The 57,671-nt window shown below is 33.0% G+C and carries 46 protein-coding genes (2 of these 46 only partly in view); 43 read left to right on the top strand and 3 right to left on the bottom strand.

The genetic code is table 11. From position 1 onward, the window contains the following. From Q0822_RS13740 to Q0822_RS13930, 39 genes are all read left to right on the top strand, one after another. Nucleotides 1-194: the 3' portion of a helix-turn-helix domain-containing protein gene (locus Q0822_RS13740; RefSeq protein WP_299124622.1), read on the top strand. Its footprint begins 103 nt before the window's first position; 194 of the gene's 297 nt are visible here — the last part of the coding sequence; its start codon lies beyond the left edge, outside the window; its stop codon occupies nt 192-194. Then, nucleotides 181-1,089 (top strand): BT4734/BF3469 family protein, encoded by a 909-nt coding sequence (locus Q0822_RS13745; protein ID WP_299124623.1) that lies wholly within the window; start codon nt 181-183, stop codon nt 1,087-1,089. Before Q0822_RS13740 ends, Q0822_RS13745 begins: the two co-directional genes overlap by 14 nt. Next, nucleotides 1,086-2,837 carry a DUF3987 domain-containing protein gene (locus Q0822_RS13750; protein WP_299124625.1) on the top strand — a complete coding sequence of 584 codons (1,752 nt, stop codon included), beginning with the start codon at nt 1,086-1,088 and terminating at the stop codon, nt 2,835-2,837. Before Q0822_RS13745 ends, Q0822_RS13750 begins: the two co-directional genes overlap by 4 nt. Before the next feature lie 155 nt (nt 2,838-2,992). Beyond that, the gene (locus tag Q0822_RS13755; RefSeq protein ID WP_027879787.1) at nt 2,993-3,286 is read left to right on the top strand and encodes a helix-turn-helix transcriptional regulator; all 294 of its coding nucleotides are present in this window, start codon (nt 2,993-2,995) and stop codon (nt 3,284-3,286) included. Nucleotides 3,287-3,292: 6 nt separating this feature from the next. Further along, nucleotides 3,293-5,407 carry a Piwi domain-containing protein gene (locus tag Q0822_RS13760; protein ID WP_299124628.1) on the top strand — a complete coding sequence of 705 codons (2,115 nt, stop codon included), beginning with the start codon at nt 3,293-3,295 and terminating at the stop codon, nt 5,405-5,407. A gap of 9 nt (nt 5,408-5,416) precedes the next feature. Next, the gene (locus Q0822_RS13765) at nt 5,417-6,151 is read left to right on the top strand and encodes a hypothetical protein (protein ID WP_299124629.1); all 735 of its coding nucleotides are present in this window, start codon (nt 5,417-5,419) and stop codon (nt 6,149-6,151) included. A 3-nt stretch (nt 6,152-6,154) separates the two neighbouring features. Then, the gene (locus Q0822_RS13770; RefSeq protein WP_299124631.1) at nt 6,155-7,258 is read left to right on the top strand and encodes a DUF4238 domain-containing protein; all 1,104 of its coding nucleotides are present in this window, start codon (nt 6,155-6,157) and stop codon (nt 7,256-7,258) included. A 71-nt stretch (nt 7,259-7,329) separates the two neighbouring features. After that, nucleotides 7,330-7,650, top strand: a complete 321-nt coding sequence (locus tag Q0822_RS13775; RefSeq protein WP_079738439.1) for a DUF6660 family protein — start codon at nt 7,330-7,332, stop codon at nt 7,648-7,650. A 49-nt stretch (nt 7,651-7,699) separates the two neighbouring features. Further along, the gene (locus Q0822_RS13780; protein ID WP_299124634.1) at nt 7,700-9,886 is read left to right on the top strand and encodes a TonB-dependent receptor; all 2,187 of its coding nucleotides are present in this window, start codon (nt 7,700-7,702) and stop codon (nt 9,884-9,886) included. A gap of 2 nt (nt 9,887-9,888) precedes the next feature. Next, a complete protein-coding gene (locus Q0822_RS13785; protein ID WP_299124636.1) occupies nt 9,889-10,302 on the top strand; it encodes a transcriptional repressor in 414 nt (137 codons plus the stop codon). Between the two features lie 56 nt (nt 10,303-10,358). Further along, a complete protein-coding gene (locus tag Q0822_RS13790; protein WP_299124637.1) occupies nt 10,359-10,721 on the top strand; it encodes a DUF3703 domain-containing protein in 363 nt (120 codons plus the stop codon). Next, the gene (gene merTP, locus Q0822_RS13795) at nt 10,718-11,305 is read left to right on the top strand and encodes a mercuric transport protein MerTP (RefSeq protein WP_299124638.1); all 588 of its coding nucleotides are present in this window, start codon (nt 10,718-10,720) and stop codon (nt 11,303-11,305) included. Before Q0822_RS13790 ends, merTP begins: the two co-directional genes overlap by 4 nt. 5 nt (nt 11,306-11,310) lie before the next feature. Continuing rightward, nucleotides 11,311-11,517 (top strand): GDCCVxC domain-containing (seleno)protein, encoded by a 207-nt coding sequence (locus Q0822_RS13800; RefSeq protein WP_120201171.1) that lies wholly within the window; start codon nt 11,311-11,313, stop codon nt 11,515-11,517. Nucleotides 11,518-11,527: 10 nt separating this feature from the next. Next, a complete protein-coding gene (locus tag Q0822_RS13805) occupies nt 11,528-13,480 on the top strand; it encodes a heavy metal translocating P-type ATPase (protein ID WP_299124641.1) in 1,953 nt (650 codons plus the stop codon). A gap of 71 nt (nt 13,481-13,551) precedes the next feature. After that, nucleotides 13,552-13,965 (top strand): hypothetical protein, encoded by a 414-nt coding sequence (locus Q0822_RS13810; protein ID WP_036122971.1) that lies wholly within the window; start codon nt 13,552-13,554, stop codon nt 13,963-13,965. A gap of 107 nt (nt 13,966-14,072) precedes the next feature. Then, on the top strand, nt 14,073-17,777 hold the full coding sequence (locus tag Q0822_RS13815; protein WP_299124644.1) for an efflux RND transporter permease subunit: 3,705 nt from the start codon (nt 14,073-14,075) through the stop codon (nt 17,775-17,777). Beyond that, complete coding sequence (locus Q0822_RS13820; protein WP_299124645.1) at nt 17,777-19,015, top strand: TolC family protein; 1,239 nt, start codon at nt 17,777-17,779, stop codon at nt 19,013-19,015. The genes Q0822_RS13815 and Q0822_RS13820 overlap by 1 nt, the downstream gene beginning before the upstream one ends. Beyond that, a complete protein-coding gene (locus Q0822_RS13825) occupies nt 19,015-21,516 on the top strand; it encodes a heavy metal translocating P-type ATPase (RefSeq protein WP_299124647.1) in 2,502 nt (833 codons plus the stop codon). Before Q0822_RS13820 ends, Q0822_RS13825 begins: the two co-directional genes overlap by 1 nt. A gap of 17 nt (nt 21,517-21,533) precedes the next feature. Continuing rightward, nucleotides 21,534-22,016 (top strand): DUF305 domain-containing protein, encoded by a 483-nt coding sequence (locus Q0822_RS13830; RefSeq protein WP_299124649.1) that lies wholly within the window; start codon nt 21,534-21,536, stop codon nt 22,014-22,016. Then, the gene (locus Q0822_RS13835; protein ID WP_299124652.1) at nt 22,006-23,784 is read left to right on the top strand and encodes an efflux RND transporter periplasmic adaptor subunit; all 1,779 of its coding nucleotides are present in this window, start codon (nt 22,006-22,008) and stop codon (nt 23,782-23,784) included. The genes Q0822_RS13830 and Q0822_RS13835 overlap by 11 nt, the downstream gene beginning before the upstream one ends. A gap of 32 nt (nt 23,785-23,816) precedes the next feature. Next, on the top strand, nt 23,817-24,257 hold the full coding sequence (locus Q0822_RS13840; protein ID WP_105045945.1) for a heavy-metal-associated domain-containing protein: 441 nt from the start codon (nt 23,817-23,819) through the stop codon (nt 24,255-24,257). 1,239 nt (nt 24,258-25,496) lie between these two features. Beyond that, the gene (locus tag Q0822_RS13845; RefSeq protein ID WP_299124654.1) at nt 25,497-25,937 is read left to right on the top strand and encodes a hypothetical protein; all 441 of its coding nucleotides are present in this window, start codon (nt 25,497-25,499) and stop codon (nt 25,935-25,937) included. 125 nt (nt 25,938-26,062) lie between these two features. Next, a complete protein-coding gene (locus Q0822_RS13850; RefSeq protein ID WP_299124656.1) occupies nt 26,063-26,704 on the top strand; it encodes a DUF6266 family protein in 642 nt (213 codons plus the stop codon). 232 nt (nt 26,705-26,936) lie between these two features. Next, the gene (locus Q0822_RS13855) at nt 26,937-27,788 is read left to right on the top strand and encodes a class I SAM-dependent methyltransferase (protein ID WP_299124658.1); all 852 of its coding nucleotides are present in this window, start codon (nt 26,937-26,939) and stop codon (nt 27,786-27,788) included. Nucleotides 27,789-28,106: 318 nt separating this feature from the next. Beyond that, the gene (locus Q0822_RS13860; RefSeq protein WP_299124660.1) at nt 28,107-34,739 is read left to right on the top strand and encodes a polyketide synthase; all 6,633 of its coding nucleotides are present in this window, start codon (nt 28,107-28,109) and stop codon (nt 34,737-34,739) included. A gap of 48 nt (nt 34,740-34,787) precedes the next feature. Further along, nucleotides 34,788-38,795 (top strand): non-ribosomal peptide synthetase, encoded by a 4,008-nt coding sequence (locus Q0822_RS13865; protein ID WP_299124662.1) that lies wholly within the window; start codon nt 34,788-34,790, stop codon nt 38,793-38,795. A 271-nt stretch (nt 38,796-39,066) separates the two neighbouring features. Then, complete coding sequence (locus Q0822_RS13870) at nt 39,067-39,408, top strand: rhodanese-like domain-containing protein (protein ID WP_299124664.1); 342 nt, start codon at nt 39,067-39,069, stop codon at nt 39,406-39,408. Nucleotides 39,409-39,487: 79 nt separating this feature from the next. Continuing rightward, on the top strand, nt 39,488-39,976 hold the full coding sequence (locus tag Q0822_RS13875; RefSeq protein WP_299124666.1) for a c-type cytochrome: 489 nt from the start codon (nt 39,488-39,490) through the stop codon (nt 39,974-39,976). Nucleotides 39,977-40,051: 75 nt separating this feature from the next. Then, a complete protein-coding gene (trxA, locus tag Q0822_RS13880) occupies nt 40,052-40,348 on the top strand; it encodes a thioredoxin (protein WP_299124668.1) in 297 nt (98 codons plus the stop codon). 101 nt (nt 40,349-40,449) lie between these two features. After that, nucleotides 40,450-40,620 (top strand): hypothetical protein, encoded by a 171-nt coding sequence (locus Q0822_RS13885; protein WP_299124670.1) that lies wholly within the window; start codon nt 40,450-40,452, stop codon nt 40,618-40,620. Between the two features lie 439 nt (nt 40,621-41,059). Next, the gene (locus Q0822_RS13890; RefSeq protein WP_299124672.1) at nt 41,060-41,737 is read left to right on the top strand and encodes a DUF6799 domain-containing protein; all 678 of its coding nucleotides are present in this window, start codon (nt 41,060-41,062) and stop codon (nt 41,735-41,737) included. Between the two features lie 73 nt (nt 41,738-41,810). Beyond that, complete coding sequence (locus Q0822_RS13895; RefSeq protein ID WP_299124674.1) at nt 41,811-42,695, top strand: hypothetical protein; 885 nt, start codon at nt 41,811-41,813, stop codon at nt 42,693-42,695. Between the two features lie 150 nt (nt 42,696-42,845). Next, complete coding sequence (locus Q0822_RS13900; RefSeq protein WP_299124676.1) at nt 42,846-43,478, top strand: DUF2202 domain-containing protein; 633 nt, start codon at nt 42,846-42,848, stop codon at nt 43,476-43,478. Between the two features lie 237 nt (nt 43,479-43,715). Then, nucleotides 43,716-44,147 carry a DUF4405 domain-containing protein gene (locus tag Q0822_RS13905; RefSeq protein ID WP_299124677.1) on the top strand — a complete coding sequence of 144 codons (432 nt, stop codon included), beginning with the start codon at nt 43,716-43,718 and terminating at the stop codon, nt 44,145-44,147. Between the two features lie 58 nt (nt 44,148-44,205). Further along, nucleotides 44,206-45,519 (top strand): TolC family protein, encoded by a 1,314-nt coding sequence (locus tag Q0822_RS13910; protein WP_299124678.1) that lies wholly within the window; start codon nt 44,206-44,208, stop codon nt 45,517-45,519. Nucleotides 45,520-45,597: 78 nt separating this feature from the next. Further along, nucleotides 45,598-46,674, top strand: a complete 1,077-nt coding sequence (locus Q0822_RS13915; RefSeq protein WP_299124680.1) for an efflux RND transporter periplasmic adaptor subunit — start codon at nt 45,598-45,600, stop codon at nt 46,672-46,674. Nucleotides 46,675-46,684: 10 nt separating this feature from the next. Then, on the top strand, nt 46,685-49,879 hold the full coding sequence (locus Q0822_RS13920; protein ID WP_299124681.1) for an efflux RND transporter permease subunit: 3,195 nt from the start codon (nt 46,685-46,687) through the stop codon (nt 49,877-49,879). A 92-nt stretch (nt 49,880-49,971) separates the two neighbouring features. Beyond that, on the top strand, nt 49,972-50,277 hold the full coding sequence (locus tag Q0822_RS13925; RefSeq protein ID WP_299124682.1) for a hypothetical protein: 306 nt from the start codon (nt 49,972-49,974) through the stop codon (nt 50,275-50,277). Nucleotides 50,278-50,295: 18 nt separating this feature from the next. Then, a complete protein-coding gene (locus tag Q0822_RS13930) occupies nt 50,296-50,505 on the top strand; it encodes a DUF2892 domain-containing protein (RefSeq protein WP_299124683.1) in 210 nt (69 codons plus the stop codon). A 119-nt stretch (nt 50,506-50,624) separates the two neighbouring features. Here the strand turns inward: Q0822_RS13930 and Q0822_RS13935 are convergent, their stop codons facing one another. Continuing rightward, nucleotides 50,625-52,067 carry an outer membrane protein transport protein gene (locus Q0822_RS13935; RefSeq protein WP_299124684.1) on the bottom strand — a complete coding sequence of 481 codons (1,443 nt, stop codon included), beginning with the start codon at nt 52,065-52,067 and terminating at the stop codon, nt 50,625-50,627. Nucleotides 52,068-52,394: 327 nt separating this feature from the next. On the opposite strand from Q0822_RS13935, the gene Q0822_RS13940 reads away from it, so the two are divergent. From Q0822_RS13940 to Q0822_RS13955, 4 genes are all read left to right on the top strand, one after another. After that, nucleotides 52,395-53,639: an FAD/NAD(P)-binding oxidoreductase gene (locus tag Q0822_RS13940; protein WP_299124685.1), complete on the top strand. Its 1,245-nt coding sequence runs from the start codon at nt 52,395-52,397 to the stop codon at nt 53,637-53,639. Nucleotides 53,640-53,663: 24 nt separating this feature from the next. Continuing rightward, nucleotides 53,664-53,972 (top strand): TusE/DsrC/DsvC family sulfur relay protein, encoded by a 309-nt coding sequence (locus Q0822_RS13945; RefSeq protein WP_299124687.1) that lies wholly within the window; start codon nt 53,664-53,666, stop codon nt 53,970-53,972. A gap of 29 nt (nt 53,973-54,001) precedes the next feature. Then, nucleotides 54,002-54,475, top strand: coding sequence for a DsrE/DsrF/DrsH-like family protein (locus Q0822_RS13950; protein ID WP_299124688.1), 474 nt, complete (start codon nt 54,002-54,004; stop codon nt 54,473-54,475). A 91-nt stretch (nt 54,476-54,566) separates the two neighbouring features. After that, nucleotides 54,567-54,929, top strand: a complete 363-nt coding sequence (locus tag Q0822_RS13955; protein ID WP_299124690.1) for a DUF4870 domain-containing protein — start codon at nt 54,567-54,569, stop codon at nt 54,927-54,929. Nucleotides 54,930-55,007: 78 nt separating this feature from the next. Here the strand turns inward: Q0822_RS13955 and dnaN are convergent, their stop codons facing one another. Both dnaN and gldG read right to left on the bottom strand, forming a co-directional pair. After that, entirely contained in the window at nt 55,008-56,126 is a 1,119-nt protein-coding gene (gene dnaN / locus Q0822_RS13960) for a DNA polymerase III subunit beta (RefSeq protein ID WP_299124691.1), read from the bottom strand. Between the two features lie 134 nt (nt 56,127-56,260). Then, a protein-coding gene (gene gldG, locus Q0822_RS13965; RefSeq protein WP_299124693.1) for a gliding motility-associated ABC transporter substrate-binding protein GldG crosses the window boundary here: on the bottom strand, nt 56,261-57,671 show its 3' portion. It continues 263 nt past the right edge of the window; only the last 1,411 of its 1,674 coding nucleotides appear in the window; its start codon lies off the right edge, out of view — the gene reads right to left on this strand; it ends in the stop codon at nt 56,261-56,263.

Below are 57,671 nucleotides of genomic sequence, written 5' to 3' on the forward strand. Positions count from 1 at the left end.
ATACGTGGATAGACAATCAATATGTATTGCAGACCTTACATATAAGTAAGCGAACACTACAAACTTTAAGAACCAATGGTACTTTGCCTTACAGCAAAGTAAAAGGTAAATTTTACTATAGAGTTGCTGATATAGAGCAATTGCTTCAAGACAACTACTACAACCATAATTTCAAGCAAGATGGAAATAAGTAGAGAAGCAATTTTAGACAAAACACATTATGGTTTAAAAATCTATGCCTATGTGTTGAGACAGTATTATCCTAATCAAACAGTCCTTTCTGTAAAAGGAAGGGACTGTGGGATAACTCGCAATCCGTTTAACGGTGGTAAAGAAACCTTACATATTCATATTGATGGTATAATAGCAACACATCGAGATACAGAATTAGAAGCCTTTAAAGGTGATGTATTTGATTTTGCACAATACCATTTTAGAATAAACGATGAAGAAGAATTATTCCAGAAGATAAATCAAGAGTTACATTTAAATTTAGAAATAAAAGAGAAAGACGAATTAGAATGGCTTAATGAACCAGATGATACCTGGTATGCTAACTGTAGCTTTTTCAAAGCACCTGTTCGCAATGTGTTTCCTTCGGAAACTCTGCGATTACATCAAGTATTTGAATTAATCACAAGTGATAAATACAAAAGAATTACTGAAGAGTTAAGAGCAATTACCAATGTAAAAGAAGCACGTAAATTCAAAGCGAATCGCTTTGATTACGTAACACTTTCAGGAATATTTGAAAAACGTAGTGATAGCAATTTGCTAAAGCATTCTAATTTATTAACTATTGATTTTGACCATTTAGAGAATCTACAAGAGTTAAGAACACAACTCTTAAATGATGAATATTTTGAAACCGAAATGCTCTTTATTTCACCATCTGGTGATGGCCTAAAATGGATTATTAGAATAGATATTTCAGAAGTATCGCATTCAGAATATTTCACAGCAGTAGCAAATTACATTAAACACAATTATAACATTGAGGTTGACCAGTCAGGTAAAGACGTTTCCAGAGCGTGTTTTTTACCATACGACCCAACAGCCTTTTTACATAAAAGACATCAAGCATTATGAGTAAAATATTTAATCCAAAAGATTGGTTAGAAGTTCCTAAAGAGCAACCTCAACCAAAAAGCAACACAGCAACAACCAATGTTGTTGCTGTTGCTGATAACGACATTGAACCCTACATTTCAGCAATCGAGCAATCAGGTACAGACATAACAGGAAGTTATGCCACTTGGAGAGATTTAGGCTTTGCTTTAGCAGAAGAATATGGAGTAACAGGAAGAGATTATTTCCATCGTATAAGTAAAAATTATGCAGGTTACGATGCTAAAGAGTGTGATGAACAATTCAACAAATGCTTAAATGCAAAAGGACACGGAATTACTATTGCTACCTTTTACCATAACGCACATCAATCAGGTATCAAACCGACCAAACAACAGTACAACAACGAAGTTGCAACAAACGTTGCAACTATTGTTGATACACCCAACCAAGCAATGCCAACAATACCGGATGAGGTATTTAATACCTTACCGCAGTTTTTACAACAAGTTGTAAATCCAGCGAGCAGTCAAGAGGAAAAGGACATTTTGTTGTTAGGAGCTTTAACGGCTTTTAGTGCCTGCTTTCCTAAACTCTTTGGTATCTACGACCAACGTAAGGTGTTTGCTAATTTATATCTTTTTGTAACTGCACCTGCATCTGCAGGTAAAGGCAGGCTTAATCAAATTAAAAATTTGGTAGAACCTGTTCACAAGTTAAAACGTGAGCAAGCCAAAGTTCTAAAGCAACAATTTAATACAGAAATGGCAACTTATAATATGAACAAGGGTAAAGATGAAAACTTGGAAAAACCAAGTAAACCACCAGAAAGAATGCTGTTTATTCCTGCCAACAATAGTGTAACAGGCGTATATCAATTAATTTCTGATAATGATGGTAGAGGATTAATTTTTGAAACCGAAGGAGATACATTAGCACAAGCCTTTAAAAGCGATTATGGTAATTATTCCGATGGATTTCGTAAAGCCTTTCATCACGAAACCATAAGTTATTATCGTAGAACCGATAGAGAATATGTAGATATAGAAAAACCGTGTTTATCAACAGTATTATCAGGGACACCAAAACAAGTGGCAACCTTAATACCTAATGCAGAAAATGGTTTGTTTAGTCGTTTTATGTTCTACTATATGAATATCAAACCAACTTGGAAAAACGTGTTTCAAAATAGCAATAAAGTAGGTTTAGACGATTACTACAACCAATTGGGTAGCGAGTTTTTAGAACTGTACAAAACGCTAAAAAACAATCCAGAGATTGAAATACGGTTAACCACAACCCAACAACAGCAATTCAATACGTTTTTTGAATCTTTACAGACCAAATACATCAACCTACAACCCGAAGAGTACATCGCAACGATAAGGCGTTTAGGCTTAATTGCGTTTAGGATAATGATGCTATTCACAGCATTTCGTATTATGGAAGATGGTGATGTAAACCCAACCAAAAAATGTGAGGATATAGATTTTGAAAACGCACTAACCATAATTTCAATTTTAGTAAAACACAGTAGTAAAGTTTTTAACGACTTACCTATTGAGCAAAAAGCAACAAAACGATTAAATAGAAAGGAACGCTTTTTAGAAAGTTTACCAAAGCAGTTTAGCAGACAAGAGTATTTAGATTTAGCCACAAAACAGAGCATACCACATAAAACCGCAGAAGGTTATATTACCAAATTTGTTGATGCAGGATTAATACACAGAGAAGCACACAATAACTACTCAAATCCTGCAAAGACATAGTTAAGGATTTCGAGGATTTAAGGAAATGATTAAATGGATTTCCTCAAATCCTCAACTTCCTCATTACCTGTTAATAACTGTTTATATCTTTTTACTTTCCTTTTGTTTCCTTTTCTTAAATTAGACAAATATTGACAAGTCTAAATAATTCTATTATGGAATTTGGGGAATACATACGCTCATTGCGTGAAAAACGCAATTTGCTATTAAGGGAAATGGCTGCAAACCTAAATATGGACGTTGCCTATTTAAGCAAAATAGAAAGAGGAAATCGGATGGCAAGACGCGAACAAGTAGTTGCTTTTGCCAAAACATTAAAAGAAGATGAAAACGAATTAATTAAGCTATGGATGTCCGAACAAATTGTACTAATGCTCAAAAATGAAAAGGAACATACGGAAATCCTCAAAATAGCGGAAGAAAATTTAAATAGATTGACAAAAAAATAATAGTCTATGCAAGAACACCTCAAAACGAACATACTCAACTTTAAATGGCCTAATAGTGCGCCTACTATTTATTTAACTTTAGAGGATATGGAAGAAGGTAGCCATCCTATACATAATTCTAAATTTTCAAGGCAGATTAAAGAGGTGTTTCCAGATGTAGACTTATCTAACACAGACCAAATATTTACAACATTTACAACAGAAATACCAGATGCACCAAGTATTAAACTAAATTTAGTAGATGGTAGAGAATTGAGAATATACAAGCAATTCCTTAAACACCAATTAAGAAGCTATTTTAAATCTAAAGACTATATAGTAGTAAAAAACTTCGTTGGTGATGTACAAGTGTGGATGCCTTCTAAAAAAGGAAATACAGCAGACTATAACCTCTACTATAAATTTTCATTTAAAATACAGTTTGCAAAACTCACAGACTTACCAGAGTTAATTGTTTCATACGATGGTACTTCAAAAGTCCTTACAACTTCGGTTAAGGATATAGAGGATTCAGAGTTAATAAAGCGTTGTGTATATGGTCAAAAAACGTTCAATTACCAAATGGACCTCGATACAGAGGAAAAAGAAGAATTTTACAATGCTATTCAGTTTGACCAGGCATACCCAATTTTTAATTTGCCATTAGCACGGGCTTTAGATATACCTATTGAAGAACCTGTAAGACCAGCTAACAAATACCAAAAGTATGTAGCACTTATTAATAATTTTGCTACCAATTATCTGTTTACAGAAGATTTTAAAGCCATATTTCCTTTTAAGACTGATGCTTTTATTGATGTGCCACTCAATCGTATCAATCACATTGACCCACAAGTAGGATTATTAGAATTTGGTAAAGACCAATACGGTAACAAGAAAACCCATTTAGTGCCTAAATTGGCAATGAATAATCTTAATCCTTATAAGAGACCAAACAACCAAAACATTAAGTTTTTCTTTGTGTACCATACGTCTCACAAAGAAGCAATTAAAACCTTTTACAACAACCTTAAAACTGGCGTTACTGCGGATAAAAAGTATTTTAAAGGGATTGAGGCTTATGTAAACATTAAGGCTTCAACGTCTAAAGAACATTTTATTGAGTTTACCAATGAAAGCGACCCAATTCCAGAAATAGTTGAAAAGTTAGAGAGCTTAACCTTCGACCACGATAATATAAAATATGCAGCGTTCTATTTAAGTCCTTTCGATAAGTTTACACCAAATCCCGAAGACCGAGACATCTATATTCAAATCAAAGAATTGTTTTTAAATGAAGGCATTGTTACGCAGGTAGTAGATTATGAAAAAATGGTAGTAAATATCGAGAATCAATACAACTTCCAATTCACATTACAAAATATGGCATTAGCTATTCACGCTAAATTAGGTGGTGCACCTTGGAAACTCGCAGTAACCGATAAAAAAGAATTAGTAATTGGTGTTGGTGCTTTTACCAATCAAGGCGAAAACAGACGGTATATAGCAAGTGCCTTTAGTTTTCAAAACAATGGTTTATTTAGAAAGTTCGAATATTTTGACCAAAGCGAAACAGACCTATTGGCAGGAAGTATATGTAAAGCCATTAGAGATTTTACATCGGTTGCTGAAGCAGATAAAGTAGTCATTCACTTTTATAAGGAAATGAGCTACGAGGAACTAAAACCTATTATAAGAGGGATGCATACATTAGGGTTGAAAATTCCTCTTTACATTTTAAATATCAATAAAACAGAAGCAGAAGATATTATTGCTTACGACCTCAATTGGGGTAAAAAGTTAATGCCTGTAAGTGGCACATACATACGTATTAGCGAAAATCAATTCCTACTGTTTAATAATGCACGTTATCCTAATTCACAGCGATATGCAGATACAGATGGTTATCCGTTTCCAATAAAAATTAAGGTAAGCAGTCCAGATGAAGATGCTTTTGAAGATGCAGACGTGGTTTTAGAGTTATTAACACAGGTATATCAATTTAGCAGATTGTATTGGAAATCACTTCGACAACAAAATGTACCTATTACCATAAAATACCCAGAAATGGTAGCACAAATAGCACCACGATTTAATAATGGTGTTCCAGACGATGCTAAAGATGCCTTATGGTTTTTATAAAATAATGATATGTCAAGATTAAGAAGAAAAGAAACACTTGCATCTATAATGGGATTTGGTTTTATCCATTTTGAGTTTCATTTAATTGAAGATTATATGAATCATATGGAAACTCATTTCGAAAGGGAATTAAAAAATATTGAGGTTGAATATGATAATTTTCAAAGTTCCAAAGAGATAGATAAATCAGAATATTCAGAAGAATATTTAGACCACATACAAGATTCCTTTATTGACAATGTGTTTATGTTTAATGATGTTTACATCAAAAATTACAGAAACGCTCAAGTCATACAGCTGTATTCTTTTTTTGAAGATGTTTTAAAACGTGGCTGTGATAGGTTCGCATCCTATAAACAAACAGATTATAGAGTAGATGATTTAAAGGGTAATAATGATATTGATAAAGTAAAAAAGTTTTTAAAGCAGTCTGCTAAAGTAGATTTTTCTATCCTCAATCCTGAATGGAGTTTTATTGATAATTTTAGACAAGTACGTAATTTAGTTGTGCATCACAAGGGTATAATTAAAAACAACGATACTGTCAATAATAGCGATAGAAAGTTCAATAAAATTAAGAGTTTTAGCAAAGGTCGGTTTACGCTAAAGGAATATGTGTCTTCAAAAAATAGATTTGAAATAATATTTGATAATCCACAGTTTTTTAAAGAAATAATAAACAACATCGAAAGTTTATTAGATAAAATAGGAAGTAAAGAAATGCCTTTAAACGAAGTAAAGTAGAGTATGTCAAACCCAATAAAACAACATTATATCCCACGTTCATATTTAAAGAACTTTGGAATTGAAGGTAGAAAAAGAAATTATTTTGTTGATGTTTACAAGTTAGATGATGATATATTATTAGAACAAATAAGTACAAAAGATATTTGTTTTGAGAAGAACATTTATACAATACCGGCAGAATCAGATGAGGTTAAATATGCTTTAGAAAAACATTACGCTGAAAATGTAGATAGTGAATTTCAAAAGGTCTATTCCCTGCTTATTGATGAAAAAGTTTTAACGGTAACCCAAGAACAAAAAATACAGATACTCTATGTTTGTCTCTCACTATATTTTAGAACACCAAGAATTCTAAATCTTCAACGGAGTATGAATAATCAAATTTTTGATAGAGCAACTCATACAGCAGATGAAGAAGGAATGATAAAAATGAACTTATATGGCGAAAAAATAAAGTTTCACATTGATGATATTGAAGCTGTAAAAAAAGAACATAACGAACGTTCAAGAACGGTTTTTTTAGTAAACCATTTAGAACAATGGGGAAATTTTGTAAAATATAAATATGACTGTACTATTAATGTTATTAAAATTAATGATGCGAATGCACCTCTCATAACTTGCGATAATCCTGTATCCATCAGGCATTTTGAAACAAATCGTTTTCAAGGGTTATATGACCCAAGAGCAGTAATAACTTTACCATTAGACCGCTCACATTATTTAGAAATTCATCCCAATGACTATGCAGATGGCCAAACAAGAATTAATCGACTTACACAAGATAGAGACTATGTATTCACTACAAATGGAGTAACCCAACAGAATGCAGAAAAACTATTAATTGGTTATAAAGGCGATATTGATAAACATTTCGATATTCAAAATCATTATGAAAAACCAGAAAATGGTGAGGAATTTCTCAAAAAAGCTAAATATAGAGCAGAACAAGCACTTATTTTGTTTGAAATTTTAAAGAAAAAAGGATTTGTCTCAAAGGAATTTATTGGTAAACTTAAAGAGCTGTTAGAGCATCCTTATTGTAAGGATGATATTCAAATGCTGAAGTATAAAAAAGTACTTTCTAAAATGGGTAAATGGTGATTTGGTTAATAATAGAATTTCATAAATCTTTTGCACAACCATTGCATCATTAAATTTTTATCTTTGTAATTGTGAAATTTGTAACAATCATATTATCATTAATTATACTATTGCTTTCAGCAAAGCCTTGTTCTGATGGGCAAAATATAGAAGACCAGCAGCATCAAGACGAGATAAGTACAAATCATAATCATCAAGAAGATAGCGACGATTCTTGTCCTGTAACTTGTATTTGTAATTGTTGCGGTATGACAATTACTTACGAACCCATCAAGACATTTGATTTAAAACTTAATATTGAAATCTCAACGGATTTAATTTCTACATATCAACCTATTTACGGGTTTAATTTCCTTTCCAATATTTGGCATCCGCCACAAGTAATCAGCTAAAACAAATCGATTTTAAATCAATTATTTAGTTAATTACAAATACAATTCAATGAATAAATACCTATTGAGCATAAAGCTCATATTAATACTTTGCCTATCGTTACAGGCACAAACATCAGACATACAAATAAAAGTCCTAACAGAAGCTGAAAACGAGCCTTTATTGGGCGCAACGGTTTATTTTGAAGTATTAGAAAAAGGAGCAGTAACCGATTTTGATGGTATTGCAACTTTTACAGAAATACCAGATGGTCAGCATCAAATAATAATTTCCTTTTTAGGCTTTGAAGCATTTGAGACAACAATTCAAATTCCAAGTAATACAGCGTTAGTCTTTAAATTAAAAGAAGGTGGTAATCAATTAGATGCTGTAGTACTGCAATCTTCAAGAAGTACGAGAACCGTTAGAAAAATACCAACACGTATCGAGTTTATCGGTGCAGAGGAATTAGCAGAAAAAGCAATAATGAACCCTACTAATATTTCTATGGTGCTTCGTGAAAGCACAGGAATACAAATGCAACAAACATCATTAAGTAGTGGGAGTACCAATATTCGTATTCAAGGATTAGATGGTAGATACACACAACTTTTAAGAGATGGATTTCCATTATATGGTGGTTTCTCAAGTGGATTAAGTATTCTACAAATACCACCTTTAGACTTACAACAATTTGAAATTATAAAAGGAAGTTCATCAACCCTTTATGGTGGTGGTGCTATTGCAGGATTGGTAAATATGGTATCTAAAACACCAGACTTTGAACCTGCTTTAGATATAATGCTTACACAAACACAAGCGTTAGGAAGTACAGCCAATGTATTTTATAGCAAACGAAATGAAAAATTTGGTATTTCACTTTATGGCTCTGGTCATTACCAAAAAGCATACGACCCAGAAGATGATGGTTTCAGCAATCTACCAAAAACAACATCAATTTCTTTTAATCCTAAACTGTTTTACTATCCATCAGATAAAACAACACTTTGGTTTGGATTAAATGGAACGTATGATGATAGAATTGGTGGAGATATTACCAAAATTGAAAGTGGTGCGGATGGTATTCATCAATATACAGAAGAAAACAACTCAAAACGATTAAGCAGTCAATTTGTATATCAAACACAATTAGATTCCGTTAGTTCATTAGAGTTTAAAAATAGTGTCTCTTTTTTCGATAGGAACTTAACTGTTCCGGATTTCAATTTTGATGGCAAACAAACAAATACGTTTACTGAAATATCTTATAATACAGCATCAGAAAATACGGATTGGATAGTTGGAGCTAATCTATATACCTCAAATTTCGATGAAAATGATAACGCACCATTACAAAGAGACCAAAAAGATGTGACCTTTGGAGCATTTGCAAATAATATTTACGACATATCGGATAATTGGATATTAGAAACAGGATTAAGAGCAGATTATAATACGGATTTCGGTTTCTTTCCACTTCCAAGAATTTCATTACTTTATAAAAACAATAGTGGATTTTCAAGTAGAATTGGTGGAGGTTTAGGGTATAAGATTCCAGATATTTTTACAGAAGAAGCAGAGTATATCAATTTTGAAAATGTGCTTGCTATAGATAAATCTACAGTAGATGCAGAACGTTCTTATGGTGTTAATTTTGATTTGAATTATCAAACTCGTCTATCTGATGAGATTGGTTTTTCGATAAATCAATTATTCTATGTTACCGCTATTAATGATGGATTGCTTTTAAATTCAACAGATAACGGATTATTTCAGTTTGAAAATGCACCAGATGAAATCTTTAGTAAAGGAGCAGAAACCAATATAAAATTTACATACAAAGACTTTAGATGGTTTTTAAACTATGCACTTATTGATACCAAACTAAATTATTTACCTGGTAATCCACAAAAGCCATTAACAGCAAAGCATAACGCAGGTAGTGTTTTAATGTACGAATCTGAAAAATGGCGTATTGGTTATGAAACCTTTTATACAGGAAAACAATTCTTATCCAATGGTACAGAAACTACAGACTTTGTAACTATGGGTTTATTGGTGATGCGTAATTTTAAATTAGGAAGTGTATTTGTGAATTTTGAGAATTTTACAGATAGAAGACAAAGCAGGTTTTCACCTTTAGTTTTACCGCCACACGACAATCCTGTTTTTCCAGAGATTTATGCACCTACAGATGGTTTTATATTTAGTGTAGGTCTTATTATTAAACCATTTGGAAACGAAGACCACGATTAAATATGGAAACAATAGAACAAGTATTAGAGTCAAAAAATATTCGTGTTACAGCAATGCGTATGTTAATTTATAAGTTTCTTGCAGAAAAAGAGATAGCGGTAACATTGAGTGATATTGAAAATGCTTTTGAAAAAGCAGATAGAACTACCTTGTACAGAACTATTAAAACTTTTGAAGAAAAGGATATTGTGCATCAAATAGACGATGGCACAGGGATAACAAAATATGCGTTATGCGAAAAGGGATGTAATTGTGATATAAAAACCGATTTACACTTACATTTCCATTGTAACAATTGCAATGAAACCATTTGCTTAACAGACTATAAAATACCCCAAATTAAAGTGCCTGATGGCTTTGTTTCGGAAAATGTAAACTTGGTTGTAAAAGGTATTTGCGATAAGTGTAGTGGCTAATAATTGCACTTCCATTGCACTTACTATTAAAGTACATTTATCCAAAATTAGTGAATATGAAGTTTAATACTAAAATACCTAAACATCTTAAACAGGCGTATAACGAAGAATTAAAACTATACAGTTTCTGTTTAGAAAATAAGCATTTTGGCAATGCTTGGTATCATTTAGAACGCAGTCATATCATAGGGCAATCTTATCCAATAGAACATACCTATTCACATTGGTTAATGCTAAAATTTGGATTTAGACAAAAAGATACTAAAGAAGTAATAGGTCAAATAGTTAGGTTGTTTGTGGGTGGCTGGAAATCATTTATAAATCACGTTCCACTTGGTAATACAGGTGGCGCAAACGTGCCACCATTAAAACGGATGCCTATTCCAAATGACATTGAAAAAGTATTAGATATAGAATGAAAAATAAATTAGCGGTTACAAGTATCCTAACAGCAATCACAGCTTCATTGTGTTGCATCACACCAGTTTTGGCATTAATTGCAGGAACAAGTGGTGTAGCTTCAACTTTTTCTTGGATAGAACCATTTAGACCTTACTTAATAGGGCTAACTATATTAGTTCTTCTCTTTGCTTGGTATCAAAAATTAAAACCAGAAAAAGAAATCGACTGTGGATGTGAAACGGATAAAAAACCAAAATTTATTCAGTCAAAAACCTTTTTAGGAGTTGTAACAGTATTCGCAATAGTGATGTTGGCATTTCCATACTACTCAAGTATGTTTTATCCAAATTCAGAGAAACAAATTGTTGTCGTTGATAAATCAAATATCAAAACAACAGAGTATAAAATAAGTGGAATGACTTGTCCCAGTTGTGAAGCTCACGTAAACCACGAAGTAAATAAACTTAACGGAATTGTGAACTCAAAAACATCATACAAGAATGGTAACGCAATCATTGAGTATGACCAAACTAAAACTAATGAATTAGAAATTGAGAAAGCAATTAATTCTACAGGTTATAAAGTAACTGATAAAAATTAAAATTGATGCAAACTATATTAAAATCTGAAATCACTTGCCCAACCTGTGGTCATAAAAAGGAAGAAGATATGCCAACAAATGCCTGTCAATTCTTTTATGAATGTGAGAAATGTAAAACAGTTTTAAAACCAAACAAAGGAGATTGTTGTGTGTATTGTTCTTATGGTACAGTTCCTTGTCCACCAATTCAACAAAACAAAAGTTGTTGTTAAAACTAACTTGATGAAAAAAAAGAAAATCAATTTAAAAGATTTAAAACCAAATTCAGAAGCACAACATTCTCACGATGATGGTCATAATCACGGTAATGGAAGTGCATTCAAAACATACATTCCTGCTATCATAAGTTTTGTTATGTTAATGGTAGGTATCGCTGTAGATTATTTTGATGCGATTCCTCAATTTCAAGGATTGATTCGAGTAGTTTGGTACACTTTAGCATATATTCCAGTTGGATTTCCTGTAATTAAAGAAGGATGGAAAAGTCTTATAAAAGGCGATGTTTTTACCGAGTTCTTTTTAATGTCTATTGCCACCATTGGTGCGTTTATCATTGGTGAATATCCTGAAGGTGTGGCAGTAATGCTATTTTATGCAGTAGGAGAATTATTTCAAAACGCAGCAGTTAATAGAGCAAAAGGAAATATTAAAGCCTTATTAGATGTTCGACCAAAAGAAGCCAATGTATTTCGTGATGGTGATTATGTTAGTGTGTCGCCAGAAGCTGTAAATATTGGTGAAAAAATACAAATTCGAGTAGGTGAGAAAATACCGTTAGATGGGATTTTATTATCCGAAAAAGCATCTCTAAACACCGCAGCGTTAACAGGCGAGAGCAAACCAGATTCCATTCAGAAAGAAGCAAAGGTTTACGCAGGTAGTATCAATTTAGAAAGCGTTATTGAAGTTGAGGTAACTAATAAGTTTGAAGATAGTTCTATTGCCAGAATATTAGAATTGGTTCAAAATGCTACTGCACGTAAATCTAAAACAGAATTATTCATTAGACAGTTTGCTCGTATCTACACGCCAATTGTAGTATTCTTGGCTATTGGTGTTATTTTTATACCTTACTTTTTTGTAGATGATTATGCTTTTAGAGATTGGTTATACAGAGCATTAATATTCTTGGTGATTTCTTGTCCTTGTGCGTTAGTGATTTCAATACCATTAGGTTATTTCGGTGGTTTAGGTGTAGCTTCAAAGAATGGTATTTTATTTAAAGGGGCTTCATTTTTAGACGCTATGACCAAGATAAATACATTGGTAATGGACAAAACAGGAACCGTTACCAAAGGTGTATTTAAAATCAAAGAAATAAAAACTATTGGTTGGGATGAATCTGATTTTATGAAGTATTTAATGGCTATGGAAGAACAATCCACGCATCCAATAGCTAAAGCCATAATGGTATATAAAGGAACTGAAAATAGCTATGAAGCAAAAGAAGTTTCTGAAATTGCTGGTAAAGGATTAAAAGGTATAGTAAACGGTAAAACTGTTTTAGTAGGTAACCAAGCCTTAATGATTGCCAATAGTATTGATGTTCCAACTGAAACGGAATCTATTGTAGAATCGATAGTATTAGTTGCAATCGATAATCAATTTGCAGGTTATGTAGTAATAGCAGATGAATTAAAAGAGGATGCAAAAGAAACAATTACAGATTTACATAAAGTAGGCATTAAAAATATTATGATGCTTTCTGGTGATAAAGATTCTATAACTCAACAAGTCGCTAAAAAGTTGAATATTGAAAATGCTAAAGGTGGTTTACTACCAGAAGATAAATTAAACGAAGTTGAATCTTTAAAGAAGAATCCTGAAAATAAAGTAGCTTTTATAGGTGATGGTATTAACGATGCACCTGTTTTAGCATTAAGTAACGTTGGTATTGCGATGGGTGGTTTAGGTAGTGATGTAGCTATTGAAACAGCAGATGTCATTATTCAAACAGACCAACCATCAAAAGTAGTGAGAGCCATTAAAATTAGTCGTTCTACACGCAAAGTAGTTTGGCAGAATATCATTTTAGCGTTTGGAGTTAAAGTTATTGTCTTGATATTAGGAGCAGGTGGTTTAGCCACAATGTGGGAAGCTGTTTTTGCAGATGTAGGAGTAGCATTATTAGCAATTTTAAATGCAGTTCGATTGCAGAAAATGAAATGGGATTAAGCAGATTAATCAATTAAACTTCTGTTAAACAAAATCAATAGTTGTTAAAATTTCGTAACTTCGCAATCAATATGAAGCAGATTTTCCATAAAATAATGTCTTTAGCAATGACTTTTGTAGTGTTATTCTCTACAATGTCATTTACTGTGAATATGCATTATTGTGGAGATACTTTAGTAGAATCTGCTATCTTTCAAAAAGCCAAAGGTTGCGGAATGGAAATGGAAAAGCCTTCAACCGAAGAATGTTCTATTACCAAGAAAAATTGTTGTGATGATAAACAATTAGCAATTGAAGGTCAAGACGAATTACAATTGCAAGTTGACAAAATCACGTTTGAGCAACAAGTATTCATCGCTTCATTTGTTTATACTTACATTAACCTTTTTGAAGGTTTAGACAGTAATGTATCTACCTACGAAGAATACAAACCACCACTCGTCATAAGGCAACTCTACAAGATTGACGAGACATACTTAATTTGATTTTTAAACAATAGACTCTTTTATCCTATGACTGCAATGTCGTAAGGATAATTTACTGTATTCGGTGTTTTTACAACACTATTGTCTAATTGTTTAAAATCAATCATATGCTAAATAAAAGCATCAAATTTTTAATAGAAAACAAACTCGTTGCAGTTTTACTACTTGTCCTTTTTATTGGATGGGGAACTGTTAATGCACCTTTTAATTGGGATACAGGATTTTTGCCAAGTAACCCTGTAGCAGTAGATGCTATTCCCGATATAGGTGAAAATCAACAAATCGTATTTACCAAGTGGGATGGTCGTTCCCCACAAGATATAGAAGACCAAATAACCTATCCATTAACCACATCATTATTGGGTATTCCTGGAGTGAAAACCATTCGTAGTTCCTCTATGTTTGGCTTTTCAAGTATCTATATCATTTTTGAAGAGAATATAGAATTTTACTGGAGTAGAAGTCGTATTCTCGAAAAACTTAATTCCTTACCAAGTGGTTTATTGCCCGAAGGTGTTAATCCTGCTTTAGGTCCTGATGCCACAGGGTTAGGACAAATATTTTGGTACACTTTAGAAGGTCGTGACGAAAAAGGAAATGTAACTGGTGGTTGGGATTTGCAAGAGTTACGCAGTATTCAGGATTACTATGTAAAATATGCTCTATCTTCTGCAAGTGGTGTTTCAGAGGTTGCTTCTATTGGTGGCTATGTTCAGGAGTATCAAGTGGACGTGAATCCAGAACTAATGCGTCAATATAATATAGGATTGCATCACGTTGTAAAAGCGGTTAAGGAAAGTAATAAGGATATTGGTGCACAGACTTTGGAAATTAATCAAGCAGAATATTTAGTTCGTGGTTTGGGTTATGTTAAATCCATTTCAGACATTGAAAATGCAGTAGTCACTTCAGAAGATTATACTTCAATTAGAATAAAGGATATAGGTAAAGTTTCATTAGGTCCTGCAACAAGACGTGGATTATTAGATAAGGAAGGTGCTGAAGTTGTTGGTGCTGTAGTTGTGGCTCGTTATGGTGCTAACCCAATGGAAGTCATCAATAATGTGAAAGAGAAGATTAATGAATTAAGTGCAGGATTACCTTCAAAAGTATTGGCGGATGGTAGAACTTCCCAAGTAACAATAGTCCCATTTTATGACAGAACAGAACTGATACAAGAAACTTTAGGGACTCTAAATGAAGCATTGACTTTAGAAATCTTAATTACCATTCTTGTCATTATTATTATGGTGTTTAATCTTCGAGCTTCTGTCTTGATTTCAGGATTATTACCAGTTGCAGTCTTAATGGTATTTATTGCGATGAAACTCTTTGGCGTCGATGCTAATATTGTCGCATTATCTGGTATTGCAATTGCTATCGGAACAATGGTCGATGTTGGTGTTATACTATCAGAAAATATCATTCGGCATTTAGATGAAGATGATGGAACACAATCCATTAATACAGTAGTTTACAACGCAACAGCTGAAGTTTCTGGTGCAATCGTAACCGCAGTAATGACTACAATTATAAGTTTCATTCCTGTATTTACAATGATTGGCGCTGAAGGTAAATTGTTCAGACCATTAGCATTCACAAAAACCTTTGCATTAACAGCTTCTATAATAGTAGCGTTGTTTTTAATTCCACCGTTTGCTGCATTTTTATTCAGAAAGAAAAACATCAAAAACACTTTTAAATATGTTTTAAATGGTGTTTTAATAGCATTGGGAATCGTAGCCATAGTCTATGGATATTGGTTAGGATTAATTTTAATTGCGTTTGGGATTACAGCAGGTCTTAATCTTCAAAATAAGATAACAGACAAACAAGCGAATCTTACCAATATCATTATTTCAGCATCAGCAATAGTGTTCCTATTAGCGGAATATTGGAGACCTTTAGGAGTTGATAAAAGTATCTTCTGGAACCTCATCTTTGTTGGTGTCATTTGCTTTGGTTTATTGGGTGTTTTCTCATTGTTTATCAGGTATTATACTCGAATTTTAAAGTGGTGTTTAGATAATAAATTACTATTTCTTTCAATTCCAACTGCAATTGTCATTGCTGGTTTTTTCATTATGAAAAACACAGGCAAAGAATTTATGCCATCGTTAAATGAAGGTTCTTTTTTATTGATGCCTACTTCTATGCCACATTCTGGTGTAGAAGAAAATAAGCGTGTTTTACAGCAGTTAGATATGGCAGTTGCCAGTATTCCTGAAATCGAAACTGTAGTTGGAAAAGCAGGTCGTACAGAATCTGCATTAGACCCAGCACCACTATCAATGTATGAAAATGTTATTCAGTATAAGTCAGAATATATGCTGAATGAAAACCGAGAACGTCAACGCTACAAAGTGAATAATGATGGCTTGTTTGAATTAAAAGATGGTCGATTTATCGCAAATCCAAATAATACAGAAAATGTCACCTTGAGCACAGTCGAAAGGTCTCAACTCATTCCAGACAATAATGGAGAGTTCTATCGAAATTGGAGACCTGAAATACAATCACCAGATGATATTTGGAACGAAATTGTAAAAGTGACCAAATTACCAGGCGTAACGTCTGCACCAAAGCTACAACCTATTGAAACCCGATTGGTAATGTTGCAAACAGGAATGCGAGCACCAATGGGTATTAAAATAAAAGGGCAAGATTTAAAGCAGATTGAAGCGTTTGGAATGCGATTAGAAGATATTTTAAAACAAGCTGAAGGTGTAAAAGATGAAGCTGTTTTTGCAGACCGTATTGTAGGTAAACCCTATTTGTTAATTGATATTGATAGAGAGAAAATTGCTCGTTATGGCGTAACCATTGAGGAAGTTCAAAATGTTTTGAAAGTGGCTGTTGGTGGTATGGTATTAACACAGACAGTAGAAGGTCGTGAGCGTTATGGTGTTAGAGTTCGTTACCCAAGAGAATTAAGAGCAAATCCAACCGATTTAAAACAAATCTATGTGCCTGTTGAAAAAGGAAGCCCTATTCCTTTAAGTGAATTAGCGACTATAAAATATGAACAAGGTCCACAAGTAATTAAAAGTGAAGACACTTTTTTAGTTGGCTATGTGTTATTTGATAAAATGGATGGTTTTGCAGAAGTCAATGTGGTAGAAAATGCACAAACCTTAATTCAAGAAAAGATAGATAGTGGCGAATTGGTAGTCCCAAAAGGTATCAACTACCAATTTACGGGAACGTATGAAAACCAATTAAGAGCAGAAAAAACCTTGTCGGTTGTTGTGCCTTTAGCGTTGGCAATCATTTTCTTAATTCTGTATTTCCAATTTCGTTCAGTAGGGACATCACTAATGGTATTCACAGGTATTGCAGTTGCTTTTGCTGGTGGTTTTGTAATGATATGGCTCTATGGTCAAGATTGGTTCTTAAACTTCAATGTCTTTGGTGAAAATCTGCGCGATTTATTTCAAATGCACCCCATTAATTTAAGTGTAGCGGTTTGGGTTGGGTTTATTGCACTATTTGGTATCGCAACCGATGATGGAGTTGTAATGGCAACTTATTTAACACAAACATTTGATAGAAATACACCAGAAAATAAAAAAGAAATCAGAGCATCAGTAGTAGAAGCAGGAGAAAAACGTATTAGACCTTGTTTAATGACAACTGCTACTACCATATTGGCATTATTACCAGTATTAACATCTACAGGAAGAGGTAGTGATATTATGATACCTATGGCAATACCAAGTTTTGGTGGAATGTTAATCGCTTTAATAACACTATTTGTAGTCCCTGTTTTATATAGTTGGAAAGCAGAAGTTAAACTTAAAAGAACAGTATAATGAAACATATAAAATCACACATAAAGTCAGTCATTTTTCTTTGTTTTTTAATCTTTGTTCTCAAAGGAAATGCGCAACAATTAGATGTGCTCATTAATGAAGCATTAAATAACAACCCTGAAATTCAAAAATTTGAATTGCAATACAAAAGGGTTTCAGAAAAAGTAAATGAAGTAAATACGGTTCCTAATACAGAATTTGGAGTTGGTTATTTTGTAAGTGAACCAGAAACTCGAACAGGTGCTCAACGCTTTAAGGTGTCTGCAAAACAAATGTTACCGTGGTTTGGTAATATTTCGGCAAGAGAAAATTACGTTAGTTCGTTAGCAGATGTTAAGTATGAAGATATTGTAATTGCGAAGCGAAAACTAATGTCTTCAGTTTCACAATCTTATTATAGACTATATGCTAATAAAGCAAAACAAAAGGTATTAACAGAGAATATCAATCTGTTAGAAACATATGAAACAATGGCTTTGACTTCTGTTGAGGTTGGTAAAGCATCAGCGGTTGATGTATTGCGTTTACAAATGCGTCAAAACGAAATGCAACAACTCAAAGATGTGTTGCAACAACAATTTTTAGCAGAACAAACTAACTTCAATAATCTATTGAATAGAGGTAATGATGTTACCGTGAATGTGGTAGATAGTTTAATGATACCTTCTGAAGACTTTGATATTACTTTTGAAAAATTAGTATTACATCCTGAATTACTAAAATTTGATAAACTCTATCAATCCATAGAGCAATCAGAATTATTGAATCAAAAAGAAAGCAGTCCAATGATTGGTTTTGGGTTAGATTATATCAATGTTTCCGAAAGGCCAGATATGAATTTCTCGGATAACGGTAAAGATATTGTAATGCCAATGGTTTCGGTATCTATCCCAATTTTCAATAAAAAATATAAATCGCAAACCAAACAAAATGATTTGCAACAGCAAGAAATAACAGCTCAAAAACAGGAACGTTTAAATTCTTTGGAAACGCTTTTAGATAAAGCGATTAACGAACGCATTTCTGCAAGAATAAGTTATGCTACCCAAACCAAAAACCTAAAGCAAGCTAAAGATGCAGAAGACATTTTAATCAAAAGCTACGAAACAGGAACGATTGATTTTAATGATGTTTTGGATATTCAAGAGTTGCAGCTAAAGTTTCAAATGAACCAAATAGAATCTGTGAAGACCTACTATGTGCAAAGTACAATCATTAATTATTTAACACAGCAATAATGAAACACACATATCACATACACGGAATGACTTGCAACGGTTGTCGCAGTCACGTTGAAGAAACGCTCTCTAAAATAGAAGGTGTTTCAAAAGCAACAGTCGATTTAGATAAGGCAGAAGCTACCATCGAAATGGAATCGCATATTCCCATAGAAACTTTTCAAGAAGCCTTAAAAAAGGATGGTGATAGATACAGTATTCATAAACAAGGTGAACAACATCAGCATTCAAATGATAAAAAGAAAGAGCAACCCAAAGGAAAAGGCACAGGCACATTTTATTGTCCTATGCATTGCGAAGGCGATAAAACTTATGATGCACCAGGCGATTGTCCTGTTTGCGGAATGGATTTGGTGGAAGAACAAAATCTATCAGCAACTTCAAAGGAACAATGGACGTGTCCTATGCATCCAGAAATTGTCAAAGACGAAGCAGGTTCGTGTCCTATTTGTGGGATGGATTTAGTGCCAATGGAAGCAGATAGTTCAGCAGAAGAAAAAACGTATAAGAAGCTATTAAAGAAATTTTGGATAGCATCTGTATTCACATTACCTATTTTCTTAATTGCTATGAGCGAAATGCTTAATAACAATCCATTGTATAATATAATGGAACAGAAAAATTGGAATTGGATTCAATTTGCACTATCCATTCCAGTTGTTTTTTATGCTACTTGGATGTTCTTTGAGCGTGCTTATAAAAGCATAAAAACGTGGAATCTCAATATGTTTACACTCATTGGAATCGGTGCAGGTGTGGCTTGGTTATTTAGTGTATTTGGGATGTTGTTTCCAGATGTATTTCCTGAACAATTTAAAACTGAATCAGGTGCAGTTCACGTCTATTTTGAAGCAGCAACAGTTATTCTAACGTTAGTGCTTTTAGGTCAGTTGTTAGAAGCTCGTGCGCATAGTAAAACCAATTCGGCAGTAAAAGAGTTACTAAAGTTAGCACCTAATAAAGCCATAAAAATAGTAGATGGTGAAGAAATTGAAGTCAGTATTGACGAGATAGAATTAAATGATATTCTAAAAGTGAAACCAGGAGATAAAATTCCTGTGGATGGTGTGATAACTGAAGGCGAAACAACTATTGACGAATCTATGATTACAGGAGAACCTATTCCTGTAAACAAATCTCAAGAAGATAAAGTAAGTAGCGGAACAATTAATGGTAATCAATCCTTTTTAATGAAAGCCGAAAAGGTAGGAAGTGACACGCTATTATCGCAAATCATTCATATGGTTAATGATGCCAGTAGAAGTCGCGCACCTATTCAAAATTTAGCAGATAAAGTTTCAGGTTATTTTGTGCCAGTTGTAGTTCTTATTTCTATTATCACTTTTATTATATGGTCAATTTGGGGACCAGAACCAGTTTATGTGTATGCGTTTGTAAATGCGATTGCAGTACTAATCATTGCGTGTCCGTGTGCTTTAGGTTTGGCAACGCCAATGTCAGTAATGGTTGGTGTGGGTAAAGGCGCTCAAAATGGTGTTTTAATTAAAAATGCCGAAGCTCTCGAAAAAATGGATAAGGTCAATACACTTATAGTAGATAAAACTGGCACTATTACCGAAGGAAAACCAACCGTTGAAAAAGTAGGTGCTTTTGGCAATAATTTTAATGATAATGAGGTACTACAATATATCGTGTCATTAAATACAAACAGCGAACATCCTTTGGCAGAAGCTACTGTTAAATACGGAAAGGAACAGAATACTGAAGTCATAAAATCTGAAGATTTTAGTGCAGTTACAGGAAAAGGTGTTGAAGCTATAATTAAAGGTAAAAATGTAGCGTTGGGCAATCCTAAAATGATGGAATATGCTAACGCTGATATTACTTCAAAAATGAAAGAAGAAGCCAAAATCTATCAAAAGCAAGGTAAAACGGTTTCCTATTTAGCAGTAAATAAAACAGTAGTCGGTTATGTTGTTATTGGCGATAAAATAAAAGAAACAAGTGCCAAAGCTATTAAAGAGCTTCAGGACAAAGGTATTGATGTAATCATGCTTACAGGCGATAACCACGATACTGCACAAGCAGTCGCATCAGAACTAAATCTTGCAGATTTTAAATCCAGTATGTTACCAGAAGACAAACTCAAAGAAGTAGAAAAACTACAACAAAAAGGTAAAGTCGTTGCTATGGCTGGCGATGGTATCAATGATGCACCTGCATTAGCAAAAAGCGATGTTGGTATCGCAATGGGAACAGGAACAGATGTAGCAATAGAAAGTGCTATGATAACCTTGGTAAAAGGCGATTTACACGGTATTGTAAAAGCAAGACATTTAAGTGATGCTGTTATGAAAAACATTAAGCAAAATCTGTTTTTTGCACTCATATATAACACATTAGGTGTACCTATTGCAGCAGGTGTTTTATTTCCGTTTTTCGGAATATTACTATCGCCAATGATTGCAGCTTTAGCAATGAGTTTTAGCTCGGTTTCGGTTATTGCCAATGCATTACGATTAAGAACAATTAAAATTTAATTATAAAATCAAAAAACATGGAAAATTCAAAAGAACACTCAAATAAAGGAAATTACAAAACATTTTTTTTAATGCTAGGGTTGTCGTTTATAGCAATGTACATCACAATGTATTTAAATACATATGCGGTTGACCATGTCTATTTTAGTATGACACGTTTTTATATGGTCTGTTTAGGGATTTCAACTATGGCGGTTATTATGTTATTATTTATGTTGAAAATGTATAAAAACAAAAAGAAGAACATCGCTATTCTTGTTGGAAGCCTTGTATTGTTTTTAGGTGCATTAGGTTTAGTTAGAGCGCAAAGTCCAGTTGTTGGAGATGTACTTTGGTTAAAAGGTATGATTCCGCACCATTCTATTGCCATTCTAACAAGTGAAAGAGCAGATATTCAAGACCCAGAAGTTAAGAAATTAGCAGAAGACATTATAAAAGCACAACGTAAAGAAATAGAAGAAATGAAAGCAATGATAAAACGATTAGAGAATGAAAAATAATAATACAGTCATATACGCAGGCATACTCGTAGTAGGTATGTCATTAGGTTGGTTGCTTTTTGGTGGCTTATCAAATGAAGAAACAGACCATAATCACGATGCGGTTTCAGAAACCAATCAACTATGGACGTGCTCTATGCATCCTCAAATTATGCAACCCGAATCTGGAGATTGTCCTATTTGTGGTATGGATTTAATTCCTGCGGAAAGTAGTACAGATGGTTTATTAGCAGACCAATTCAAATTGACCGAAAATGCTATGGCTTTAGCTAATATTCAAACATCTATTGTTGGTAAAGGCAATGTTGAAGGCAATACTATCAAATTATCTGGTAAAATTGCTGAAAACGAAGAAGCCAATGCAGTACAGGTAAGTTATTTCGCTGGAAGAATTGAACGTTTGAATGTGAGTTTTACAGGCGAAGAAGTTCGTAAAGGTCAACTTTTGGCAACTATTTATTCGCCAGAATTGTATGCAGCACAACAAGAACTCATTACAGCAGCATCTTTAAAAGAATCGCAACCTGCTTTGTACAAAGCGGTTCGTAATAAACTGAAATTATGGAAGCTCTCTGAAAATCAAATCAATCAGATTGAAGAAACTGGAAAAGTGAAAGAAAACTTTCCTGTTTATGCAACCTTTTCGGGTACTGTTACAGAAAAATTGGTAGAGCAAGGCGATTACATTAAACAAGGTCAACCCTTATTAAAAATTGCTAATCTCAATACGGTTTGGGGAAATTTTGATGTTTATGAAAATCAGATTGACCGCTTTAAAAAAGGACAGGAAGTGATGATAACAACCAATGCTTATCCTAATAAAGAGTTTAAAGGTAAAGTAGATTTCATTGACCCAGTTTTAAACACGAAAACAAGAACTGTAACCTTACGTGTTGTTTTAAACAATAAGGACGATGTATTTAAACCAGGAATGTTTGTAACCGCAAATATTGAAGGCAGTACAGCTAAAAATGACGAAGTATTAACAATTCCTACATCTTCTGTGTTATGGACAGGTGAACGTTCTGTGGTGTACCTTAAAACAAATCCAGACCAATCTATTTTTGAAATGCTTGAAATTAAATTAGGCAATCAAATTGGTAATGAATATGAAGTTGTAGAAGGTTTATTTGTTGGAAATGAAATAGTGACTAACGGAACATTTACAGTTGATGCAGCTGCACAATTACAAGGCAAAAAATCTATGATGAATAAAGATGGTGGTAAAGTAATGACTGGACACGAAGGTCATTTAGGTATGGATAACAATTCACCCAACAAAGAAAGTGACCACACTACTATGAATGAGCGTTTGAAAGTATCAGCGAAATTTCAAGAGCAGTTAAATAGTGTTTACAATGAGTATATCAATTTAAAAGATGCTTTAGTAAAAGAAGATTCAAAAAGTACTTCAACGAGCGCATCAACTTTACTAAACAATTTAACCAAAGTAGATATGAAATTGTTGTCAGATAATAAGGCGCATAACCATTGGATGTCATTAGAAGGCGAAATAAAATCTTCTGCAACTTCAATTTCTGAAACGTCCGATATAAAATCACAAAGAGACCATTTTAAACACTTATCATCACATCTAATCAATGCTGTACAACTATTTGGTGTCAATGAAAAGGTCTATGTGGAATTTTGTCCAATGGCAGATAACAACAATGGTGCATATTGGTTGAGTAAAGAAGAAAAAGTAATCAATCCATACTTTGGCGAAGCAATGCTAACCTGTGGTGAAGTAAAACAAGTAATAGAATAATAAATCAAGTAATAACAATTAAATTTTAAACAATGAAGAGAGTAATCTTAAGTATCGCTGTAATAGCAGCATTAGGTTTCACAAGTTGTAAAAACGAAACCAAAAAAGAAACAGAAACCACAACTACTGAAATGTCAAAAGATATGGCAATGACAGACCTGTCTTTTGGTGTAAGAGGAAATTGCGGAATGTGTAAAAGCACTATCGAAAAAGCAGCTAACGGTGTTGAAGGTGTTGCAAGTGCTAATTGGGATGTCGATAAAAAGAAGATTGACGTGTCTTTTGATGATACAAAAACCGATGTAATGGCAATCCATAAAGCAATCGCAGCTTCAGGTTATGATACCGAAAAAGTAGCAGGTGATGAAGAAGCATATGATGGTTTACCAGGTTGTTGTAAATACGACCACGAAATGATGATGAATCAATCTGGTGAAGAAGAAAGTGATGACCATTCAAATCACGACCATTAAACAAAAATGAAAGAGTCTTTTTCGGAAGGCTCTTTTTTTATTCCCCACAACCCAAAACCCAGTTTTTTCGTACCTCAAAATCCTCTGTCTTTTGTGTTGTTCCGCACGCCAATGCATAATTGGTTTTATGTCATAATACTTGTAGCCAACACTATAATAGCACATTTCTTTTTTTATTTAAAAGTATCCATTTTAATAAATTGGTACAATAAAAAAGACAAATGCGCAGCATTCACGAACACCTTAATTTAAAATAGAAGTGACGTGAGTAAAGAGCCATTGCCAACGCTCAAACAATTATTCCGCCACAAAACCAATCCCAAGCTATGTTACATAATAGAAGTTATAGGAGCAAAAATCCTTTCAGAGGTTGCCTACGGCGTGTTATTATATTTTCGTCGCTATAACTGCTATTATGTAAAATATCCACTCACCATCCGCACAAATCGGAACTAAAATTAAACTGTGGATATTCACGAGTACATTAATTTAAAATAAAAATGAAACGAGCTAAATATCCGCTATTCCAACGCTCACATTCGTACTTTTAAACACATTTTGAATTATAATTAAACAGTAGAAAGATTAAGTCAATTATAATATCAGTTATCTCACTCATCTGCACAAAACCATCGTTAAGTCCAAGTATTCCTTACCTCAAGTCTTTGTTTGTCTCATTTCGTTAACAAATATTAAAGACCACTTTTCCCCACCACCCAAGAAATAGGATATAAAAAAATAGGTTTACAATATTTTGTAGTACGCCATAGCACATTACTTTTTATCGTGCCTCAAAAAAGCAATAAGCTATTGTCTAAAAGTCCTGTATAAGTAGCTTGTTTAAATGCTGTTTTATCAAACAACTATTTAAAACGCTACCCATACAAACGCTTCATCCAAAACTCAATAAAGTACAGCAACCTATTTTTTTAAGTGTTAATTCCCCAGAAAAGTTAAAGGCTATTTAAATCCAATTTGAAATATTAAAATAAAAAAAGATGGCAAATATATGTGGCTACCTCTGCCAACCGCACAAGGCTATAAAGGTCAAGCCCTACGGGTTTTGAATAAAACTTTTTTCAATACCCTTTTTCTTTTGATTTAGACATTCAACTCAAAAAACTTTTATCCAAAAACCTTGACAGCCTTACCCACGCCACAACAACTATGGCTATCTTTTTTCTTTTCAAAAAAAATAATGGCGCGAAGCGTAGCGAAGCAATTTTAAATTGGATAGCTATGTCAACTTTTGAACTAAAAACACACCAAATCGGAAGAACCTACTCGAACCCTCATTTTTTCATTCTAAATAAAGGTCTAAACAGCGGAAAACCACTCTTAAAACCCTGTGCTAACTGTTTCGTTGTCACTACTACAACAGAAGAGGTAAAACACACACTTTTTCACTTATCTATGATGTTGCAAATAGGCGGTTTTTACGCTTACTATTTAAAAGGTAGTGTTATTCCGTTTATTTCAATAGATGATTGTAGGAACATTTTGAAAAACAGCTACAGCTCATTGTTTTATGATGCAATTCAGTTGCAAAAACATATTAATATTGTGTCAGCAATTAATAAAAAGGAAAAGGAGCTTCATAAAATCATTTCAAAAATGGCAGATTTGAAAGTATCATATATTCAAAGTTTATTTTCTAAAATGCAAAAAGAAGCAATCTAAAGCAATAAAATCCATATCAAAAGAATAGCATAAAACTTGCCATATATTTCAGCGGAAGGTACAACTTCGTGTTAAGTCCGTACCAAGTCCGAAGAAAATTATGTTTCATTTAAATTATTTATGTTATGGGTAAAATTGCTCAAGGTATTTTAGGAGGTCTTTCAGGTAAGGTTGGTAACGTTATCGGTGGAAGCTGGAAAGGAATTGATTACATTAGAATTAAACCTTCAAGTGTAGCCAATCCAAGAACTGTTGGTCAAGTAAACCAAAGAACTAAGTTTACTGCCACTTTAGAATTTTTACAGGCTGTAAAGCCTTTTATTAAGTTAGGATATAAAGGGTTAGCTGTTAAGAAAACAGAATTTAATGCTGCAATGTCGTATGTATTGAATAATGCTATTACAGGTACTGAACCTAACTTTGTTGTTGACTATCCAAACGCTTTAGTAAGTCGAGGAGGTTTATCTGGTGTGCTAAACCCAACGACTGATTTAGCAACTGCTGGAGAAGTAACGTTTGGTTGGGATGATAACTCTGCTGAAGGTAACGCAAATACTACTGACAAAGCAATGTTGATGGTTTATAATCCATCAAAAAAGGAATCTATTTCTTTACTTGATGGTGCGGACAGAACAGTAGGTTCTCAAATTGTTTCAATCCCAACAACTTATGCAGGAGATACAGTAGAGCTATTTATGGCTTTTATTACTGCTGATGGTAGTCAAGTATCTAATAGTATTTATTTAGGCTCTGGTACAGCTAATTAATGCTTGGTGTTTTTATTTAGAAACCGCTCTAATCGAGCGGTTTTTTTTATGCTATATTTGTTCAGCTATTTGTTAATAGTTGTTACTAATCTTTTCTTATTATGTATTTTTTGTATGCTATTTGTTGCCCAAATGCAATAGTATCAATGGATATAGGGTTAGTTAAATATTGTATTGGGAAGTAATTTTTCTCACCATGCGAACTATTATATATTAAGAAATCAAGAAAATAATGAGCATTAACATTAAATCAATTATTTATAAGGTACTTACTAATACTTTAGGGAGCTTATTAGTTTTTTTTCAACCGAAAAGAGCACGTAAGTTAACTGAAAGTGGTATGACATTGTCTATGAGTCGTAATTTGAGTTTCACAGAGAACTTAATGCGTAATGCGATATTGAAAAAAGTCGAAAAGAAAGAAGATTATAATACTTTAGAACAGTTTCATAATAATTATTGGAAAAATCAAGGAGATGATTTTTTTTCGGCAACAGATGATTCTTTTGAAAAAGATTTTCTTCCAAATTGTGCTTTTATTTTTGATCTTCTACAAGAACAATTAACCAACGAATCGGATACTTTTAATACACTTGTTGAAATTGGCACAGGTAATGGAAAAGTTTTGAATTATCTAAGTTCAAAGTTTCCTTCAATACAGCGATTTGTGGGTATAGATTTAAGTCTAGTTCAGATACAATTGAATACAGAGAATTTTAAAAGTAATGAGAAGCTAGAGTTTGTTGCTATAGATGGCTTTGATTGGGTAAAGGAATATGGCCATGGTAATATCATTTTTGTAACCTCAAGAGGCGTTTTAGAATATTTTACAGAACATAGATTGACAGAGTTTCTAAATAAATTAAATGGGTTAGGGAAAACAATATTTGTTGCTATTGAGCCTAATGGAATAAAGCATGATTTTAAAACTAATCCAAATTCTGAACTCTATGGCTATGAACGTTCTTTTTCGCATAACTATGCTAAGCTTTTCAAAGATGCAGGTTTTGATTTATGGCATGTTTCTCAGAAACCTTGTGTACCTGACTCATACAACCAGAGTTTTATAGGTGCTAAAAATTAATTTTAGTGTACAATTTTTTGCAAAAGAATTAATAGCTGTAGCTCTAGAATTATATAAAACCATTGTTTTCAGCTAGTTATTAAGTCTTTAGTCTGTTAAAGTTAAATAATAAGGTTTAAAGGAATATATGAGTTAATTTACCTCAATTAAACAAAAAAATATACCATATAACTAATTTATTTTTTATAATTTGAAGCATGCTCTATTTTCCCTTTATAAATGCGAATTCTGTTAATTTATAGAATATTGAGATACCTACTAACCATATTCGCCTTAACATTTATTAAATAGAAAGGCAAATATTAAGAGTTATATAAAATGCATTCAAGTGATGAGAAATTTAACAGTTTCTTAGAAATTGTTAATAATACAGCCCTAAATTACCCCAAAGATAAAACTGTTGTAGATTTATTCTTGGATCAAGTGCAACGTACCCCAAATAACATTGCAGTAGTCTTCGGTAATTCTAAACTTACGTATAAAGAATTAGACATTCGTTCTAATCAATTAGCAGATTATTTAATTAAAAATAAAAATATAGCTCCTCGTGACCTTGTTGGCTTAATGCTAGAACGGAGTGAGTGGCTTATAGTTGCTATTTTAGGAGTACTAAAAGCTGGTGCTACTTACATACCTATTGATGTGGAATACCCTGAACAAAGGAAAAATTACATTAAAGAAGATAGCGATTGTAAGATTGTTTTTGATATATCGTTATTAAACGATTTCCAAGATACAAGTGAAAACTATTCTATTAATTTGCCTCAAAATTTAAACACTAAATCTGAGGATTTAATTTATATCATATATACTTCTGGTACTACAGGAAACCCAAAGGGTGTAATGATTGAGCATAAGTCAGTAGTAAATCTTATCTATTCTCAGACAAAACGCTTTAAAGTTGATGCAACTGAAAAAATATTACAATTTTCAAGTTATTGCTTTGATGCTTCAATAGAACAAATATTCTTAGCATTATTTAATGGGGCAACATTATGTGTGATCAGTAAAGAAGAATTAAAAAATCATCTATTACCTTCATTTATAGAAAAGCACCTTATTACTCACCTCCATGCGACTCCAAGTTACTTAGGTACTTTGCCAGACCTTTCAAAATTTAAGTCACTAAAACGAATCATTGCTGGTGGTGAAACCTGTACGATTAAATTAGCTGATGATCTTAGTACTAATTGTGATTTTTACAACGAATATGGTCCTACTGAAACTACTGTAACATCTATTATACACAAATATTCAAAAGAGGACTTAAATAAAATAGCATTGCCAATCGGCATACCCATTGGAAACACAAAAGCGTATATTCTATCTGAAACATTAGAGCCATTACCTATTGGAGAAGTAGGGGAATTGTATCTTTCTGGTGATGGTTTGGCAAGAGGATATCTTAATCAAGAAGAATTAACTTCGACCAAATTTATATCTAATCCTTTTGAGTCTAATCAAAAGCTTTATAAAACAGGTGATTTTGGTAAATGGAATAAAAACGGAACGCTTGAGTTTATTGGAAGACAAGACGACCAAGTAAAAATTAGAGGCTATAGAATAGAATTAGGAGAAATTGAAACAACCCTCAATGCTTTACCAGATATAAAACAGGCAATTGTTGTCACTAATGATACAATAGTAAATGAAATTAAGTTAATAGCATATGTGCAATCTAAACATAAAGATGTAGATTCAGAATCATTTCGTGGGCAGCTTTTAGAAGTTCTTCCAGAATATATGGTGCCTTCACAGTATATAATGATTGATGAATTTCCTGCAACGTCAAATGGTAAAATTGATAAAAAGAACCTTCCTAATCCAATAAATCAAAGGCCAGATACAGCCCCAGTTTTAAGAAAATTCAGAAACGAAACAGAAAAGGGAATTGTTGCGATATGGAGAGAACAATTAGGTATATCTGAAATAGGTATAGATGATAACTTTTTTGAAATGGGTGGTACGTCACTCTTAACTCAAAAAGTAGTAGCGCTTTTAAAAGAGGAACTTGGTTTAGAAGTGCCAGTTGCTAAAATATACCAATATCCTACAATTTCTGAACTTTCTGAATTTTTGAATATTGAAAAGGATAATTCAAAGACTAAAAAGACAATAAAGAAAAAGAAGACAAAAGGAAATGGTGATGTTGCTATTATTGGTATGGCAGGACGTTTTCCAGGTGCTACTTCTATACAAGAATTATGGGAAGTACTCAGAGACGGAAAAGAAACCATTTCATTTTTTACACCAGAAGAATTAGATAAAACCATACCAGAGGGTTTAAGAAACGATCCGCTTTATGTAGGCGCTCGTGGTATAATACCTTCTGCAAAAGAATTTGATGCTAAATTTTTTGGTATCAACCCTAAACTTGCAGAAGCTATGGATCCACAGCAACGGGTGTTTTTAGAAATAGCATGGGAAGCCTTAGAACATTCAGGTTATTTACCAAAACATTATGACGGAAGAGTTGGAGTATATGCTGGTAGTGGAACAAATACGTATTATACTAATAACGTACTTCCTAATGAAGACGTTTTAAATCTAATCGGTCGTTTTCAAGCAAACACTGTTAACGACAAGGATTATATTGCGACGCGTACTGCATATCATTTAAACCTTAAAGGACCAGCTGTAAGTGTTTATTCTGCTTGTTCTACGTCACTTCTTGCTATTGCAGAAGCTGTAGAGTCTATAAGAAATGGTCAATGTGATGTCGCTTTGGCTGGTGGATCTAGTGTTACGTCTCCAATACATAGCGGTCATTTATATCAAGAAGGTTCTATGTTGAGTTCTGATGGACATTGTCGTTCATTTGATGCTGAAGCAAAAGGAACTGTATTTAGTGATGGAGCTGGAGTTATATTATTGAAAAGTCTGGAAGAAGCCATAAATGATGGAGACGTTATTCATGGTGTTATTAAAGGAATAGGAATTAATAATGATGGTGGAGATAAAGGTAGCTTTACAGCTCCAAGTATAGAAGGAGAAGCAGGTGCAATTAGCAATGCTTTGAATGATGCAGGAATTAATCCATCGAGTATCACTTATTTAGAAACACATGGAACAGCCACTCCTATGGGAGATCCGATTGAAATAGAAGGACTTAATAAAGCTTTTGGTCATCAAGATGTTAAAGGTTATTGTGCTATAGGCTCTGTTAAAAGTAACATGGGTCATCTCACAGCAGCTGCTGGTGTTGCTGGTGTTATTAAGGCTGTTTTGGCTATGAAATACCAAAAATTACCTGCTTCATTAGGCTTTGAAAATCCTAACCCAGCTATTGATTTTGAGAATAGTCCATTTTACGTAAATAATAAGTTATCAGATTGGAATCCTGATGGACCAAGACGAGCAGGAGTAAGTTCTTTTGGTGTTGGTGGAACCAACGTACATGTTGTTTTAGAAGAACATAAAAATAAGCCAATATCAGTTAGTACAGGAAGACCTCTACAATTACTGACTTGGTCAGCTAAAACAGAAGTAAGTCTAGAAGGCTATAAAGTTAAATTAGGGAATTATCTTTCATCATCCGAAGACTCTTTAGCAGATGTTGCTTATTCTTTAAGCATCACAAGAGATAGTTTTAGACATAGAAGCTTTGCAATTGCTGATGCAAAAGATACTGCTTCTAAGGATTTATTATCTGAAGAAAAAAGTACTGCAAAAAGTGACGTTTTAAAAGTTGTGCCTACCGAAATAGGATTTCTTTTTCCAGGTCAAGGGTCACAATTCTTGCAAATGGGGAAAGCACTTTATCAGCACGAAAACGTTTTTAAAGCATCAGTAGATCATTGTGCAGAATTATTATTAAAGAATCAGAATTTAGACATTATAAAAATAATATACCCAAAAACCAATACAGTTGATGCAGAAAATCAGTTAAAAGATACTAAGTATACACAGCCAGCATTGTTTGTTATTGAATATGCTTTGGCTCAGTTGTGGATGAGTTGGGGAATTAAGCCTTCTTTATTCTGTGGGCATAGTGTTGGTGAGTATGTTGCTGCACATCTTTCAGGTATTTTTACATTAGAAGATGCTCTACGTTTAATTACTTTAAGAGGACAACTCATAAGTGAGCTTCCAAGAGGTAGTATGTTGTCTGTTCGCACTAGTGCTGAGGATTTAACAGATATGCTAACAGAAAAGGTTTCTGTAGCTGCCATAAACTCAGATAATTTATGTGTCCTTTCTGGTCCGAATGAAGCCATTGAAAATTTTTCAAAACGATTAGATGAAAAGGATATTCCAAACAAACTTTTAAAGACAAGTCATGCGTTTCATTCAAGCATGATGGATCCCATTTTAGAAATATTTGAAAAAGAAGTCAGTAAAGCAACATTAAACGTACCTCGTTTACCGATTATTTCTACAGTAACTGGTACTTGGCTTACTGATGCGGAAGCAATTAATCCAGAATATTGGTCAAATCATATAAGAGCGGCTGTACGTTTTTCTGATGCAATGGATACGGCAAAATCGCTTGACGATTCTATTTTGTTAGAAGTGGGTCCAGGTAGAGCGCTATCAACGTTATCGAAACAGAAAAAAGGTAAAACATATACATCAATTTCAAGCCTATTGATTCCTAGTGAAAAGGAAGGATCTTATCATTCTATATTACCTGCTTTAGGCCAATTATGGCTAAAAGGAGTAGATGTAGACTGGAATGCTTTTTATGAGGATCAAACACGACAAAAAGTATGGTTACCATCTTATGTTTTTGATCGAAAACTGTGCTGGTTAGATCCACCTAGCCGCAATTTCACAACAGAAAATGCGGTAGTTAATAATATACCACAACCTATAGAGATAAATACCCAAATTAATACACAACCCAAAGTAATGCGATCTACTACTATCTTGGAAAAAATTTCTGAAATAATTTTGAATACCTCTGGTATAGAAATAGAGCCTTCAGAATATGATTATAGTTTTTTAGAACTTGGATTAGACTCCCTAGTTTTAACTCAAATGTCTATTACCTGTAAAAATGAATTTAATATTCCAATTACATTTCGTCAGTTAAATGATGAGTTTGGTACACCAAAACTTTTGGCAAGCTATTTAGATGAAAACCTACCAGAAGAGCAGTATAATGAACAACCAATACCTAAGTCAATAGTTGAATCTACAACAAATATAGTTGCTAATCCTTTGGTTAATGGTAATACGAGCGGACAAACTAATGGTTATACAAACGGTCATGTCAATGCTAACCAAGATGTAGCGTTAAATATCATTGCTCAACAATTACAGTTATTAGGAAAACAATTAGAGACTTTACAAGGTGGAAACAATTCAGTTGTAAATACTGTTAAAGTAAATAATAGTAAACAGGACGTTTCTTTAAACGCTTCAAAAGAAAAACAGTTGACTAATGAAGAAATTGTCGAACATAAAAAGCCTTTTGGCGCATCACCTAAGATCGATAATCAATCCTCGGATTTAAATGCAGAGCAAGAAGCATTTTTAAAAGAATTAACAGTTAGCTACAACAGTAAAACTGCAGCAAGCAAAGCTTATACACAAAAGCATCGTACACATATGTCAGATCCTAGAGTTGTATCTGGTTTTAAACCTAATACAAAGGAGCTTGTTTATCCAATTGTAATAGGTAAATCTTCTGGTAATCGCTTATGGGATTTAGATGGTAACGAATATTTAGATGCTTTGAATGGTTTTGGATCTTGTCTTTTTGGCCATCAGCCAGATTTTATTAAGGAAGCATTACATAATCAAGTAGAACTTGGTTTCGAAGTTGGTCCTCAACATCCATTAGCAGGAGAAGTATGTGAGTTGCTTTGTGAAATGACAAACAATGAACGTGCAGCATTGTGTAATACAGGTTCTGAAGCTGTTTTAGGAGCTATGCGTATAGCTAGAACTGTAACAGGACGTTCACTTATAGTAGCGTTTTCTCGTTCATATCATGGTATTAACGATGAGGTAATTGTTAGAGGTTCTCGTATTAAGAAAACTTTTCCGGCCGCACCAGGTATCATGCCAGAGGCTGTTCAGAATATGCTGATATTAGACTACGGTACCGAAGAAAGTTTACAAATCATTAGAGAGCGTGCTGATGAAATAGCTGCTGTTTTAGTAGAGCCTGTACAAAGTCGTAGACCAGAATTTCAACCAATAGAATTTCTTAAAGAAGTTAGAGCTATTACTAAAACGTCAAACTCTACACTTATTTTTGATGAAATTATTACTGGTTTTAGAATGCATTTAGGCGGTACACAATTTTTATTTGATATTAAAGCAGATATTACTACTTATGGAAAAGTAATTGGTGGTGGAATTTCTATCGGAGCTATTGCAGGAAGTAAGAAATATATGGATGCTTTAGACGGAGGATCTTGGCAGTATGGTGATGATTCAATTCCAGAAGTAGGTGTAACTTATTTTGCAGGTACATTTGTACGTCACCCACTAGCATTGGCATCTACAAAGGCATCTCTTCTTTATATGAAAGAGCAAGGTACTGCATTACAGACAAGACTAAATGCGATGACTGAAAGATTAGCTTTTGAGCTTAATTCTTCATTCAAAAACAGAAATCTGCCAATTGAAATTACCTATTATTGCTCTTTATGGCGTTTAAAGTTTTTAGAAGATATACCTTTTTCCGAACTATTATTTGTTTTAATGCGTCAAAAAGGTATCCATATTTGGGATGGTTTTCCATGTTACATGACAGTTGCCTATACAGATAATGATATAGACTTCTTGGTAAAATCATTCTTAGAAAGTATTGAAGAGCTAATTAAAGTCGGTATTTTTAAAGAAGAACTGAATAAAAATTCTAATTTCAAATTTTCCGATGAGTTAAATACACCACCTGCATATGGAGCACGCCTTGGACTTGATGAATCTGGTGATCCTGCATGGTTTATTGAAGATGAAAAGAATGGTAATAAATACAAAAGGATAGAACTTTAAGACTTAAATATTCGACTATTAATATAACTTGATATTGATTAATAGCTAATGAATGAATCGATAGACATAATAGAAAACAATAAAGCGTTCAATCCTTTCTCTGGACATGAAATTGAGCGTATAACTCATACTATACCATCCCAAACTGAAATTTGGTTAGCTTGTAAAATAGGTGAAGATGATGCCAACAGAGCGTATAATGAGTCATTTTCTCTTGTTTTAACAGGTCAATTGCATAAACAAGCTTTAGGTGATGCTATCCAAGAATTAATTCAACGACATGAGTCTTTAAGAGCTACTTTTAGTGCAGACGGTCGGTTTATGACAGTATTTAAGACTTTTTCATTAGAGCCTCATTATTCTGATATTTCAATTAATCTATCTAACGAAAAAGACCGTATTCTAAAGAATTATTTATTAGATGAGGTTAATCATGTTTTTGACTTGGTTAAAGGACCATTATTAAAAATTAGTTTAATTAAAGTTGCAGAAGAAGAGCATCATTTAATAGTTACAGCACATCATATTATTTTTGATGGTTGGTCTGCGGGAATTCTCCTTGAAGAACTAGGAAGTCTTTATTCTTCTAAAATAGATAACAGTTTGCTTTCATTGCCTAGGGCAGAAAGTTTTATTTCATATACTGACAATCAATTTAAATATCTACAAAGCGATGTATATGAAGCAACAGAACAATTTTGGCTCAAAAAATTTGAATCTAGTGTTCCACAACTATCATTACCAACAGATTTTCCTAGACCTGCGTTAAGAACTTTTAAAAGCGGACGTTTAGATTTTTTATTGAATAAAAACTTAGTTTCTGATTTAAAAAAGGTTGGAATAAAAGCAGGCAGTAGTTTTGTAACCACATTGATGACCGCTTTCGAAGTATTTTTATACAGTCAAACAGATCAGCAAGATTTAGTTATTGGACTACCCACTTCCGGACAATCCGCAAGTGGTATGACACAACTTATTGGGCATTGTGTTAATTTACTGCCCTTACGAAGTAAAATCCCCGTTAATACTAGTTTTAATACTTACCTAAAAGAAAGAAAGTCTGCACTTTTTGATGCTTACGAACACCAAGGATTGAGTTTTGGTCAGTTATTACAAAAGCTTGTAATTGCGCGAGATCCTTCTAGAATTCCACTAGTACCTGTAATGTTTAACATAGATGTTGGTAAGGATGATAAGGTTGTTTTTAAAGGATTAAATCACAGATTGAAAGGTAACCATAAGACTTATGGAGCTTTTGAAATGTTCCTAAATATTAGTGGACCTACAGACGAACTTATCATAGAATGGTCATATAATTCATCACTTTTTAAGGAAGAAACCATAAAAAAGATGATGGTTTCTTTTGAAGAGATAATTAAGAAAATAATTTCAAATCCTGAAATTATAATAAGTGATTTGGTAAAGGCTGATATTACTGCATACGATAAGCTTAATAATACTAAAGTAGATTATCCTCAGTATGCTTTACACGAATTAATTGCAAAAAAGGCACAAGAATATTCGAACAAACAAGCTATAAAATTTGAAGATAAAGAAATTTCATTTGAGCAATTTAACCAACAAGTAAATCAACTGGCTAATCAATTTCATGAGATTGGTGTTAGTTCTGGTGATGTAATTGGCGTTGTTTTACCACGATCTATAGAGCTCGTAGTAACCTTAGTTGCAATCATGCAATGTGGTGCTGCATATTTACCATTAGATCCTAGTTATCCTCAGAATAGACTAGAATATATGCTAGAGGATTCTCAGGCGAGTTTTATAATAACATCAAAAGCAACTTCACTTCACTTGGTAACAAATGCGGACCAATTAGATTTGGAAGAATTATTTTCTAAGCTTTATGAATACACTACAAAACCACTAACGTTAAAAGTTAGCAATGAGGCATTAGCGTATTTGCTATATACTTCTGGTTCAACTGGCAAGCCAAAAGGGGTCGCAATAACTCATAAAAACTTAGTTAATTTTCTTTATAGTATGCTAGAAAAACCTGGGATTGGTGAAAGCGATAAACTGTTGTCTATTACAACCATATCCTTTGATATTTCTGGACTAGAATTGTATATCCCATTACTCTCTGGTGCTTCGTTAGTATTAGCTAACGACGAAACTGCAAAAGATGGTCGTATAATATTAGATGTTATAAAAAGAGAAGGTATCACAATGATACAAGCCACACCTACTACTTGGCAAATGATGTTAGACTTAGGTTGGAAAACTCCATTACCTATTACTGCACTTTGTGGTGGCGAAGCTTTACCGATAAGTCTGGCTAAACAGCTAGTAACTAAAGTAGATGCACTTTGGAATATGTATGGCCCTACAGAAACTACAATATGGTCTTCAGTTAAACAAGTATTGAGAGATGATAAAATAGTTACTATTGGGAAACCTATTGCTAATACTCAATTTTATATTTTAAACGACCAAAAAATCTTAATGGAACCTGGAAAAACAGGTGAGATTATTATTGGTGGTGATGGTGTCTCTAATGGATATTTGAATCGTCAGGATTTAACAAATGAAAAATTTATAAATAACCCATTTAATTCAGATATTGAGACTAAATTATACAGAACAGGTGATTTAGGTCAATTACTTCCATCAGGTGAATTATTGTGTTTGGGTAGAATTGATCAGCAAGTAAAAGTTAGAGGACATCGTATAGAGCTTGAAGAAATAGAAGAATCCTTAGATACTTTAGATGGTATTCAACATGCTTTGGTAGTTGTTAAAGATGATAACCTTATTTCTTTTGTCATATCAGATACACTTAATGATTTATACAAAGAACAAATTGATTTATGGAAGGAGGAATTAACTAAGCAACTGCCAGCTCATATGATACCTCACGAATTTCACCTTATAAGTGAATTTCCGACTACCTTAAATGGAAAAGTAGATCGTAAAGCATTATTAAATAATTCAAGAAAACAATCTCAAATTGCAGACTATACTGCTCCTCGTACAAAGACTGAACAAACCGTAAGTGAAATTTGGTGCAAAAGTTTAAATAAGGAAAAAATAGATATACATAGCGACTTTTTTGAACTAGGTGGACACTCTATAATAGCCGTAAAAGTTATTGCAAGTGTAGAGAATATAATGGGTAAAAAATTACCTTTATCTGCTTTAATGGTGCATCCAACCATTGAGAAATTATCAACGTTTATTGATGGAGATATCGAAAAAGAAACATGGAGTTCATTAGTGTCTATAAAAACAGAAGGAAATAAAACTCCACTTTATGTTGTGCATGGCGCTGGCCATAATATTTTGTTTTTTAATTCTACAGCTAAGCACCTAGATAATAACCAACCAGTTTATGGATTACAATCAAAAGGCTTAAATAAAAACGACAAGCCTCATGATAAAATTGAGGAGATGGCATCACATTACATATCAGAAATTTTACAAAAAAATCCAGAGGGTCCATATGCATTAGCAGGTTATTCTTTTGGTGGTATTGTAGCATATGAGATGGCAAGACAGTTGTTGGCACAAGGTAAAAAGGTTGAAACGGTAGTACTAATTGATACATATGTTTTTCCAAAATATTATTTTTCAGATGCTTTCAGAAGAAAATGTGCGAATGTATTTTATACTATAGGTAAAGTATATTTTGCAGTTAAAAATATGTTTAGCAGTGTAAAGAATTTTAAAACAAGAATAGATATTTTTATGACAATTGCTCGGAATTTATTTTTAAGAGTTACAAAAAGCAATAATAACAATAGAACAATATCTGATACTGAATTATTAGATTTATATGAGTTAGACAGAAATCAAGATATTGCACTAAATCAATATACAATAACTCCAGATAATGTTGAGATAGATCTGTTAGTTGCAGATGATAATGTCTATTTTAAACATGACGCCAAAAATTTTGGCTGGAAAAACATAGCCCTTGGTGGAATTACCAGGCATATGATTCCTGGTAATCATGCCAAAATGTTTACAAGTCCAAATGATGAAAAATTGGCGAGTATTTTACAAAACATATTAGATACTAATAATAATCCACTTTAATACCAATGCCGCTGCCGAAGCTGTAAGTGGTAAAACATTCAATTAATACAAAGTTTTAGTTTGTAATCTTCCAACTTCTGCGGAATAATTAATGTTATTAAGCAATATAGATAAACTTTAAACTTAGTCATTAGCAACAAATTTCAATTATATTACATGGCATTCTTCAGTTATGTAGAATGCGTTTTTATGTAACAAAGGTTACGAATGAGTAAGGTCCATTTAGCTAATTTTGTATTTCTAATAATTAACAATAAAGCACATTAATCTTATGTCATTTTTATCAGTATTATTTGGGTCTAATACGCAACAAAATAGTTCTGTTAGAGTACTTTCAGCAGAAGAGTTTAAAACTCATATTGAAAATAAAAACGTTCAGTTAATCGACGTTAGAACACCAAGAGAATTTAAATCTGGCCATATTAAAGGTGCAAAGAATATTGATGCATTTTCAGGAAACTTCAATGTTGAGTTTAATAAATTAAATAAAGAAAAAGCGGTCTTTGTGTATTGCAGAAGCGGCAGTAGAAGCAGGCAATCAGCCAATAAATTAGCACGAATGGGGTTCACAGAAATCTATGATTTAAAAGGTGGTATATTAAGATATAGTTAATAGATAGAGAAAATAAGTTGTGGCAATATGGTTAATATTAACAAAATGGAGTATTGGTAAGCTTTCAAAATAATTAGATATGAAAAAAATAGTATTACTAGTGTTATTAACAATTTTATATTATAGTTGCAATAACTCCAAAAGCAAAGATTATTCTGCTTTTGAAAAACAAATGGAAGTCAACGATCATCCTGGGAAAAAATTAATGGAAACTAACTGTTATACGTGTCATAGTCCAATGGGAAGTCATGATGATAGAATTGGACCACCAATGGTTGCTATAAAAAAGCATTATATTAATAGTGAAACTTCTAAAGAAGAATTTATTGCTTCTATACAAGCTTGGATTAAAAACCCAAATGCAGAAGACGCGAAAATGTTTGGAGCAGTAAAACGTTTTGGAGTGATGCCAAAACAACCTTTCCCAGAGGAAACCATTGAACAGATTGCTGATTATATGTATGATTACAAAATTGACCAACCAGAATGGTTTGAAGATCATTTTAAAGAGGAAAAAGGAAAGCGTAAAGGAAAAGGCATGGGCCATGGCAAAATGAAAGGTATATAAAAGCAGCATAAGCAAGCTAATTTTTAAGAATTACCATCTAGAGCATTGCTTAGAATAGAATAAATAAAGGCATATATGAGCAAATTTTCAGAATTAATAAACCAAGACAAACCCGTGCTTGTAGATTTTTTTGCAGATTGGTGTGGACCATGTAAAATGTTAAGTCCTATATTAAAACAAGTCAAAGAATCTATGGGTGAAGGCATCAGTATCATAAAAATTGATGTGGATAAAAATCAGGCTTTGGCATCAAAATACCAAGTTAGAGGTGTGCCAACAATGCTGTTGTTTAAAAATGGTAAACAAGTTTGGAGACAATCTGGTGTACTGCAAAAAGAAGATATCATAAATGTTATAAAATCTTCTAACTAGTTTCATAAAGAAAAATCGACAATTTTTTCGTTAATGACAAATGTCATGTTCCATAAAAAATTAAGTAGCTACTTTTATAATCTGTAAAAATAAACACAAATATGTTAAACCTATTAATAGCATTATACAGTTGGACTAACGGAGTAATAATGATAGCAATATTTGCATTAGTTTGTATTACTTTAGTTGGTATACTAATTAATTTCATGTCCAAAGGGAAGAACAAAGACGCGTCTAACAATCTTAATAAAGATGGGAGCTCAGAGTATTAATTAAAAACTAATTATAAATTTAGAGAGAGGGTGGTCCATAATTAACTACCCTTTTTTTATACAATCCAGATTACACTTTATTCAAAATTATACTACAATGATTTAAGTTGATTATATAACGCTACTTCAACTGACATCTATCATTTTATATTATATAATCTTAAGTTAGTTTTGTTATAATCTAGTAGATATTTGTCTTAGGAATATCAAAATAATAACTATTGTTATTTCTAGTGGACATAGGAAACTAAAAAGTAAACTGATGTGGTTATCAGTTTTTGGTTGGTTAGTAAAAAGGCATTTATAAGTAATTATAAGTGCCTTTTTCATGTAACAAATGTTACATAACTTATTGATTAACAATATCTACTGATATATATCAGTGTGCAAAATTACAGACTTCAATACTTTCATATAATTATTAATTAAAATGATAAAAATGAAAAAAATATTGATTTTTATAGCTTTCGTTGTTTTTGGAACAACAGCTATAGTAGCACAAGAAAGAGATCAAGATAGAATTCAAGATCAAGACCGTACCAAACTTGTAATGGTAAATGGAGAAATGTTAGAAGTTAGAGAGCGTGCGCATAAGAGATTGCAAAAGAAACAAGAGCTTAACGATGGAACTATCGTAAGTTCAGATGGAACTTATATAACTAGAGCTCAAGAACGTTTGCGTTTAAAAGATGGACAATGTTTAGATATGGATGGTGTAATGTATCGAAATGAATACCAATATAGATACAAAATACAACAAGAAAACAAAGGCTTAACTCAAGCTCAAATTCAGGAAAGAAACCAACACAGAGTTCATTATATGCTGGTTGGTGGTGAAATGTTCCAAATAAGAACTCAATCTCAAAACAGATTGGAACAACAACACAAACTTAATGATGGAACTGTTGTAAATCCTGATGGAACTTACCAAGCAAGAAATCGTAAACAATTACAACTAAAAGATGGTGAATGTCTTAATATGGATGGTGAAATGTTTAAGAACACATACCAACACAGAAAAAAGGTTGCAAAAAACAAATTGACTAAGAAAAAAGTTCAAAAAAAGACTGGAATTCTGAAAAAGTCATCTAAAAAAGGGGCAAAAAAAAGTTCATAACGGGTTAATGAAATAGGGGGATTTTCAATTAAAATAGGGAGTTCCCTTATTTAAGAGCCAAAAATCTAATATCATGTCTCGCTTTAATTATCGACTTATAATGTTTATAGCTGTGTCTTTCTTTAGCAATTCACTGATGTCTCAAGATGAAGAGCCAAAAAATACAGCCAAAAAAATATCTGATTCATCTTTCGTAGCCTTAAGCTTAAATTATATCAGTGATGCGATTTTTATGGGCAGAAGAGATTCAATTTCGGCACCTTATCTATATTCAACGTTGATGTATCATTATAAATCTGGATTCTATGCTAGTGGTGCAGTATCATATCTAACAAGAGCTAATGAAGGTAGAGTCGATTTATTTTTATTAACTGGAGGGTTCGACTTTACGATAAAAAAATTAAATGGTGATCTCTCTTTTACAACGTATTTTTTTAATGAAGATAGCTATAACGTAATTTCTGAGGTATCAACAGATTTTACTGCACTTTTAGAATATGATTTTAATTTGATAAACCTAGGGTTGTCAGCGAGTTCATATTTTAGTAATGACAGTAATTCAGACTTTTTCTTATCTTCAGAAGTAAGTCATGATTTTATAACTAATGATAACAAATTTCAATTTTCACCGACTATTGGAATGTCCTTTGGTTCACAAAACTTTTACGAACAATATTATATAAATAATCGATTTGGTAATGGCAGAGGACAGGGACAAGGAAGTTCTAACACTTTACAATCTACAATGGTCGAACTTACAGAAAGCGAAAGGTTTAATCTTATGGCAATTGAGATGAGTTTACCAATTTGGTATATACATAAATCATTTGGTGCTGTTATTGTTCCAAGTTATGTTATTCCACAAAATGGAGCAACGCTTAGTTTTAATGACGAGTTGGTTGAAGAAGATTTAGATAACACATTCTATTTTATTGTCGGGATAACTTATATGTTTTAAAAACATAGCAGTTAATTATTTACTAGCTGCTTTTAATTGGTTGGAAAGGCATTTACAAGACATTATTAATGCTTTTTCATATGTAACTTTAGTTACTGATAACCTCTATTTTATTAACTAAATTTATTTGTAAATTAAAATTTTAATAAGATGAAAAAGCTACGATTATTTCATGCAATGTCCATTATAATGTTAATTTTTTCAATCATACAATTATCTTCTTGTAGTGACGATAATGACGATATTATTTATGATGACACAACAAGCCAAGTATTATCCGATGCAGATAAAAGTGCCTTGTTATTTATGCTAGAAGAAGAAAAATTAGCTAGAGATACGTATTCCTATTTAAGTAATTTATGGTCCATAAATCAATTTGCTAATATTAGAAACAGTGAACAAACACATATGAATTTGGTCGAAAATTTATTAATTCAAAACAACATTGATTATACTGTACAACCTGTTGGAGTGTTTAATAACCAAGACCTTCAAAATTTTTATGATCAGTTTGTAATTGATGGAGCTGTTAGTGTAGCTGAAGCCATGCAAATAGGTGCAACAATTGAGGATTTGGATATTAAAGATTTACAAGATTTTTTGGATGTAACAACACATCTAGATTTAATAGCTGTATTTGAAACATTACAATGTGGATCTAGAAATCATTTGAGAAGTTTTGTTCTCGGTATTGAGAATGGAGGCCATACTTATGTGCCTCAATTTATAACCCAAGAAGAATTCAATATAATTATTGCAAGTAGTCAAGAACAATGCAATTGATTTTGAAATGTCAGTTTTAAAGCATCCTTATATGGATGCTTTTTTTTCATAACTAATGTTATTTACTTAGGATTTTTATGAATGCAAAATTGATTAATAGCAAATAGAAGCACTCCATAACTTGGGTGCTTTTTTGCTTTAAATAGGACTTCTTAAAACATCTTATCTGATGGATATCATTGCGCTATTTATACATCTCAAGTACTTTTAATGGTAATTTAGATAGTATTGAATACAATGAAAAAGTCTGTATTAAATTTTACCATAAATGCCACAATGACGCTATGTATGTCTGCAATTATAGGTATTGGATTTCTTATAAAATACACATTAATCTCCGGACAAGAACGTTGGGACGTTTATGGCCGTAATGTTGAACTTTATTTGTTAGGAATGGATAGACATCAATGGGGAATGATACATCTCATCTTAGGTTTAGTTTTATTGGGCTTATTGATAATACACATTTTTTTGCACTGGAAAGTGGTTGTATCTGTCTATAAAAAAATTATTAAAGAACCATTGACCAAAAAAATTGTAGCGCTGTTTTTTATAGCCCTTTGCACCATTCTTATTTTGGTTCCATTTTTTATTGAGCCAGATGTAGAATCGAGTAAAAAAGAGAGAGGACATAAAGTAACATTGGTTACACAACCAGGAATTAAGTAACAACAGTTACAAACTTGCAATAGCAGTCAATCTAATTTTGTCCAAGAAATTTAAAATAATGAATACATACAAATACATAACGATTTTTAGTTTTTTATTAAGCTTTACGGCTATGCTTCAGTCTCAAGAACTCAGAAAGATTTCAAAGTCTGAAGTATTATCCAAAGTTTCAGAAAACAACATAAGTCTTAAAATTTCTGAACAGGACTTTAATCAGGCTAGAGCAGATTACAGACAAACCAATGCGGTGTTTCTACCAAATATTTCAGCCAGTCATACCGCTATCTCTACTACAAATCCTTTGATGGCTTTTGGTTCTAAGTTAAACCAGGAAACGCTTACACAAAACGATTTTAATCCAGCCTTATTAAATGACCCTTCTCAGATTCAAAACTTTGCAACAAAAATTGAAGTTCAGCAACCACTAATCAATTTAGATGGTTTTTACCAGCGAAAAGCCGCCAAATCTAAAATGGAAGCGATGGCTTTGCAAACAGAACGCACACAAGATTATTTAGAATTTGAAGTAGACAAAGCATACATGCAATTACAATTGGCTTATAAAGGGGTTACTGTTTTAGAAAAATCCTTAGAAACTGCAAATGCTAACAAAAAACTGGCAGATAATAGCTTTAAACAAGGGTATTTACAACGTGCAGATGTATTGAATGTTGAAGTCCGCGTTACTGAAATTCAAAATCAATTGCATGCTGCTAAGAGTAACGTGCAAAATGCCTCTAATTATTTGTCTTTCTTAATGAATGATGAAGCTTATGTCGTATACATTCCAGCTGATGAATTATTGGTATCAACCTTTACAGTTGCAGAAAAAACAGTTTCAGAAAACAGATCGGATATTAAAGCTATGCATGTGGCATCCAATGCTTATGAAGCGATGAATAAAGCTGATAAAATGGCTTTTTTACCAAGTTTAAATGCCTTTGGAAGCTACGAGTTATACGACGATCAAATTTTTCAGGCTGGTGCCAATGGGTACACATTTGGTGCCCAATTGCGTTGGGACATTTTTCAAGGGTCTAGACGTTTAGGGAAAGCACAAAAGAGCAAGGCAGAATTAGAAAAGTCTAAACTAGAATATAATCAATACCTATCACAAAGTCATCTAGAACTAAACAAAGCCAAACGAGCATTTTCAGATGCAGAAAATAAATTAAAACTAACGGCATTAGCCTTAAAACAGTCTGAAGAATCATTAAGAATAAGAACGAATAGATTTAAAGAAGGTTTAGAAAAAACGTCAGACTTATTAATGGCTGAAACTCAATATGCACAAAAGCAATTAGAATATTATCAAACCATTTTTGAATACAATTATGCGCAGGCCTATTTACAATTTTTAACTAAAGCATAACCTCTCAACTGCGCTCGAGGAGACTAAATAATGTCTGGTCGAGCGCAGTCGAGACCTAAAGAATAAACAAATAATAAAATGAAATATATATATAAAATCTTAATAGTATCTGTCGCTCTATTTTTGGTGAGCTGTGGTAGTGAAGACAAAAAAACTACTACAGATAATTTACCAGCAATTGCTGTAAAAGTGAACCCAGTAGAAGCAAATCAGAATAATGCGTATTTAAGCGTAAGCGGTAAAATACAGGCATCAAATAGTGCAGATTTAAGCACTAGGATGATGGGTTACGTTAACAAAGTTCACGTAAATGTCGGAGATAAAGTCCGTAGAGGACAATTGCTAGTATCTATTAATAATTCTGATTTACAAGCGAAAAGAGCTCAAGCAAATGCAGGAATAACTGAAGCTACTGCTGCTTTTAACAATGCGCAAAAAGATTATAACCGTTTTAAAAACTTATTTGCAGATAACAGTGCTTCTCAAAAAGAACTGGATGATATAACAGCAAATTTTGAAATGGCAAAAGCCCGTTTAGAAGCCGCAAACCAGATGAAAAACGAAGTTAATGCGCAGTTTGCATATAGCAATATTACAGCACCTTTTAGCGGGACTATAACCAGTAAAAAAGTGGATGAAGGTGATATGGCAAATCCAGGTGTGCCTTTAATAAGTATAGAAACACCAGGAAAATTTGAAGTCATGGCGATGGTACCAGAAACTGAAATATCTGAAATTAAAGCAGGAACTTCAGTAGATGTTTTGGTAAAATCCATCAATAAAACTATAAAGGGAAAAGTTGCAGAAGTAAGTACATCTGCAAAAAATACTGGTGGACAGTATTTAGTAAAGATAGATTTAGAAAAAACCGATACTCAAATTTTATCTGGCATGTTTACTACAGTGCAATTTCCTGTAGAACGTCAGTCTAAATCATCAATGATTTTAATACCGAGTGACGCCATTGTAGCTAATGGGCAATTGTCAGGTGTATATACTGTGAGTCAAAGCAATACAGCTCTGTTACGTTGGTTACGTCTAGGAAGAACTTTTGGCGATCAAGTAGAAGTTCTATCTGGTTTAAAAGCAGATGAGAGTTATATTGTTTCTGCAGAAGGCAAACTTTACAATGGAGCAAAAATCTCAATTCAATAATTAGATTATCATGAAAGAAGGAATAGCAGGTAAAATTGCCAAAATATTTATGCAATCTAAGTTAACTGTGTTGTTAATGATTGTATTTATGGTAGTTGGTGTATATAGCTCATTTTTAATTCCGCGAGAGGAAGAACCACAGATCGATGTGCCAATTGCAGATATTTTTGTGGGATATCCAGGAGCAAGTCCTACTGAAGTTGAATCTCGAGTAATTAAGCCTTTAGAGCAATTAATATCCAATATAAAGGGTGTGGAATATGTCTATTCTACATCGATGAAGGAACAGGGCATGGTCATTGTTCAATTCTATGTTGGTGAAGACATAGAGCGTAGTTTCGTTAAATTATATAACGAAATTAATAAGCACATGGACGAAATGCCTGCAGGTGTAACATTTCCATTAGTAAAAACACGTGCTATTGACGATGTGCCAATGTTAGGTCTAACCTTATGGAGCGAAAATTACGACGATTATCAATTGAGCCAAATGGCGCAAGAGTTAGAAGCTGAAATACAGAAAGTAAATGATGTTGCCATAACACATAAAATTGGTGGAAGAAATAGACAGTTACGTGTTGTTTTAGATAAAGATAAATTGGCAGCAAGCGGATTGGATTTCTTGTCAGTTTCTCAAATGATTAAAGCCAACAATAGTCAATTAAATTCAGGAAGTTTTGATAAGAATGACAATGAATATTTAGTAAACACTGGTAAATTTTTAGAAACTGTTACTGATGTCGAAAATTTGGTAGTAGGCGTACAGCAAAATCTACCTATTTATTTAAAGCAAGTTGCTAAAATTATTGATGGTCCAGAAGTGCCACAAAATTACGTGAGTTTAGGTTTTGGAAAGGGGAGTGAAAAAGCCGTAGATTTAAAATCTGAATATCCTGCAGTTACTATTTCTGTAGCTAAAAGAAAGGGAGCTGATGCTATGAAGCTATCAGAAATTATTTTAAATAAAGTGGATCATTTAAGAAGCACTTTAATTCCTGATGATGTTCATGTAGAAATCACGCGAAACTATGGAGAAACCGCATCTCATAAAGTATCAGAACTATTATTACATCTTATAGGTTCTATTTTTGCTGTAACCATTGTTGTAATGTTAGCGATGGGCTGGAGAGGTGGATTGGTAGTGTTTTTGTCTGTTCCTATAACATTTGCACTCACCTTGTTGAGTTACTATATGTTAGATTATACACTAAACAGAATTACACTATTCGCTTTGGTTTTTGTAACAGGAATTGTGGTTGACGACTCTATTATTATTGCCGAAAATATGCACAGGCATTTTAAGATGAAACGTTTGCCATTTAAACAAGCCGCTCTTTATGCTATTAACGAGGTTGGAAATCCGACCATTTTGGCAACATTTACTGTAATTGCTTCTGTGTTACCAATGGCATTCGTATCTGGTTTAATGGGGCCTTATATGGCACCAATGCCTATTGGAGCTTCTATAGCAATGATTTTGTCATTGTTTGTAGCATTGACAATTACACCATATTTAGGCTATATTTTCTTAAGAGAAAAAGATAAAAAAGGAGCCGAAGAAAAACCTGAAAAAGCTGTAGAAGACACCCTTATCTATAGAATCTATAATAAATTTGAGCGTCCGTTACTAGAAAGTAAAGCTAAGCGTTGGTTGTTTTTAGGTGGAACATTTTTATTATTAATGGGTACGATGGTCTTATTTTTTACCAAATCGGTAGCAGTAAAGATGTTACCTTTTGATAATAAGAATGAGTTTCAAGTAGTGATAGATATGCCAGAAGGCACTACGCTAGAACGAACAGGAGTTGTTGCTCAAGAAATAGCACAATATTTATCGACTAGACCAGAAGTTGTTAATTATCAGAATTACGTTGGTACTTCTGCACCAATAACGTTTAACGGATTAGTACGCCATTACGATTTACGTGGTGGAAGTAATATGGCTGATATACAAGTCAACTTATTAGATAAAGGAGAACGATCTGCACAAAGTCATGATATTGCTAAACTATTGCGTCCTGACATCCAGAAAATTGCAGCTAAGTACAATGCCAATGTAAAATTAGTAGAAGTACCACCAGGACCACCTGTATTATCTACTATTGTTGCAGAGGTTTATGGACCAGATTATACAGAGCAAATTAACATTGCAAATAATATTCAGAGTATTTTAAAGAACACTGATGATGTTGTTGATATCGATTGGATGGTAGAAGCAGACCAAACCGAATACCAATTTGAGATAAATAAGGAAAAAGCCATGTTATATGGTGTTGCTCCACAACAAATTGCTCATACCATGAATATGGCATTATCTAATAGAGCCATTACTAATTTATATGATGAAGATGCTGTAAATCAAATTGGTTTAGTTTTAGCATTAGATGAAAAAGAAAAATCTACGGTTACAGATATTTCTCAACTAAAAGTAAAATCAACTCAAGGTAATATGGTGCCAATCGCAGATTTGGTTTCTATATCAGAACATACATCTGCGAAAAGCATTTATCGAAAAAACCAAAAACGTGTAGTTTATGTTATTGCGGATATGGCTGGTGAATTAGAGAGTCCTGCCTATGCTATTTTAGGAATGGAAGAGAAACTAAAAGAAATTCCACTACCAAAAGGCTACGAGATTAACGAAATGTATTTAGGGCAGCCAGATTTTGAAGATAATTATACGGTAAAATGGGATGGAGAATGGCAAATCACCTTAGAAGTATTTCGAGATTTAGGAATTGCCTTTTTAGGGGCCATTATCTTAATTTATATATTAATTGTTGGATGGTTTCAAAACTTTAAAGCACCAATTGTAATGATGGTTGCAATACCATTGTCTTTAATCGGAATTATTTTAGGACACTGGATTATGGGAGCATTCTTTACAGCAACTTCTTTTATAGGTATGATCGCTTTAGCAGGAATTATGGTAAGAAATTCAGTTTTGCTAATTGACTTTATTAACCTAAGAACTGAGGAAGGCGTACCATTAAAACAAGCGGCAATTGAGGCAGGAGCCGTCCGTACAACACCAATTTTATTAACTGCAGGGACGGTTGTTATTGGTGCATTCGTCATATTGTTTGATCCTATTTTTCAAGGGTTGGCAATTTCATTAATGGGTGGAACTATTGTGTCAACGGTGTTGACTTTACTCGTTGTACCATTGGTGTATTATATGATTGAGAAGAAAAATTATAAATAAACTGTCCGGTTGAGCGCAGTCGAGAACTATTTCTGACTCAACAGCACAAAGAGCTCTTGACTGTGCTCGAACTGACAAAAATCATAAAAAAAATGAAATTAATCATAGTTACAGCAGTTGAAGAGTTTCAGAAAGAGGTTTTGAAACTTTTTAAACAAGCAAATATTGAAAACTTTAGCACTTCAGATATTGATGGATATAAAATTGGATCTTCAATTCTATCAGCTTCCAGTTGGTTTTCTGGTGTTAAAGGTGGTAATGAGTCCAACTTGTTTTTTTCTTTTACAGATGAAAAGCACATTGATGACTTATTCCGTTTAGTGAAAGAATTTAATGCAAATTTAGAAACTAACAATCCTTTAAAGGCTGTTGTGGTGCCTATTGAAAAATTTATATAAACTTAAAGATAAATTGAAATGTTAAATACATATTTTAGAGTTATTGTCGGTACAATGGTATTATTAAGTGTTGCATTGACGTATTACGTAAATCAGAATTGGATTTGGTTTACTGTATTTATTGGAGTTAATTTAATACAGTCAGCATTTACAAAATGGTGTTTATTGGAAACCATATTGATCAAGGTAGGTGTAAAAAAAGAGGGAGGTAATTGTTCTATAAATTAGTTTTTTCAAATTCATTATGTTATAACGAATATGGCAATGCAAACTTTAATTATTCGTAGTTTACATTGCCACACGTTGCAAAGACTGATACATAAAATTAAAACGTCAATAGAAACTTTTTAGTTATCAATCTTTTTATTGAATGTATAATTTAATCCAACCATTATCATAGATGTTGTCATGTCATAGGATACTGTTGTGCCTGGTATAGCACCTAAGGGGTTGTTAGGTGAAATTTGGCTAGGATCCAGGATTTGTCCTTGTGTTGCATCACCACTTGTTCCATAGTGATAAACACTATCAAATCTCCAAGTGTCATTTATCTCATAGCTTAAACCAAATTGATAAGCATTTTTGATAATTGCTGTTGCTGGAGTAGAGAAAAAAGCTAAATCTTCATCAATAGGATTAGAACTATAGGTATAGCCAATACGTAATGGTAATTTGTTTATTCCTTTATATTGAAGACCTGCCGAAATTATGGACATATTTTTCCAACCAAAACCATTAACCGCGCCCGTTGGGAAGCCATTATCAGCAAATTCCCATCCACTGGCCTCAAATCCTTCAGTATCTTCATACATTACGCGTCTAAAATCTAATGCAAAGTCTATCTGACCAGCAGAATATCCTAATCCTAAAGACATTATTGCTGGATAATCCATTTGAAAATTAACATTTGGTGCTGCACTACCATCTAAATAGGTGTTATTAAATTCAAACTCTTGAAATGTCTGAGCTGTTTTATAAGATGCTCCTAATTTTATACCATTCCCAGAATCATAGAATATTCCAAATTGTGCTCCATATCCAATGGCAGAAGCCTTATCAGATGTTGGATAACCTTTACCAGTTCCACCCATTTCTGGAGGAAAATCTGGTGAAGCCAATGGATTAGGTGCTAACTCTAAAGCTGCATAATTTATATTAGGTTGTATACCTATAGATAAATTTGAAGTGATTTCATATGCCCACGTTCCACTAACTTGTAGTAACATATAATCGGATTCTATATGGCCAAACCCTCTAAGACTTTGCGGCCAATTGATAGGGTTAGAATTATTTGGATTCCAATTCATATTAGGATTACCTAATTCGTCCATTGGTAGATTAGTTTCTTGTGGGAAAGTAACACCAAAACCACTAATCCCAAAGGCTGATGCACCAAAAGTATGTTTACTGTCCTCTTTTCCCCAAACCATTGCTAAAGCTGGCATTGGAGAAAGACCACGATCATCTTTAGTAGAGCCAAATACAGAAGGTGATGCCGGTGAACCTGGCCCAAAATCTCCAGCTTGCCATAAGGCTCCCGAAGGTAAACTAGAGCTCAATTCTGGTGATGAAAAGAATAAACCAATATCAAACCGAATGATTTTATCATTGAAGGTTGATAAGGCTGCCGGATTCCAATGCAATGCACCAGAAATATCTAATGGCTGCGCAGTTGCTGCTCCACCCATAGACATGTTTACAGAACCAACGCCTTGCATAATATGTCCTGCTTGGGAGAATAAGGCGGTGGAAAATAGTAAAACGAATAATTTTAGAAAAGTTGTTTTCATAATTATAGTTTTTAAAACATTTTGCAAATAATTCTAACTTAATTAAGTAAAAAATACTAGCTCATGTCATGTTGATTTATTGTAAGCTATAACAAAATTAAGTGCTTAATAAATAGATAAAGATGACATTTATCATAGATGAAAAACCGACTCAGTGAAGTTGGACTGAAATAGGTTTAAAAATCTGAAAATGAGTATTTTACGCTAGTGTGACTAATGTTACAATAGCATATGACAAAAATCATGAAAGTTCGTTAACATTACGAGTAACTTTGTTATGCATTAAACTGTTAAGTCTTTAAAGACGAACATTTAAATATCTAAGAGATGAAAAATTTAGTAATATTAGGAGCAGGTACAGCAGGAACGATGATGGCCAACCATATGATAAAAAAACTTCCAAAAAAAGAGTGGCAAATTACCGTTGTTGACCAATACAAGACACATTATTATCAACCAGGTTTTTTATTCTTACCTTTTGATATCTATACTACAAGTCAAGTAAAAAAGAATGGCAAAAAGTTTATACCTAAAGGAGTAAACTATATCCAAAAAAAGATAGAACTTATTATTCCTGAAGCCAATAAAGTAGAACTTGAAAATGGAGAAGCTTTAAACTATGATATTTTAATTATAGCAACTGGTACAAAGATTGCACCTGAAGAAATTGAAGGGATGTTTGGACCAGAATGGCATAAAAGTATCTTCGATTTTTATACTTACGAAGGAGCGAAAGCATTACGTAATAAATTAAGAGAATGGGAAGGCGGGAAACTTGTTGTTCATATAACTGAAATGCCAATTAAATGTCCTGTAGCGCCTTTAGAGTTTGCGTTTTTAGCAGATTCTTATTTCAAAAATAAAGGTATACGAGATAAAGTGGATATCACTTACGTAACGCCCTTAGGTGGCGCATTTACAAAACCAAAAGCTACGAAAGCACTTCATCATTTATTAGAAGAAAAAGGAATAAAAGAAGTAACCGATTTTAATATTGAGCGTGTAGATTATGAAAACAATAAAATCATCGATTATGCCGATACTGAAGTAGACTATGATTTATTGGTAACTGTTCCTACCAATATGGGTGATGCACTTATTGAACGTTCTGGGATGGGAGACGATTTAAACTTTGTACCAACTCATAAAGCTACACTCCAAACCAAGAATTATGAGAATATTTTCGCCATTGGTGATGCTACTAATTTACCAGCATCTAAAGCCGGATCTGTAGCGCATTTTGAAGCTGAAATTTTAGAAGATAATATTCTTCGCTACATTAATGGAGAACCTTTAAAAGAAGAGTTTGATGGGCATGCCAACTGTTTTATAGAAACAGGTGGTGGGAAAGCCTTATTAATCGATTTTAATTATAACCACGAACCTGTAGAAGGTACATTCCCTTTTCCTGGAATAGGACCCTTAAACTTATTAAAAGAAAGCCGAATGAATCATATGGGTAAAATGGCGTTCCGTTGGATCTATTGGAACATGCTCATAAAAGGAATTTCAATTCCTTTTGTATCTGCTACGATGTCAGAAAAAGGAAAACATTTTGAAGAAGTAAAATAAAACTAATTATAAAATTTAGAAATCATGAAAAAGTTAATTGCAAATAGAGAAATCGATGTTAATGAAGAAGGCTACTTAGTAGATTTTAAGCAATGGGACCGTGAAGTCTGTGAATGTATTGCAGGTGAATGTAACGTTGTTATGACCGAAAAACACTGGGAAGTTGTTGAGTACCTTCAGGATAAGCATCACAAAGAAGAACCATTGTCAATAAGGGGTATCAAAAAAAGTGGCGTTATAAACATTAAAGAATTTTACGCGTTGTTTCCTGGTGGCCCTTTAAAGAAGTCAACATTGATTGCAGGTATCCCAAAACCCAAAAGTTGTATTTAAACTAATCAAGAATTAAAAACATAGAAATTATGAGCACGAAAGTAAAAAAGATGCTTTTTATACTATCTAAAGCAACAATTGAAAACGCATATGCAGCTTTTGTAATGGCCAATGGTGCACGAATGGAAGGTATAGAATCTGAAATATTTTTCACCTTTTTTGGACTAGAAGCCATTCAAAAGAAAAAACTAGAGCATTTACATGTTGCTACCGTTGGAAACCCAGGAATGCATATACCAACTATGCTTGGTGGCTTACCTGGAGTAGAAGCATTAGCCACAAAAATGATGAAAAAAGAAATGGAAAAACTCGATATGCCACCAATTGGTGAGTTTTTAGAAATTCTTTCTGATTCTGGTTGTAAGCTTTGGGCTTGTAAATTGGCTGTAGATATGTTCCATTTAAAAGAAGAAGATCTTATTGATGACTTAGATGGTATTTTAACCATTGGTGACTTTTATAGTCGTGCAGATCAAGAAGGAACGCAACTTCTGTTTATATAAAGTTATTGGCTATTAAATTTAGACATATATTTTTGTTTTAATTGTAACATTTAAAAACAATTTGCGTCATATTAGTGTAAAATCATTAATCATGGAATCAAATTATCACACGCTTAAACGCACAGACAATCAATTGTTAGTAATTACACATTTATCTCAATTACTAACCTATGTTACAGGTTTTGGTGGACTGATTGTACCTCTAATCATTTGGGTAACACAAAAAGATAGGGTAGAATCTATGGATGCTCATGGAAAATCTATATTAAATTTTCAGTTAAGCATTATAGTATATTCAATTCTAAGTGTTCCTTTAATTCTTGTTTTTGGATTAGGAATTTTAACCCTGATACTTGTAGGAATCTTAGCATTTGTAATGCCAATAGTAAACGCCATAAAAGCTAGTAATGGAGAATTACCTAGCTATCCATTATCTCTTAATTTTGTTAGTTAGTTATTAAAGAAATGGAAATGAAAAGGCTCACCAATAGGTGAGCCTTTTTTATGTTGAGAAAAATTGCAAGAATCTCTACTAATTGTTGAGCATCACAGGCATAACTAGCATAGTCACGTGCTCGCCTTCATCTAGACCATCAATTGGTGTTAGAATACCTGCTCTGTTTGGTAAACTCATTTCTAACTGTACGTTATCTGAGCTTAGGTTGTTAATCATTTCTGTTAAGAAACGAGAGTTAAAGCCAATTTGCATATCATCACCTTGGTAATCACAGGTTAAACGTTCTTCGGCTTTGTTAGAATAGTCAATATCTTCGGCAGAGATATTTAATTCTGCACCAGCTATTTTTAAACGTATTTGATGTGTTGTTTTGTTAGAGAAAATGCTAACACGACGTACAGAATTCAAAAACTGGGTTCTGTCAATCACCAATTTATTAGGATTCTCTTTAGGAATTACAGCTTCATAATTTGGATATTTTCCATCGATTAAGCGACAAATCAATTCTGAGTTTTCAAACGTAAACTTTGCATTAGATTCGTTGTATTCTACTAATACATCATCATCGCTTCCTGCTAAAATACCTTTTAAAAGATTTAAAGGTTTCTTTGGCATTATGAATTCTGCTGTCTCAGTAGCACTAACATCATTTCTTGTGTATTTAACCAATTTATGAGCATCAGTAGCTACAAATGTTAAATTATCTTGAGAAAACTGAAAGAATACACCACTCATAACAGGTCTTAAATCATCATTGCCTGCAGCAAAAATTGTTTTGCTAATAGCAGTAGCCAAAATATCTCCAGAGATATTTGTTTTGCTAGCATCTTCAATAGATACAGCATTTGGGAACTCAGCACCATCAGCATATGCCAAAGCATATTTACCATGATTAGAGCTAATTTCAACTGTATTATTTTCTTCAACAACAAAGGTTAAAGGCTGCTCAGGAAACGTCTTTAAAGTATCTAAAAGCAGTCTTGCAGGAAGTGCTATATTACCTTCAGAATCACTTTCTACATCAATCGTAGAAGACATTGTTGTTTCTAAATCACTTGCAGAAATCGTTAATTTTGATTTGCTAAGTTCGAATAAGAAATTATCTAAAATAGGAAGCGTATTGCTATTATTAATCACACCTCCTAGTACTTGAAGTTGCTTTAATAAATATGTACTTGAAACAATAAATTTCATGCTGAATATATATGTGTGTTTACTTTTGGTTTGTCTTACAAATATATCTCAATAGATGGGTTTAATAAAACAAACTTATTAACAAATTTTTTCTATCAAAGTGGTAATCCAGAAGCAGTAAAGACTTAAATCAACTAAGTGTACTTTTTCTTTCTAAAGTAATTAAAAACAAAACCAAAAAGCGCAAGTATAGCTAATGGTAAAGCAATATTTATAAGTTGCCATTGACCTTTATTTTCTTTTATTTTATCAGAATCTAAAAACGCAATGTTGATTTCTTTAGCTCTAATGTTTATAAGTCCTGTATCAGCATCATCTAAAAGATAATTAACTGTATTTAAAAGAAATTCTTTGTTCCCAAAAGATTTTCCTGTTAGTTGGTCAAAACCTAATTCCAAAGGTCTGTTTCTAACGACTTCATTCTTAATGATATCTCCATCTGAAATGATAACCATTTTAGTAGGCTTACTCTTAGCTTGAAAATTAGAGACATTAAATGGTAATATACGCTTGTCATAAACAGAAGTAAATTCACCTTCTAGCAAAATTGCTAAATTCTGAGGGCCTAAGTTATAAGTACTTTCATCTGGCGCTTTAGTGACATCTGCCAAAGAAATTGTTGTTGGAGCACCTTCTAGCTTTGATTTTGGTGAACTCTGAAGCAAGATTGTTTTTTCTATATCGTTTTTTAAAGTGTCAATCGGACTTGCAAAATCGAATTTTACTAAGTTCAAATTCTTAGTTATTGGATGCTTAGGATTTGAAGCAGCCAAAGGAGAGTATTGCCATTGAATTGGCTGCATTTGTGCTTGGCTCCCTTCACCGATTGCTAACATTATAGGAGAAGAGTATAAATCTTTCACCAAAGTAGGATTAACTCTAAAACCATATTTAAAGAAAAAGTCATTGAGTTTTAAATCTCTCATAATGGAAACACTAGTTCCAGCATCATTGTAAAGACTGTCTTTGTCCATTATTACAGATTCCGTAAGCCAAAGACTTTTTCCGCCTGACATGGTATATTGGTCTAGAACTAATTTTTCGTTTTCAGAAAATGGTACACTTGGCTTGGCAGCTACAATTAAATCATATTGTTTTAAGTTATTTAAAGTGCCTTGAGCATTAGTTGCAACACTATCTAAGGTAAACTGACCTAAGTTGTAATAAGGTTGCATTGTTTTTAGAAAGTCAGCAATGTAGAGATCATCTAATTCGCCATTACCTTTTAAAATGGCAATCTTTTTCGCTTTAGTATTTACTAGTTTGCTAAATCCGTCAGCAAAAGCATATTCCAAGGCTTGTACTGAATTATTGATTTGTTCTTGCAGACCTAGTGTAATACTTCGTTTTAAAAGTGGAATTTTAACTCTCTGATCTTTATAGCTTGCATAAGCCCAAGGAAAAATAATGTCTTGTGTTACCTTACCTGTACTATTGTCGTTGTTGATGTAAGGTTCTAATCCTTGTTTGGTTAACTCTTCAATGTATTGTTGACGCGTATTTTCGTCTTCAATAGGATTGATGTAATTGATAAGAATTTGATCG

This window comes from uncultured Winogradskyella sp. (genome assembly GCF_947496485.1).
In the GTDB taxonomy this organism is placed as follows: Bacteria; Bacteroidota; Bacteroidia; order Flavobacteriales; family Flavobacteriaceae; genus Winogradskyella.

Coding starts and splice junctions, on each gene's coding strand:
- Q0822_RS13745 (WP_299124623.1), top strand. CDS start 181: ATGGAAATAAGTAGAGAAGCAATTTTAGACAAAACACATTATGGTTTA.
- Q0822_RS13750 (WP_299124625.1), top strand. CDS start 1,086: ATGAGTAAAATATTTAATCCAAAAGATTGGTTAGAAGTTCCTAAAGAG.
- Q0822_RS13755 (WP_027879787.1), top strand. CDS start 2,993: ATGGAATTTGGGGAATACATACGCTCATTGCGTGAAAAACGCAATTTG.
- Q0822_RS13760 (WP_299124628.1), top strand. CDS start 3,293: ATGCAAGAACACCTCAAAACGAACATACTCAACTTTAAATGGCCTAAT.
- Q0822_RS13765 (WP_299124629.1), top strand. CDS start 5,417: ATGTCAAGATTAAGAAGAAAAGAAACACTTGCATCTATAATGGGATTT.
- Q0822_RS13770 (WP_299124631.1), top strand. CDS start 6,155: ATGTCAAACCCAATAAAACAACATTATATCCCACGTTCATATTTAAAG.
- Q0822_RS13780 (WP_299124634.1), top strand. CDS start 7,700: ATGAATAAATACCTATTGAGCATAAAGCTCATATTAATACTTTGCCTA.
- Q0822_RS13785 (WP_299124636.1), top strand. CDS start 9,889: ATGGAAACAATAGAACAAGTATTAGAGTCAAAAAATATTCGTGTTACA.
- Q0822_RS13790 (WP_299124637.1), top strand. CDS start 10,359: ATGAAGTTTAATACTAAAATACCTAAACATCTTAAACAGGCGTATAAC.
- merTP (WP_299124638.1), top strand. CDS start 10,718: ATGAAAAATAAATTAGCGGTTACAAGTATCCTAACAGCAATCACAGCT.
- Q0822_RS13800 (WP_120201171.1), top strand. CDS start 11,311: ATGCAAACTATATTAAAATCTGAAATCACTTGCCCAACCTGTGGTCAT.
- Q0822_RS13805 (WP_299124641.1), top strand. CDS start 11,528: ATGAAAAAAAAGAAAATCAATTTAAAAGATTTAAAACCAAATTCAGAA.
- Q0822_RS13810 (WP_036122971.1), top strand. CDS start 13,552: ATGAAGCAGATTTTCCATAAAATAATGTCTTTAGCAATGACTTTTGTA.
- Q0822_RS13815 (WP_299124644.1), top strand. CDS start 14,073: ATGCTAAATAAAAGCATCAAATTTTTAATAGAAAACAAACTCGTTGCA.
- Q0822_RS13820 (WP_299124645.1), top strand. CDS start 17,777: ATGAAACATATAAAATCACACATAAAGTCAGTCATTTTTCTTTGTTTT.
- Q0822_RS13825 (WP_299124647.1), top strand. CDS start 19,015: ATGAAACACACATATCACATACACGGAATGACTTGCAACGGTTGTCGC.
- Q0822_RS13830 (WP_299124649.1), top strand. CDS start 21,534: ATGGAAAATTCAAAAGAACACTCAAATAAAGGAAATTACAAAACATTT.
- Q0822_RS13835 (WP_299124652.1), top strand. CDS start 22,006: ATGAAAAATAATAATACAGTCATATACGCAGGCATACTCGTAGTAGGT.
- Q0822_RS13840 (WP_105045945.1), top strand. CDS start 23,817: ATGAAGAGAGTAATCTTAAGTATCGCTGTAATAGCAGCATTAGGTTTC.
- Q0822_RS13845 (WP_299124654.1), top strand. CDS start 25,497: ATGTCAACTTTTGAACTAAAAACACACCAAATCGGAAGAACCTACTCG.
- Q0822_RS13850 (WP_299124656.1), top strand. CDS start 26,063: ATGGGTAAAATTGCTCAAGGTATTTTAGGAGGTCTTTCAGGTAAGGTT.
- Q0822_RS13855 (WP_299124658.1), top strand. CDS start 26,937: ATGAGCATTAACATTAAATCAATTATTTATAAGGTACTTACTAATACT.
- Q0822_RS13860 (WP_299124660.1), top strand. CDS start 28,107: ATGCATTCAAGTGATGAGAAATTTAACAGTTTCTTAGAAATTGTTAAT.
- Q0822_RS13865 (WP_299124662.1), top strand. CDS start 34,788: ATGAATGAATCGATAGACATAATAGAAAACAATAAAGCGTTCAATCCT.
- Q0822_RS13870 (WP_299124664.1), top strand. CDS start 39,067: ATGTCATTTTTATCAGTATTATTTGGGTCTAATACGCAACAAAATAGT.
- Q0822_RS13875 (WP_299124666.1), top strand. CDS start 39,488: ATGAAAAAAATAGTATTACTAGTGTTATTAACAATTTTATATTATAGT.
- trxA (WP_299124668.1), top strand. CDS start 40,052: ATGAGCAAATTTTCAGAATTAATAAACCAAGACAAACCCGTGCTTGTA.
- Q0822_RS13885 (WP_299124670.1), top strand. CDS start 40,450: ATGTTAAACCTATTAATAGCATTATACAGTTGGACTAACGGAGTAATA.
- Q0822_RS13890 (WP_299124672.1), top strand. CDS start 41,060: ATGAAAAAAATATTGATTTTTATAGCTTTCGTTGTTTTTGGAACAACA.
- Q0822_RS13895 (WP_299124674.1), top strand. CDS start 41,811: ATGTCTCGCTTTAATTATCGACTTATAATGTTTATAGCTGTGTCTTTC.
- Q0822_RS13900 (WP_299124676.1), top strand. CDS start 42,846: ATGAAAAAGCTACGATTATTTCATGCAATGTCCATTATAATGTTAATT.
- Q0822_RS13905 (WP_299124677.1), top strand. CDS start 43,716: ATGAAAAAGTCTGTATTAAATTTTACCATAAATGCCACAATGACGCTA.
- Q0822_RS13910 (WP_299124678.1), top strand. CDS start 44,206: ATGAATACATACAAATACATAACGATTTTTAGTTTTTTATTAAGCTTT.
- Q0822_RS13915 (WP_299124680.1), top strand. CDS start 45,598: ATGAAATATATATATAAAATCTTAATAGTATCTGTCGCTCTATTTTTG.
- Q0822_RS13920 (WP_299124681.1), top strand. CDS start 46,685: ATGAAAGAAGGAATAGCAGGTAAAATTGCCAAAATATTTATGCAATCT.
- Q0822_RS13925 (WP_299124682.1), top strand. CDS start 49,972: ATGAAATTAATCATAGTTACAGCAGTTGAAGAGTTTCAGAAAGAGGTT.
- Q0822_RS13930 (WP_299124683.1), top strand. CDS start 50,296: ATGTTAAATACATATTTTAGAGTTATTGTCGGTACAATGGTATTATTA.
- Q0822_RS13935 (WP_299124684.1), bottom strand. CDS start 52,067: ATGAAAACAACTTTTCTAAAATTATTCGTTTTACTATTTTCCACCGCC.
- Q0822_RS13940 (WP_299124685.1), top strand. CDS start 52,395: ATGAAAAATTTAGTAATATTAGGAGCAGGTACAGCAGGAACGATGATG.
- Q0822_RS13945 (WP_299124687.1), top strand. CDS start 53,664: ATGAAAAAGTTAATTGCAAATAGAGAAATCGATGTTAATGAAGAAGGC.
- Q0822_RS13950 (WP_299124688.1), top strand. CDS start 54,002: ATGAGCACGAAAGTAAAAAAGATGCTTTTTATACTATCTAAAGCAACA.
- Q0822_RS13955 (WP_299124690.1), top strand. CDS start 54,567: ATGGAATCAAATTATCACACGCTTAAACGCACAGACAATCAATTGTTA.
- dnaN (WP_299124691.1), bottom strand. CDS start 56,126: ATGAAATTTATTGTTTCAAGTACATATTTATTAAAGCAACTTCAAGTA.